This window comes from Bordetella ansorpii (assembly GCF_900078705.1).
GTDB lineage: Bacteria > Pseudomonadota > Gammaproteobacteria > Burkholderiales > Burkholderiaceae_B > Bordetella > Bordetella ansorpii_A.
Genome location: NZ_FKIF01000006.1, coordinates 849,191 through 904,783 on the forward strand (window position 1 = coordinate 849,191; position 55,593 = coordinate 904,783).

58 protein-coding genes (2 of these 58 only partly in view) are annotated in these 55,593 nt (G+C 66.6%); 24 read left to right on the forward strand and 34 right to left on the reverse strand.

Going from position 1 to position 55,593, the window contains the following annotated elements; all coding sequences use genetic code 11:
- Positions 1–8: the beginning of an MFS transporter gene (locus A6745_RS14225; RefSeq protein WP_066128106.1), read on the reverse strand. It extends 1,348 nt beyond the left edge of the window; the window shows 8 of its 1,356 coding nt (coding positions 1–8); the start codon lies at positions 6–8; its stop codon lies off the left edge, out of view.
- Between the two features lie 98 nt (positions 9–106).
- On the reverse strand, positions 107–1,840 hold the full coding sequence (locus A6745_RS14230) for an IlvD/Edd family dehydratase (RefSeq protein WP_066128108.1): 1,734 nt from the start codon (positions 1,838–1,840) through the stop codon (positions 107–109).
- A gap of 163 nt (positions 1,841–2,003) precedes the next feature.
- On the opposite strand from A6745_RS14230, the gene A6745_RS14235 reads away from it, so the two are divergent.
- A complete protein-coding gene (locus A6745_RS14235) occupies positions 2,004–2,963 on the forward strand; it encodes a LysR substrate-binding domain-containing protein (RefSeq protein ID WP_066128110.1) in 960 nt (319 codons plus the stop codon).
- An 85-nt stretch (positions 2,964–3,048) separates the two neighbouring features.
- Here A6745_RS14235 and A6745_RS14240 read toward each other — a convergent pair whose 3' ends face one another.
- The gene (locus A6745_RS14240; RefSeq protein ID WP_066128112.1) at positions 3,049–3,948 is read right to left on the reverse strand and encodes a LysR family transcriptional regulator; all 900 of its coding nucleotides are present in this window, start codon (positions 3,946–3,948) and stop codon (positions 3,049–3,051) included.
- A 130-nt stretch (positions 3,949–4,078) separates the two neighbouring features.
- Between A6745_RS14240 and trmB the strand changes: the two genes are divergently transcribed.
- From trmB to A6745_RS14260, 4 genes are read left to right on the forward strand one after another with little or no spacing between them, the layout of a single operon-like run.
- Positions 4,079–4,843, forward strand: a complete 765-nt coding sequence (gene trmB, locus A6745_RS14245; protein WP_066128116.1) for a tRNA (guanosine(46)-N7)-methyltransferase TrmB — start codon at positions 4,079–4,081, stop codon at positions 4,841–4,843.
- Between the two features lie 15 nt (positions 4,844–4,858).
- Positions 4,859–5,809: a prolyl aminopeptidase gene (gene pip / locus A6745_RS14250; RefSeq protein WP_066128118.1), complete on the forward strand. Its 951-nt coding sequence runs from the start codon at positions 4,859–4,861 to the stop codon at positions 5,807–5,809.
- Between the two features lie 18 nt (positions 5,810–5,827).
- Complete coding sequence (thiS, locus tag A6745_RS14255) at positions 5,828–6,028, forward strand: sulfur carrier protein ThiS (RefSeq protein WP_066128913.1); 201 nt, start codon at positions 5,828–5,830, stop codon at positions 6,026–6,028.
- A gap of 46 nt (positions 6,029–6,074) precedes the next feature.
- Positions 6,075–6,851: a hypothetical protein gene (locus tag A6745_RS14260; protein WP_066128120.1), complete on the forward strand. Its 777-nt coding sequence runs from the start codon at positions 6,075–6,077 to the stop codon at positions 6,849–6,851.
- Positions 6,852–6,889: 38 nt separating this feature from the next.
- Here the strand turns inward: A6745_RS14260 and ffh are convergent, their stop codons facing one another.
- The gene (gene ffh / locus A6745_RS14265) at positions 6,890–8,293 is read right to left on the reverse strand and encodes a signal recognition particle protein (RefSeq protein WP_066128122.1); all 1,404 of its coding nucleotides are present in this window, start codon (positions 8,291–8,293) and stop codon (positions 6,890–6,892) included.
- 88 nt (positions 8,294–8,381) lie between these two features.
- On the opposite strand from ffh, the gene A6745_RS14270 reads away from it, so the two are divergent.
- From A6745_RS14270 to ampD, 3 genes are all read left to right on the forward strand, one after another.
- Positions 8,382–9,227 (forward strand): cytochrome C assembly family protein, encoded by an 846-nt coding sequence (locus A6745_RS14270; protein ID WP_066128123.1) that lies wholly within the window; start codon positions 8,382–8,384, stop codon positions 9,225–9,227.
- A gap of 1 nt (position 9,228) precedes the next feature.
- Positions 9,229–9,507: a PP0621 family protein gene (locus tag A6745_RS28695; protein WP_066128125.1), complete on the forward strand. Its 279-nt coding sequence runs from the start codon at positions 9,229–9,231 to the stop codon at positions 9,505–9,507.
- A 122-nt stretch (positions 9,508–9,629) separates the two neighbouring features.
- Complete coding sequence (gene ampD, locus A6745_RS14280) at positions 9,630–10,211, forward strand: 1,6-anhydro-N-acetylmuramyl-L-alanine amidase AmpD (protein ID WP_066128127.1); 582 nt, start codon at positions 9,630–9,632, stop codon at positions 10,209–10,211.
- Between the two features lie 82 nt (positions 10,212–10,293).
- Here ampD and tam read toward each other — a convergent pair whose 3' ends face one another.
- The 21 genes from tam to A6745_RS14385 all read right to left on the reverse strand — a co-directional run bounded on the left by tam (position 10,294) and on the right by A6745_RS14385 (position 32,558).
- Entirely contained in the window at positions 10,294–11,067 is a 774-nt protein-coding gene (gene tam / locus A6745_RS14285; RefSeq protein ID WP_066128129.1) for a trans-aconitate 2-methyltransferase, read from the reverse strand.
- A gap of 105 nt (positions 11,068–11,172) precedes the next feature.
- Entirely contained in the window at positions 11,173–12,054 is an 882-nt protein-coding gene (locus tag A6745_RS14290) for a spermidine synthase (RefSeq protein ID WP_066128131.1), read from the reverse strand.
- Between the two features lie 100 nt (positions 12,055–12,154).
- Entirely contained in the window at positions 12,155–14,056 is a 1,902-nt protein-coding gene (htpG, locus tag A6745_RS14295) for a molecular chaperone HtpG (protein WP_066128134.1), read from the reverse strand.
- 836 nt (positions 14,057–14,892) lie between these two features.
- Positions 14,893–15,135 (reverse strand): DUF2274 domain-containing protein, encoded by a 243-nt coding sequence (locus tag A6745_RS14300; protein ID WP_016452507.1) that lies wholly within the window; start codon positions 15,133–15,135, stop codon positions 14,893–14,895.
- Entirely contained in the window at positions 15,132–16,394 is a 1,263-nt protein-coding gene (locus A6745_RS14305) for a TrbI/VirB10 family protein (RefSeq protein WP_016452508.1), read from the reverse strand. The genes A6745_RS14300 and A6745_RS14305 overlap by 4 nt, the downstream gene beginning before the upstream one ends.
- A gap of 2 nt (positions 16,395–16,396) precedes the next feature.
- Positions 16,397–17,389, reverse strand: coding sequence for a P-type conjugative transfer protein TrbG (trbG, locus tag A6745_RS14310; RefSeq protein ID WP_016452509.1), 993 nt, complete (start codon positions 17,387–17,389; stop codon positions 16,397–16,399).
- Entirely contained in the window at positions 17,386–18,090 is a 705-nt protein-coding gene (gene trbF, locus A6745_RS14315) for a conjugal transfer protein TrbF (RefSeq protein WP_016452510.1), read from the reverse strand. The genes trbG and trbF overlap by 4 nt, the downstream gene beginning before the upstream one ends.
- An 18-nt stretch (positions 18,091–18,108) precedes the next feature.
- Positions 18,109–19,443: a P-type conjugative transfer protein TrbL gene (trbL, locus tag A6745_RS14320; protein ID WP_016452511.1), complete on the reverse strand. Its 1,335-nt coding sequence runs from the start codon at positions 19,441–19,443 to the stop codon at positions 18,109–18,111.
- A gap of 12 nt (positions 19,444–19,455) precedes the next feature.
- Positions 19,456–20,184, reverse strand: coding sequence for a P-type conjugative transfer protein TrbJ (gene trbJ, locus A6745_RS14325; protein ID WP_016452512.1), 729 nt, complete (start codon positions 20,182–20,184; stop codon positions 19,456–19,458).
- Positions 20,181–22,619, reverse strand: coding sequence for a conjugal transfer protein TrbE (gene trbE, locus A6745_RS14330; protein ID WP_016452513.1), 2,439 nt, complete (start codon positions 22,617–22,619; stop codon positions 20,181–20,183). Before trbE ends, trbJ begins: the two co-directional genes overlap by 4 nt.
- A gap of 10 nt (positions 22,620–22,629) precedes the next feature.
- Positions 22,630–22,914 (reverse strand): VirB3 family type IV secretion system protein, encoded by a 285-nt coding sequence (locus A6745_RS14335; protein WP_016452514.1) that lies wholly within the window; start codon positions 22,912–22,914, stop codon positions 22,630–22,632.
- Positions 22,911–23,303, reverse strand: coding sequence for a TrbC/VirB2 family protein (locus A6745_RS14340; protein ID WP_016452515.1), 393 nt, complete (start codon positions 23,301–23,303; stop codon positions 22,911–22,913). The genes A6745_RS14335 and A6745_RS14340 overlap by 4 nt, the downstream gene beginning before the upstream one ends.
- Complete coding sequence (trbB, locus tag A6745_RS14345) at positions 23,300–24,337, reverse strand: P-type conjugative transfer ATPase TrbB (protein ID WP_016452516.1); 1,038 nt, start codon at positions 24,335–24,337, stop codon at positions 23,300–23,302. The genes A6745_RS14340 and trbB overlap by 4 nt, the downstream gene beginning before the upstream one ends.
- Complete coding sequence (locus tag A6745_RS14350) at positions 24,334–24,798, reverse strand: hypothetical protein (protein ID WP_016452517.1); 465 nt, start codon at positions 24,796–24,798, stop codon at positions 24,334–24,336. The genes trbB and A6745_RS14350 overlap by 4 nt, the downstream gene beginning before the upstream one ends.
- A complete protein-coding gene (locus A6745_RS14355; protein ID WP_016452518.1) occupies positions 24,795–26,795 on the reverse strand; it encodes a conjugal transfer protein TraG in 2,001 nt (666 codons plus the stop codon). The genes A6745_RS14350 and A6745_RS14355 overlap by 4 nt, the downstream gene beginning before the upstream one ends.
- 217 nt (positions 26,796–27,012) lie before the next feature.
- Positions 27,013–27,240 (reverse strand): EexN family lipoprotein, encoded by a 228-nt coding sequence (locus A6745_RS14360; RefSeq protein ID WP_016452519.1) that lies wholly within the window; start codon positions 27,238–27,240, stop codon positions 27,013–27,015.
- A gap of 25 nt (positions 27,241–27,265) precedes the next feature.
- On the reverse strand, positions 27,266–28,180 hold the full coding sequence (locus tag A6745_RS14365; RefSeq protein WP_016452520.1) for a LysR family transcriptional regulator: 915 nt from the start codon (positions 28,178–28,180) through the stop codon (positions 27,266–27,268).
- A gap of 17 nt (positions 28,181–28,197) precedes the next feature.
- On the reverse strand, positions 28,198–29,142 hold the full coding sequence (locus A6745_RS14370; protein WP_026382503.1) for an electron transfer flavoprotein subunit alpha/FixB family protein: 945 nt from the start codon (positions 29,140–29,142) through the stop codon (positions 28,198–28,200).
- Between the two features lies 1 nt (position 29,143).
- Entirely contained in the window at positions 29,144–29,893 is a 750-nt protein-coding gene (locus tag A6745_RS14375) for an electron transfer flavoprotein subunit beta/FixA family protein (RefSeq protein ID WP_026382504.1), read from the reverse strand.
- Between the two features lie 24 nt (positions 29,894–29,917).
- Complete coding sequence (locus A6745_RS14380; protein ID WP_016452523.1) at positions 29,918–31,699, reverse strand: acyl-CoA dehydrogenase; 1,782 nt, start codon at positions 31,697–31,699, stop codon at positions 29,918–29,920.
- 157 nt (positions 31,700–31,856) lie between these two features.
- Complete coding sequence (locus tag A6745_RS14385; RefSeq protein ID WP_016452524.1) at positions 31,857–32,558, reverse strand: nitroreductase; 702 nt, start codon at positions 32,556–32,558, stop codon at positions 31,857–31,859.
- A gap of 294 nt (positions 32,559–32,852) precedes the next feature.
- Here A6745_RS14385 and A6745_RS14390 point away from each other — a divergent pair, with 294 nt between their 5' ends.
- Positions 32,853–33,881, forward strand: a complete 1,029-nt coding sequence (locus A6745_RS14390; protein ID WP_016452525.1) for an AraC family transcriptional regulator — start codon at positions 32,853–32,855, stop codon at positions 33,879–33,881.
- Between the two features lie 22 nt (positions 33,882–33,903).
- On the opposite strand, the gene A6745_RS14395 is transcribed toward A6745_RS14390, so the two are convergent.
- Complete coding sequence (locus tag A6745_RS14395) at positions 33,904–34,674, reverse strand: SDR family NAD(P)-dependent oxidoreductase (RefSeq protein WP_016452526.1); 771 nt, start codon at positions 34,672–34,674, stop codon at positions 33,904–33,906.
- A gap of 286 nt (positions 34,675–34,960) precedes the next feature.
- On the opposite strand from A6745_RS14395, the gene A6745_RS14400 reads away from it, so the two are divergent.
- The 15 genes from A6745_RS14400 to A6745_RS14470 all read left to right on the forward strand — a co-directional run bounded on the left by A6745_RS14400 (position 34,961) and on the right by A6745_RS14470 (position 49,303).
- Entirely contained in the window at positions 34,961–35,992 is a 1,032-nt protein-coding gene (locus A6745_RS14400; protein WP_017405984.1) for a helix-turn-helix domain-containing protein, read from the forward strand.
- A 147-nt stretch (positions 35,993–36,139) separates the two neighbouring features.
- Positions 36,140–37,285, forward strand: coding sequence for an acyl-CoA dehydrogenase family protein (locus tag A6745_RS14405; RefSeq protein WP_016452528.1), 1,146 nt, complete (start codon positions 36,140–36,142; stop codon positions 37,283–37,285).
- Between the two features lie 11 nt (positions 37,286–37,296).
- Positions 37,297–38,349, forward strand: a complete 1,053-nt coding sequence (locus tag A6745_RS14410; protein ID WP_066128915.1) for a CaiB/BaiF CoA transferase family protein — start codon at positions 37,297–37,299, stop codon at positions 38,347–38,349.
- Between the two features lie 11 nt (positions 38,350–38,360).
- Positions 38,361–40,028: a long-chain fatty acid--CoA ligase gene (locus A6745_RS14415; protein ID WP_016452530.1), complete on the forward strand. Its 1,668-nt coding sequence runs from the start codon at positions 38,361–38,363 to the stop codon at positions 40,026–40,028.
- 43 nt (positions 40,029–40,071) lie between these two features.
- Positions 40,072–41,253, forward strand: a complete 1,182-nt coding sequence (locus A6745_RS14420; protein WP_016452531.1) for a thiolase family protein — start codon at positions 40,072–40,074, stop codon at positions 41,251–41,253.
- Between the two features lie 11 nt (positions 41,254–41,264).
- Positions 41,265–42,050, forward strand: coding sequence for an enoyl-CoA hydratase/isomerase family protein (locus A6745_RS14425; protein ID WP_223275149.1), 786 nt, complete (start codon positions 41,265–41,267; stop codon positions 42,048–42,050).
- Between the two features lie 29 nt (positions 42,051–42,079).
- Positions 42,080–42,862: an SDR family NAD(P)-dependent oxidoreductase gene (locus A6745_RS14430; protein WP_016452533.1), complete on the forward strand. Its 783-nt coding sequence runs from the start codon at positions 42,080–42,082 to the stop codon at positions 42,860–42,862.
- Positions 42,863–43,009: 147 nt separating this feature from the next.
- Positions 43,010–43,741 carry a glutathione binding-like protein gene (locus tag A6745_RS14435; RefSeq protein ID WP_016452534.1) on the forward strand — a complete coding sequence of 244 codons (732 nt, stop codon included), beginning with the start codon at positions 43,010–43,012 and terminating at the stop codon, positions 43,739–43,741.
- Positions 43,738–44,346, forward strand: a complete 609-nt coding sequence (locus A6745_RS14440) for a 2-hydroxychromene-2-carboxylate isomerase (RefSeq protein ID WP_016452535.1) — start codon at positions 43,738–43,740, stop codon at positions 44,344–44,346. Before A6745_RS14435 ends, A6745_RS14440 begins: the two co-directional genes overlap by 4 nt.
- Positions 44,347–44,425: 79 nt before the next feature.
- On the forward strand, positions 44,426–45,592 hold the full coding sequence (locus A6745_RS14445) for an ABC transporter substrate-binding protein (protein WP_223275148.1): 1,167 nt from the start codon (positions 44,426–44,428) through the stop codon (positions 45,590–45,592).
- A 16-nt stretch (positions 45,593–45,608) separates the two neighbouring features.
- Positions 45,609–46,376, forward strand: a complete 768-nt coding sequence (locus tag A6745_RS14450) for an ABC transporter ATP-binding protein (protein WP_016452537.1) — start codon at positions 45,609–45,611, stop codon at positions 46,374–46,376.
- Positions 46,373–47,089 carry an ABC transporter ATP-binding protein gene (locus A6745_RS14455; RefSeq protein WP_016452538.1) on the forward strand — a complete coding sequence of 239 codons (717 nt, stop codon included), beginning with the start codon at positions 46,373–46,375 and terminating at the stop codon, positions 47,087–47,089. Before A6745_RS14450 ends, A6745_RS14455 begins: the two co-directional genes overlap by 4 nt.
- 19 nt (positions 47,090–47,108) lie before the next feature.
- The gene (locus tag A6745_RS14460) at positions 47,109–47,981 is read left to right on the forward strand and encodes a branched-chain amino acid ABC transporter permease (RefSeq protein WP_016452539.1); all 873 of its coding nucleotides are present in this window, start codon (positions 47,109–47,111) and stop codon (positions 47,979–47,981) included.
- A gap of 11 nt (positions 47,982–47,992) precedes the next feature.
- Complete coding sequence (locus tag A6745_RS14465) at positions 47,993–48,988, forward strand: branched-chain amino acid ABC transporter permease (protein ID WP_197488159.1); 996 nt, start codon at positions 47,993–47,995, stop codon at positions 48,986–48,988.
- Positions 48,989–49,303 carry a beta-ketoacyl-[acyl-carrier-protein] synthase family protein gene (locus tag A6745_RS14470; RefSeq protein WP_227458987.1) on the forward strand — a complete coding sequence of 105 codons (315 nt, stop codon included), beginning with the start codon at positions 48,989–48,991 and terminating at the stop codon, positions 49,301–49,303.
- Here the strand turns inward: A6745_RS14470 and A6745_RS14475 are convergent.
- From A6745_RS14475 to A6745_RS14510, 8 genes are all read right to left on the reverse strand, one after another.
- Positions 49,296–51,278, reverse strand: coding sequence for a relaxase/mobilization nuclease domain-containing protein (locus tag A6745_RS14475; RefSeq protein WP_016452542.1), 1,983 nt, complete (start codon positions 51,276–51,278; stop codon positions 49,296–49,298). The two genes, A6745_RS14470 and A6745_RS14475, sit on opposite strands and share 8 nt — an antisense overlap.
- Before the next feature lie 436 nt (positions 51,279–51,714).
- Positions 51,715–52,302, reverse strand: a complete 588-nt coding sequence (locus tag A6745_RS14480; RefSeq protein ID WP_016452543.1) for a S26 family signal peptidase — start codon at positions 52,300–52,302, stop codon at positions 51,715–51,717.
- A complete protein-coding gene (locus A6745_RS14485; RefSeq protein WP_016452544.1) occupies positions 52,299–52,823 on the reverse strand; it encodes a DUF2840 domain-containing protein in 525 nt (174 codons plus the stop codon). Before A6745_RS14485 ends, A6745_RS14480 begins: the two co-directional genes overlap by 4 nt.
- Positions 52,820–53,083, reverse strand: a complete 264-nt coding sequence (locus A6745_RS14490; RefSeq protein WP_016452545.1) for a hypothetical protein — start codon at positions 53,081–53,083, stop codon at positions 52,820–52,822. Before A6745_RS14490 ends, A6745_RS14485 begins: the two co-directional genes overlap by 4 nt.
- The gene (gene parA / locus A6745_RS14495) at positions 53,080–53,718 is read right to left on the reverse strand and encodes a ParA family partition ATPase (protein ID WP_016452546.1); all 639 of its coding nucleotides are present in this window, start codon (positions 53,716–53,718) and stop codon (positions 53,080–53,082) included. The genes A6745_RS14490 and parA overlap by 4 nt, the downstream gene beginning before the upstream one ends.
- A gap of 253 nt (positions 53,719–53,971) precedes the next feature.
- The gene (locus A6745_RS14500; protein WP_016452547.1) at positions 53,972–54,820 is read right to left on the reverse strand and encodes a replication initiator protein A; all 849 of its coding nucleotides are present in this window, start codon (positions 54,818–54,820) and stop codon (positions 53,972–53,974) included.
- Positions 54,821–54,846: 26 nt separating this feature from the next.
- Positions 54,847–55,137: a helix-turn-helix transcriptional regulator gene (locus A6745_RS14505; protein ID WP_016452548.1), complete on the reverse strand. Its 291-nt coding sequence runs from the start codon at positions 55,135–55,137 to the stop codon at positions 54,847–54,849.
- Positions 55,138–55,220: 83 nt separating this feature from the next.
- On the reverse strand, positions 55,221–55,593 hold the end of the coding sequence (locus A6745_RS14510; RefSeq protein WP_016452549.1) for a DUF2285 domain-containing protein. The gene runs 389 nt beyond the window's last position; the window shows 373 of its 762 coding nt (coding positions 390–762); the start codon falls outside the window, past its right edge; it ends in the stop codon at positions 55,221–55,223.

Sequence of the window (55,593 nt, forward strand, 5' to 3'; positions counted from 1 at the left end):
GGGGTCATGATGATTGTCTCCTCTGGGGCGTTTTGTTGAAATTCTTGATATCCGCGATGGCGCGGCGGACCGGCCCCAAGCGCGGGCCGGTCCGCCGCGGCACCGCTCAGTGCGAATGCCGTGGCACGGCGTGCCCGCGGCACCCGACCAGGAAATCCAGGTCGCAGCCCTCATCGGCCTGCAACACGTGTTCGACGTACAGCTTGCGATAGCCGCCATCGGCCGGCGCCGGCATGGCGGGGCATTCGGCCAGGCGCGCCGCCAGTTCCTCGTCCGATATGTCGAGGTGCAGCCGGCCCGCCTCGCAATCCAGCTCGATCCAGTCGCCGTCGCGCACGGCGGCCAGCGGGCCGCCGGCCGCGGCCTCGGGCGCGACGTGCAGAACGACCGTGCCATAGGCCGTGCCGCTCATGCGCGCGTCGGAGATCCGCACCATGTCCTTGATGCCCTGCCGCAGCAGCTTCGGCGGCAGGCCCATGTTGCCGACCTCGGCCATGCCGGGATACCCGCGCGGCCCGCAGCGCTTGAGCACCAGCACCGAATTGGCGTCGACGTCCAGCGATTCGTCGGCGATGCGCTCCTTGTAGTGCTCCAGCGTCTCGAACACCACGGCGCGGCCGCGATGCCTGAGCAGCGCCGGCGTGGCGGCCGAGGGCTTGAGCACCGCGCCGCGCGGCGCGAGGTTGCCACGCAGCACACAGATGCCGCCGTCGGGCACCAGCGGCCTGGACAGCGGACGGATCACCTCGTCGTCATGGCAGGGGGCCTCGCGCACGTTGTCCCACAAGGTCTTGCCGTTGATGGTGAGCGCGCCGGGATGCGGCAACAGGCCGTGTTCGCCCAGGCGGCGCAGCACGGCGGGCAGGCCGCCCGCGTAATAGAACTCTTCCATCAGGAAACGGCCCGACGGCATCAGGTCGACCAGCGTGGGCGTGCCGCGTCCGATGCGCGTCCAGTCCTCGAGCGCCAGCGGCACGCCGATTCGGCCGGCGATCGCCTTCAGGTGGATGACCGCGTTGGTGGAGCCCCCGATGGCCGCGTTCGCGCGGATGGCGTTCTCGAATGCCTGGCGGGTCAGGATGCGCGACAGGCGCAGGTCTTCCTGCGCCATCTCGACGATGCGGCTGCCGGACAGATGCGCCAGGACATAGCGGCGCGCGTCCACGGCGGGAATGGCCGCGTTGTGCGGCAGCGTGACCCCCAGCGCCTCGGCCATGCAGGCCATGGTGGAGGCCGTGCCCATGGTGTTGCACGTGCCGGCCGAGCGCGACATGCCGGCCTCGGCGGACAGGAATTGATGCAGGTCGATCTCGCCGGCCTTCAGCGACTCGTGCAATTGCCACACGGCGGTGCCCGAGCCGATGTTCCTGCCATCCAGCTTGCCATTGAGCATGGGTCCGCCCGACACCACCAGCGCGGGCACGTCGCAACTGGCCGCGCCCATCAGCAAGGCCGGCGTGGTCTTGTCGCAGCCCGCCAGCAGCACCACGGCGTCGATGGGATTGCCCCGGATGGCTTCCTCGACATCCATCGCGGCCAGATTGCGGGTCAGCATGGCGGTGGGCCGCAGGTTCGATTCCCCGTTGGAAAACACCGGGAACTCCACGGGAAAGCCCCCGGCCTCGTACACGCCGCGCTTGACGTGGTCGGCGATCTTGCGGAAGTGGGCATTGCAGGGCGTGAGCTCGGACCAGGTGTTGCAGATGCCGATGACGGGACGCCCGTCGAAGGCATGCGACGGGATGCCCTGGTTCTTCATCCAGCTGCGATACATGAAGCCGTTCTTGTCGGCGGTGCCGAACCATTCGGCCGAGCGGAGCTTGCGCTTGGAAATTGACATGGGTTCCTGCGGGACGGCGCGGCCACGGACGGGCGGGCCGGCGATGAGGGTTGTCTCGATATCGTTGGAGGAATGAGCGGCAGTGTAGGGAGCAAATTGATATCCTTCCAATGAAGATTTCGACAAAAAAGATATCGATCCACACATTCAGGTAAACCCGGACATGCCGTCGCCCTCCCCCTGGTATCTACGCAGCCGGCTCAAGCCGCGCCAGCTTCTGCTGCTGGTCACGCTGGCCGACGAAGGCAACATCCATCGCGCCGCCGAGGTGCTGAACATGACCCAGCCCGGCGCCTCCAAACTGTTGAAGGAACTCGAGGACATGCTCGGCGTGCCGCTGTTCGAGCGGCTGCCGCGCGGCGTGCGGCCGACCTGGTACGGAGACGTCATGCTGCGCCACGCCCGCACCGCGCTAGGCAGCCTGGAGCAGGCGCACGAAGAGCTGGCGGCCTTGCGGGACGGCCGGATCGGCCAGGTGGCGGTTGGCGCCATCACCTCGCCGGGCATCACGCTGCTGCCGCGCGTGGTGGCGGAACTGAAGGCGGAACGCCCGGACCTGCGCATCGCGCTGGAGATCGAATCCAGCGACGTGCTGCTGGAACACCTGGCGCAGGGCAGGCTGGATATCCTGGTGGCGCGGCTGTTTGCCAAGCACGACAAATCGCAGTTGCGCTATGAGCCGCTGGTGAAGGAGCCGGTGTGCGCGGTGGCGCGGCCCGGCCATCCCTTGTGCGGCGGGCAGGCGCTGTCGCTGTCCGGCGTGCGGGACGCCACCTGGATCGTGCCGCCAGCCGGCAGCGTGCTGCGCCATCGCTTCGAACTGATGTTCCAGGAGCGCGGCCTGCCCGTGCCCGGCAATCTGGTGGAGACGGCCGCGCTGCTGTTCATCACGCGCATGCTGCGCGACAGCGACATGCTGGCGGTGCTGGCGCTGGACGTGGCGCGCTACTACGCCGCGCACGGCGTCGTGCGCATCCTGCCACTGGAGATGCCCTGCCACATGGACGACTTCGGCCTCATCACTCGGCGGGACCGGCCCGCCTCGCCGGCCACCCGCGTGACGCTGCAGGCGCTGCGGCGCTGCGCCGCCGACGTGTACGGGGTGGCAGTCGACGCCGAATGAACCGCGGCCGGGCCGATGCGGCAAGCCGGCGGCGCTTCCCCCCGTACCGGCAAGCCGCGCCGTGCCCGCGCACGCCGCCCCGCGTCTACCGTGCGTCGCTGCGCAGGTGCGTGACCAGCAGGCGGGCCGCCACGGTCAGCGTCTCGATATCGCGCATCACCAGCAGCAGGCCGCGATGCGCCCAGTCGTCCAGCAGCGGAATCAGGCGCAGCCGCATCGAGCGGGCATGCGGCTCGGCCGCCAGGCGTGGCAGCAGGCCCACGCCGCCCGTGGCCGCGACCATCCTGCAGATCGCATCGAAACTGCGCACCTGGATACGCAATCGCATCGGCCGCTCCAGGCGCGCGCTGGCCTCCGCCAGGCGCATGGCCAGCGAAGTCGTGGGGGGCAGGCTCACGTAGTCGTAGTCCAGGGTGTCGGCGAAGCTCAGGCGGCGGCGGCCGGCCAGGGGATGGCCGGGCGGCGTGACCAGCACCAGTTCGTCCAGGCGATAGGGCATGGTCTGCAGGCCGCGCATCGGCGTGCGGTCGGCCACGATGCCGACGTCGGCGCGGTTCTCGACCAGGGCGGCCACCACGTCGCTGCTGTTCTGCTCCTCCAGTTCGATGTTGACGGCCGGATGCGCCTGCATGAACGTGGTCAGGTCTTCCGGCAGGAACTGCGTGATGGATGAGGTATTGGCGGCGATGCGCACCTGGCCGCGCACGCCCTGGGCGTAGTCGGACAGCGTGCCGGCCATCTGCTCGATTTCCTGCAGCACGCGGCGGGCATGGGCCAGGCACGCCTGGCCGGCGTCGGTCAGCGCCACGCCGCTGGCATTGCGGAACAGCAACGGCGTGCCCAGGGCGTTCTCCAGGTCGGAAATGCGCCGGCTGGCCGCGCCGACCGCCAGGTGCGAATGGCGCGCCCCACCCGAAATGCTGCCGTGCCGGACCACGGCAATGAACAGCGCGAGCGTCGTGAGGTCTATGCGGGCGAGATTCATGGAGCGATGCTACTCCAGACGAGCCGGATCGCCGCTGATGCAACCCCGTTTTATTACCGCCGCGCCACAGGGAGCCTCATATCCCTGCGAGGCGGGACGAGACCCCTCGCCGCCCACTACAATCGGGCTCATGAACACCCGCATTCCCGAACAGAACGACTCGCCGGCCCCGTTGTCGGCCGGCACGCAGGCCGCCCTGGAGCCCGCCGCGCACGCCCCGGACAGCCCTGGCGCCACGCACATCCGCAGCTTCGTGCATCGGCGCGGCCACATCACCCAGGGCCAGCGCGACGCGCTGGAGAACCTGATGGGCAAGTGGTCGCTGCCGTATTCGCCCACCCGGCTCGATCCCGCCGCGGCCTTCGGCCGCACGGCGCCGACCATCCTTGAAATCGGCTTCGGCATGGGCGAGACCACCGAGAAGATCGCGCTGGCGCGTCCCGGCGACAACTTCCTGGGCGTCGAGGTCTTCAACGCCGGCGTGGGTTCGCTGCTGCGCCGCATCGAAGACTCGTCCATCGGCAACCTGCGCATCATCCAGCACGACGCGGTCGAAGTGGTGCGCGACATGATCGCGCCCGATTCGCTGGACGGCGTGCACGTGTACTTCCCCGATCCCTGGCCCAAGAAGCGCCATCACAAGCGCCGCCTGCTGCAACCGCCGTTCGTGGCCCTGCTGGCCAGCCGCATCAAGCCGGGCGGTTATCTGCATTGCGCCACCGACTGGGAAGACTACGCGGTGCAGATGCTCGAAGTGCTCGGCGCCGAGCCGCTGCTGCGCAATTCGGTCGACGGCTACGCGCCGCGTCCCGATTACCGCCCCCTGACCAAATTCGAGAACCGCGGGCTGCGCCTGGGCCACGGCGTGTGGGACCTGATCTTCAAGCGGGCCTGAAAAGCGGAGGCTGAAATGTTATATCCGCCAATCGAACCCTACCGTCACGGCCTGCTGGACACCGCGGACGGCCACCAGGTCTATTGGGAAATGTGCGGCAATCCGCAGGGCAAGCCCGCGGTATTCCTGCACGGCGGGCCGGGCAGCGGATGTTCGCCCGCGCATCGCCAGTTGTTCGATCCGCGCCGCTACAACGTCCTGCTGTTCGATCAGCGCGGTTGCGGCCGTTCGCAGCCGCATGCCAGCCTGGAAAACAACACCACCTGGCATCTGGTGGCGGACATCGAACGCCTGCGCACCGAGATCATGGGCGCCGAGCGCTGGCTGGTGTTCGGCGGTTCGTGGGGCTCCACGCTGGCGCTGGCCTATTCGCAGCGCCACCCCGGGCACGTCAGCGAGATCGTGGTGCGCGGCATCTTCGGCCTGCGCCGCGCCGAGATCCAGTGGTTCTATCAAGAGGGCGCCTCGTGGCTGTTCCCCGACCACTGGGAAGACTATCTCGCCCCCATCCCGCCGGAAGAACGCGGCGACATGGTGGCGGCCTACCGCAAGCGCCTGACCAGCACGGATCCGCAGGAACAGCTGCGCGCCGCCCGCGCCTGGAGCCGCTGGGAAGACAACACCATCACGCTGCTGCCCAGCCCGCGCCACCAGCAAAGCCATGCCGCCGACCGCGCCGCGCTGGCCTTCGCGCGCATCGAGAACCATTACTTCGTGCACGGCGGCTTCATGGAAGTCGATGGCCAGCTGCTGCGCGACGCGCACAAGCTGCACGGCATCCCGGGCACCATCGTGCAAGGCCGCTACGACGCATGCACGCCCGCGCGCACCGCGTGGGAACTGCACCGCGCGTGGCCGCAGGCGCGCTTCCACCTCATCCCCGACGCGGGCCACGCCTTCGACGAGCCGGGCATCCTGGCCCGCCTGATGGAAGCCACCGACGGCTATGCCAACCCGCGCGACTGACGCACTCTGACCATGGACATGCACATCACCCTGAACGGCGACGCGCGCCAGTTGCCCGCCGCCACCACCGTCATCGGCCTGCTTGAAACCCTGGGCTATGCCGGCAAGCGCGTGGCGGTCGAACGCAACGGCGAGATCGTCCCCAAGAGCCAGCACGCGCAGACCACGCTGGCCGATGGCGACCGGATCGAGATCGTGGTCGCGGTGGGCGGGGGCTGACACGCCTGCCCACGCGCCCCCGCCTTTCCACCGCTGACGCTTCCCCATGTTGCCCGATCATCTTCACGCCGTCTGCGTCGCCACCGGCGATGCCTTCGACGACATCGACATCCACCGCTTGCACAACATGCTGCAGCGCCATTGCCCGGTCCCGTTCACGCTGCACTGCATGTCAGACAGGGCACGCAACGTGCCGGCTGCCGTGCAGGTCCACCAGCCCGCCGACTGGCACGAGCTGGAGCGTCCGGACATGCGGCAGACCACCAAGAAGCTGCGCCTGTTCGCCCGCGATGGCCTGCCTGCCTCGGAATTCCTGTACCTGGATGTCAGCCTGGTCATTCGCGCCGACATGCGCGACATGCTGACGTTCGCCTTCGGCTCGCCCGCCGACCTCGTCATCGTGCGGCACTGGCGCAACGAGGGCTTCAACTCGTCCGTGATGCGCATCCGCACGGGCGCGCTCTCGATGGTGTACGACGCGTTTCGCGCGGGCGAACACTATGTACAGCAAGTCAAGGGCGACCAGGAATTCATCTACTTCAGCCTGCAGGCGCGAAATCTGCTGGACCGCACGGCGACGTTCCCGGACGGGCAGATCATCAGCTACAAGACCACCCGCCGCCTGTGCCGCAAGGATCCCCGCCGGGCGGCAAGCCGCCTGGCCCACGCGACGATCGTGAAGTTCCACGGCCGGCCGAAGCCGGCGCAGGTGCTGGGCGGTTTCTGGGAAAGCCTGCGCGCCCGGTTGCGACGCTGCGGAAACTTCGGACGGCGCGACCTGCGGAGCCACTGGCGCCTGCCGGCGCCGGACGCGCGGCGCTGACCCGAAGGCGGCGGCATCCCGCCCGGCGGGCCGCCGCGTCAGCGGCCGAACCGTCCCAGGCCTTTCATGCCGCCCATGGCGCGCATCATCTTGGCCATGCCGCCTTTCTTCATCTGCTTCATCATGCCCTGCATCTGCTCGAACTGGGACAGCAGGCGGTTGACCTCCTGCACCGGCACGCCGGCGCCGGCCGCGATGCGGCGCTTGCGCGAGGCCTTGATGAGCTCCGGCTTGGAACGCTCGTGCGGCGTCATGGAATTCAGGATGCCCTCGGTGCGGCGCATCTGCTTCTCGGCCTGGCCGCCCTGCAACTGGCCGGCCGCCTGCTGGAACTGCGCGGGCAGCTTCTCCAGCAGCGAATTCATGTCGCCCAGCTTCTTCACCTGGCCGATCTGCTCGCGGAAGTCGTTCAGGTCGAACTTGTTGCCCGACTTGATCTTCGCCGCCAGCTTCTCGGCCTCGGCGATGTCGATGTTCTTCTGGGCCTGCTCGACCAGCGACACGATGTCGCCCATGCCCAGCACGCGCTGCGCCATGCGCTCGGGGTAGAAGGGTTCCAGGCCGTCGAGCTTTTCGGAGACGCCGACGAACTTCAGCGGCTTGCCGGTGACGTGGCGCACCGACAGCGCCGCGCCGCCGCGGGCATCGCCGTCCAGCTTGGTCAGCACCACGCCGGTCAATGGCAGCGCCTCGGCGAAGGCGCGGGCCGTATTGACCGCATCCTGGCCCTGCATGGCGTCGACCACGAACAGGGTTTCGACCGGCTTGACCAGGTCGTGCAGCGCGCGAATCTCGCGCATCATGGCTTCGTCGATGCCCAGGCGGCCGGCCGTGTCGACGATCAGCACGTCGTAGTGGTGGCGGCGCGCGTGCTCGACGGCGTTGCGGGCGATGTCCTCGGGCTTCTGGCTGGCGTCCGAAGGCAGGAAATCGACGCCGGCCTGGCCCGCGACGGTTTTCAACTGCTCGATGGCGGCGGGACGGTAGACGTCGGCGCTGACCACCAGGACCTTCTTGCGGCCCGTCTTGCGGCCGTTCTGGCTGTGCTGGCCCTCGGCCAGCCAGCGGGCCAGCTTGCCGGTGGTGGTGGTTTTACCGGCGCCCTGCAGGCCGGCCATGAGGATGATGGCCGGCGGCTGCACCGACAGGGACAGCTCGCCCGAGCCTGCGCCCAGGTCGCCGCCCATCAGGCTGGTCAGTTCCTTGTGGACCACGCCCACCAGGGCCTGGCCTGGGCTGAGGCTGGATGCCACTTCCTCGCCCAGGGCTTTTTCCTTCACGCGCGCGACGAATTCGCGCACGACGGGCAGCGCCACGTCCGCCTCCAGCAGCGCCATGCGCACTTCGCGCAGCATCTCCTGGGTGTTGGCTTCGGTCAGGCGCGCTTCGCCGCGCAGCGTCTTGACCACGCGCGACAGTCGTTGGGTTAGGTTATCGAGCATGAGTGAGAGGCGTTTCGCTTAAACTAGCCGGCTGAACCGAAGCATCTGGGGGCGTCACCGCCCCCGGCTTCCATCCAAAATGGTTTCTATGTCACCAGGCATTGTATTTCACGCCGGGGCCGCCCTGTCCTACGCGGTACTGGGCGCCGTGCTGGCGGGCCGGCTACGGCAGGGTGCGGGCAGTGTCGAACAGGCAGGCCGCACGGCCCGCCTGTGGCTGCTGGGCGCCCTGGTGCTGCACGGCATCGGCCTCTACGAGGCCATGCTGGGCGACGGACAACTGTTCGTCGGCTGGGCGCTGGCCCTGTCGGCGGCGGTCTGGCTGGGCCTGGTCGTGTTCTGGCTCGAAAGCCTGTTCGTGCGCCTGGACGGCCTGCAACTGCTGCTGGTGCCGGCGGGCATGCTGGTCTCGGCCCTCGCGGCCCTGTTTCCCCAGGGCGTCTTCGTCCAGCATGCCGGCAGCGCCTGGCTGCGCGCCCACCTGCTGGTGGCGCTGGCCGCCTACGGCCTGATCACCATCGCCGCCCTGCAGGCCACGCTGATGGCCCTGCTCGACCGCCATCTGCACCGCCCCCAGGAGGCGCCCGGCCAGCGCGGCATCGTCGGCCGCATCCTCGACGTGCAGCCGCCCCTGCTGGTGCAGGAGCAACTGCTGTTCCGGGTGATCTGGATCGGTTTCACCGTGCTGACGCTGGCGGTCTGCCTGGGTTCGCTGGCCTCGCTGTCGCTGACCGGCCGTGTGCTGCCCTTCGACCACAAGACGGTGTTCACCCTGTTGTCGTGGCTGACCTTCGGCGTCTTGCTGCTGGGCCGCCACATCCATGGCTGGCGCGGCCGCGTGGCGTTGCGCTGGACGCTGACGGGCTTTGCCCTGTTGATCCTGGCCTATACCGGCAGCCGGTTCGTGCTGGAAGTGATTTTGCATCGAGGTTGAAGTGGGCAAGCTGCTCTTGTGGGTCCTCATCGTGCTGGCGGCGCTGACCGTCTGGCGCATCATCAATGCGCGCGCGGCGGCGCGCATGCGCGACGAACAGCGCGCGAAGAACCCGCCTGCCGCCGCGCCGCGCGGCGGTGGCCGTGCCGTCGTGCCCGCCGAATCGATGGTGCGCTGCGCCCACTGCGGCATCCACCTGCCCCGTTCGGAAGCCCTGCTGAGCGACGGCCGCACGTGGTGCAGCCAGGAGCATGCCCGCCTGGGGCCGCGGAAGAACTGATCCCCGTCTGCAATACGGGCAAGCCCTAACTCCGGAAAGGCCGCAAAGTGCCTTTTTGCAGGGCTTTTTGCATCCCGGCGCGCCCCCGGCATAATGACTGCTGGATCACTACCGAGTCGCCTATGCATTTGCATCTTGATCGGCACGGCTGGCTGATTGCCGGACCCTCCGTTACGCTGTTGCCGTCTCCGAACGTCGATCGCCGCCCCGCCGGCACGCAAGTCTCGTTGCTGGTGCTGCACAACATCAGCCTGCCCCCCGGCCGCTTCGAAGGCCCCTGCGTGGCGGACCTTTTCCTGAATCGGCTGGACTACGGCGCCCACCCCTGGCTGGAACGCCTGCGCGGCCTGCGCGTGTCCGCCCACTTCTTCATCCGCCGCGACGGCTCGGTCATCCAGTTTGCCTCCACCGACGCGCGCGCCTGGCATGCCGGCGTGTCCCGGTTCGGCAGCCGCGAGCGCTGCAACGATTTCTCGGTGGGCATCGAACTGGAAGGGGCGGACACCGTGCCCTACACCGACGCGCAGTACGCCACGCTGGCGAAGCTGACGCGGGTACTGCGCGCGCGCCATCCCATTGCCTGCGTGCGCGGGCACGAACACATCGCGCCAGGACGCAAGACAGACCCGGGCCCGGCGTTCCGGTGGTCGCGTTTCGGACGCGAAGCGGGCTTGGCCCGGCGGGCATTGCCACCCGGCGGTTGAAGGCACGCGCCCGAGACGGGCAAGCCCCGGCCCGATCCGTCCAACCGCATCCGCGCCCCGACGTATCCGGACCCGCGGACGGCTATCGCGTCGCGACGATGAACAGGCGCGGGAACGGCAACAGTACGGTCCCGTCCGGCAAGGCCGGATAGGCCTTCGTGATCTCGGCCTCGTAGCGTGCCAGGAACCCGGCCTTCTCGTCCTCGTCCAGCTTCGCCAGGTACGGGCGCAGCGCGCTGCCCTTGAACCACTCCACCACCGCCGCGGCGTTCTCCAGCGGGTGGTAGTAGAAGGTGCGCCACACGTCCAGCTCGGCGCAATGCGGCTTGAGCAGGGCGTAGTACCAATCGGCCGGCGCACGCGGCTTGCGGTTGGCGTTCGACACCTTCGATGCCCACGGCCCTTCATCGGCCACCTGCCGGATCAGGCGGTGCGCGGGCTCATCCCAGTTGTCCGGGGTCTGCACCGCCAGGCAGCCGCCCAGCGACAGCCTGTTGATCAGGCTCGGATACAGCGTCTCGTGGTCGGGCACCCATTGCAGCGAGGCATTGGCCAGGATCACGTCATACGGACCCGGATCGTCCCATTGCGCGATATCGGCCACCGTGAAAGTGTGCGACGGCATCCGCTTGCGGGCGGACTCGATCATGTCGGGCGCGCTGTCCACGCCGCCGACGCGCGCGTCCTTGAAGCGCTCCGCCAGCACCTCGGTGGAATTGCCCGGCCCACACCCCAGGTCGATCGCGATACGGACTTCCCGCTCGGGAATCGCCGCCACCAGGTCGCGGACGGGACGGGTGCGCTCGCGCTCGAACTTCACATATTGGCGCGCGGATTCCTCGGTAGACCAATTCATGGCGGTGCTCCTGTTGCGGCAATCAGAGGGGGGATGGGGGTGTGAGCAGCGTACGCCTGTCCGGCAAGGCTTGCCAGCAATGGCGCCGCACAGGGCAACAACGTGCTAGCCGCCGTCGCGCAGCAGGCGCGTGCCATCCGGAAAGCGGAGACCGCGGTCGAAGCGCTCGCGTTCGTGCGTCACATCGACGCCATACGGCGCCAGGGGCTTGGCCCAACGCTCGGCATTGCGCTTCAACGCCGCGTCATCGGGCAGGGGGCCATTGACGGCGATGATCACGCGATTGTTGGCCTTCAGGTTGAAGAGCGAGGGGAACGCACTGGCATACGTGGCCGATTCGCGGTCGTAGAACTCGCTGTTGGAGAACGTGTTGGCCGCCGCCACGCCATCCGGCGACAGCAGCGCGCGCACCTGCCGCAGGAACTCCAGCGTGGTCATGTGCCGGGGAATGTAGTCGGCGTCGAAGGCATCGATCAGGATCAGGTCGTACTGCCTGCCTTCGCGCACGGCGCCCTCGACGTAGGCGCGGCCATCCTGGTGGTACACCTTCAGCCGGTCGGAGGGGTGAAAGCCGAACCACCCCTGCGCCACGCGGTCGACGGCGGGATCGATCTCCACCACGTCGATCCGGGCCTTGGGCAACACCTCGGACAAGGCCTTGGGCAGCGTGCCGCCGCCCAGGCCGATGATCAGGATGCGGGAAGGATCCGGCTGCGCCAGCAGCGTCGCCATCATCATGCGCGTGTAGGCGAAAGGCATGCGCGCCGAGCCATCGGTGTAGATGCAGGTCTGGCGGGCGTCTGCGTCGGCCTGGCCGAACGAGATGCAACGTTGGCCGTCGTCGGTCTCGTAGACCACCACGGGCGCGTATTCGGACAGTTCGGTGTGCAGGACCTGCAGCGCGGCGGCCGGGGCGGCGGCGAACAGGCAAGCCAGCGCGGCCAGTATTGCCGCGGCCCAGCGGCGCGCAAGGCTGGGAAAAACCATGGACGATCCTCCGGTGGAGTACGCCCAGCAGTATGGCATGGCGGATGGTATCGCGGGCGCCCTGGGGCGCCCGCGATGGTCACGACAACGGCAGGATGGCTTACGCCTTGAGCAGCAGCGCGTTCATGCGCTTGACGAAGGCGGCCGGGTCGGCGATCTGCGCGCCCTCGGCCAGCATGGCCTGATCCAGCAGCAGGCGAGCCCAGTCGCCGAACTCGTCATCCGACGCATTGCGGATGCGGGCCACCAGCGCGTGCTCGGGGTTGATCTCCAGCACGGGCTTGACGTCGGGGGCTTCCTGGCCAGCCGCCTTCAGCATGCGCAGCAGGTGCGGGCTGAGCTCGTTCTGGCCGACCACCACGCACGCCGGCGAATCCACCAGGCGCAGCGTGACGCGCACTTCCTTGACCTGGTCGGCCAGGGTCGACTGCAGGCGCTCGACCAGCGGCTTGAAGTCTTCGGCCACTTCGGACTGGCGCTTCTTTTCTTCCTCGTCGGCCAGCTCGGCCAGGTCCAGGCCCCCCTTGGCCACGGATACCAGCGACTTGCCGTCGAATTCGCGCAGATAGGACAGCATCCATTCGTCCACGCGGTCGGCCATCAGCAGCACTTCGATGCCCTTCTTGCGGAAGATTTCCAGGTGCGGGCTGCTGGCGGCCGCCGAGAAGGCGTCGGCCGTGACGTAGTAGATCTTGTCCTGGCCTTCCTTCATGCGCGACACGTAGTCGGCGAACGACACGGTCTGCGTGGCCTCGCCGGTGTGCGTGGACGAGAAGCGCATCAGCTTGGCGATGCGTTCCTGGTTGGCGATGTCTTCGCCCGCGCCTTCCTTCAGCACCTGGCCGAACTCGGCCCAGAACGCGGCATAGTCTTCCGGCTTGTTCTCGGCGATGTCTTCCAGCAGCGACAGGACGCGCTTGGCCGACCCTTCGCGGATGGCGCGCACGTCGCGGCTTTCCTGCAGGATCTCGCGCGAGACGTTCAGCGGCAGGTCGGCCGAATCGATCACCCCGCGCACGAAGCGCAGGTACGAGGGCAGCAACTGTTCGGCGTCGTCCATGATGAAGACGCGCTTGACGTACAGCTTCACGCCACGGCGCGCGTCGCGGTCCCACAGGTCGAACGGCGCGTGCTTGGGCACGTACAGCAGTTGGGTGTATTCGCTGCGGCCTTCGACGCGGTTGTGCGTCCAGGCCAGCGGGTCGTCGAAGTCGTGCGAGACGGTCTTGTAGAACTCGCGGTACTGCTCGTCCTCGATCTCGCCCTTGCTGCGCGTCCACAGGGCATTGGCCTTGTTGACGGACTCGAGTTCCTCGGTCTTGGCCTGCTCGCCCTTCTCTTCGTTCCATTCTTCCTTGGCCATGCGGATGGGCAAGGAAATGTGGTCGGAGTAGCGGCGCAGGATCTCGCGCAGCTTCCAGCCGTTGAGCAACTCGTTCTCGTCCTCGCGCAGGTGCAGCGTGACGTCGGTGCCGCGGCTGGCGCGCTCGGCCTCGGCGATGGTGAACTCGCCCTGCCCGTCGGACTCCCAGCGGATGGCGCTGGTGCTGCCCGCGCGGCGGCTGACCACCGTGACCTTGTCCGCCACGATGAACGACGAGTAGAAGCCCACGCCGAACTGGCCGATCAGTTGCGCGTCCTTCTTCTTGTCGCCGGTGAGCTGGCTGAAGAACTCGCGCGTGCCCGAACGGGCGATGGTGCCGAGGTTGGCGATGGCTTCATCGCGCGACAGGCCGATGCCGTTGTCGGAGATGGTGATGGTGCGGGCATCCTTGTCGTAGTCGACGCGGATGGCCAGCTCGCTGTCGCCTTCGAACAGCTCGGGATGGTCGATGGCCTCGAAGCGCAGCTTGTCGCAGGCGTCGGAGGCGTTGGAGACCAGCTCGCGCAGGAAGATTTCCTTGTTGCTGTACAGCGAATGGATCATCAAGTGCAGCAACTGCTTCACTTCGGCCTGGAAACCCAGGGTTTCGGATGCGGAAGAGGCGGCGGATTGGCTCATGGCGGTCCGGAAAAAGTCGGTGGAGGGTTGGGAACGTGTTGCGATGCAAGGTCGCCGACGGGTACGAGCCCTGGGCGACGCAGGCAAAGACGTGGGGACGGGGGTGGGGGTTTTCAAGGGGTGGACGGGGGGTTCCTGGGCGGAAGGCAGAAAAGTGCCGGCCGGGCGGGACACCGGGGAAAAGTCTGCTTATAATCTACGGCTTCGCATCGCTTGCCGCGCCCGTCCGGGCCCAGCGGTGCCTGCCTCGGCAATCCCCTTGCCGACGCTGCCCGAGTGGTGAAATTGGTAGACGCAGGGGACTCAAAAATAGGGACTTCTACGTAGTTCTTGCTTGAGGTCACTGCCTGCCAAGCCGCATGGGACAAGGGATTGAGTGATAAATCGCCTCTTGATCGAGATGCCTGCATTTCGAGCCAGGAGTCAGCTAGGAGCCAGGACGATGCAAGCTGGCTCCCAGTGAGGAGTAGATAGTTGAAGTAGCATCGTGCGTCATGCCCGAGTGGTGAAATTGGTAGACGCAGGGGACTCAGACCAAATTTGAGCCCTCCGGGGGAAACCCCAGAGGTGAAGCCCGTCAAACTCGGCGAAGGCCCTGGACGCAAGTCCGAGCTAATACCGAGCCAAGCCCTGGAGCCGAAAGGCTCCTCGGAAGGTGTAGAGAGCAGACGGCGGGCACCTACGGCCGAAAGGCTATGGTGAAGGCGTGCTCCAGCCCACGAACGCCGTTTCTTCGGAGACGGCGGCGGCGAAAGCCGAAGTGGGAAGAAAATCCCCCGCCGCAAGGCGTGCCGGTTCGATTCCGGCCTCGGGCACCAATTCAAGAGCCGCCTCTGTCAAGCAGAGGCGGCTTTTTCGTTCTTGGTCTGCGTGCGCTTGAATCCTCGATCCCCCGCCATGAAGGTTTCCAGCATGTACGGGATCAGCATCGTGGCATCGACCGCCTCCCCATACGCCTGCGCGTACAGCGCGGCATAGCGGTCAAGGTCGGCTTTCAGGCTGACCGAGCACGCAAAGGTTAGCTTCGTGGACTCCAGCTTGGGCAGCGGCCCCAGCCGCAATTTCTTCGTCGTGCTCATCGCATCGCCCCCCGCTGGAAGAACATCGGCTGGTACGGTCGCAACACCAGATCGCGGTTGACGATGATCCGCACCGGCAGGCCCGGCCGCTCCGTCAAGGTCGGCTGAATGTTCATGTTGCGCCGGGTCATCTCCTGGCCGACCTGATTGATGCTGTCCTGCGCGCTGTCGCGCCCGGCAATCACGATGCGGTTGCCGTTCTGCCGGTTCTCCGGCGCGGCCAGCTCCGCGCCCACGCCCAGCAGTGTCGTCAGCGCCGCACCGGCAAAGACGCGATCCCAGTGCCAATCGACGCCATCCTCCAGGCCGGAGTAGCCGGCCGGGTCGGCGCCCGCGAGGTTGTCGAGCTTCAGCGAAGACGTATCCGGCAAGATAATGCGGTTCCACACCACCTGCACGCGGCTCTGCCCATAGCTCATCTGGCTGTTGTACTTGCCCATGAGGCGCGAGCCCTGAGGGATCAACAGAAACTTGCCCGTGGCCGAGTCGTAGACCGGCTCCGTCACCGTGCCAATCACGTCGCCCGGCAGGTCCGACTTGATGCCTGTCACCAGCGCCCCGGCGATCACCGTCCCGGCCATCATCTGGTACGGCGAGGCTGGCATTTGCAGATTGCCAGAATTGCGGGTTTCCGTAGAACCGCCTTTCAGGAAAGCCTCTTTCTGGTCTTGCCGGTTCTGCACGGCGGTCGGGTCGGCAGGCTGGGCAGCCGTCGAGGCCGGCCCAGCGGCCAGCGGGTCGAAGCCCGCCAAGGTCGATGCCGGGCCAGCCGCTTGCGCAGTCGCTGGCGCTGCGGTCTTGCCGGGCGTACCAGAATGGAAGAACACCGAGGAAGCCGCTGCCGCTTCGGCTTCCTTGCGCCGAGCGTCCTCCGGGTCGTGGCCCGGTGGCGCATACGTGGGTGTCACCGGCTGCTGCGCCTTCACGATGGCAGGGCCGAGATCGCCCGGCAGCGGCGGCCCCAGCTCCGGCACCTTCCGCAGCTTGGAGTAATCCGAAGGCAGGCCATCCAGCCCCTCGGACTTCGAGACGCGATCCACGTTGTAAAGCTCGGTCTGCTCGCCTGCGCCGCGCCGATGTGGCTGCAATGACCAGATCGTGGCCCCTAGCACGGCGACCGACAGGCCGCCCGTGAGCATGGCCAAGGTGCGCCGATTCAGGCGTGTGACCGGGCGCGGCTGGGCGCGCAGCGCCACCGCCTCGGGCGCGACCTTGCCCGCCTGTGGCGTGCCAAGATCGCGAGTGTCGTCCTGGCTCATGGTCAGTTCCTCCGCGTGCCACCGGAAACGCCATCGGTGCGCTCGATCCGCACCACATCGCCCTTGTCTCCGCCCAGGCGCAGTTCGGCCGCACCGAACAGGCGATCCACGATGTAATACGGCGACCGAAAACGGTAGTTCACCAACTGCCCGTCGCCCTGCGCGCCGATGACGAACAGCGGCGGCAGCTCGCCCTGCGCGATGCCCGGCGGGAACTGGATGTAGACCTTCCCGCCGTCATCGAAGGCGCGCAGCGGCTTCCACGGCGGATTGCTGCCGCTGACCGCGTAGCGGAAGCGGATCTTCTCCAGCGACAGGCCGCTATCGACCGGCGCGACGGCGCTGGCCGCTTGCGCCTGGCGCTGCAGGGCCAGCATCTTGTCCTTCGGGTACTCCCAGGACAACGACGCCATCCACGTCTTCTCGGTCGAAGTCAGCTCCAGCAGGTAGGTGCGCCGGCTGGTGGTGATGACTAGGTTGGTCTTCAACCCCGAGCGGATCGGTTTGACCATCACATTGACGCGCAGCGCATCGCCGCTGCCGCTCGACGTGTCCCCGACGATCCAGCGAACCGTGTCGCCAGCAGCCACCGTCACCAGCTCCTCACCAGGCTGGAGCGCGATCACCGTCACGCGGCCCACGGCCGCATAGACCTGATACAGCGCGCCATCTGTGAAGGGCCACACTTGAATCGCGTTGACGTAGCCCTCGCGCGTGGGCGCAATACGCGCCTCGGCGTTGGCGCGAGACACGCGCACGGTTTCATCGGCGGGTTCTGCGACGGACTTGGCATCCGGCACAGGTTTCATCTGCGCTGGCATCGGCAGCACCTGCGGCACAGCCACTACCTCCACAGGCGTAGGCGGCTCCGGCAGCGGCTGGGCCTGCACCGGCTCATCGAGCGAGATGGACGGCGGCGGCTTGCCCTGCGTAGCGCAGCCCGTGAGGGCAAGCAGCATGATCGGCAAGGCGGATTTACGGAAAAGATCATTCATGGTTTTGCTCCTTCGTTCGCTTCCAGTTCGCGGCTCCACGACAGCCCGTTGGCGTAGATGCCCAGGGGGTTTTTGCGCACGCGCTGCTCGGTGCGCGGCGTCTGCTGCACGATGGACACCACGGCGTTCCAGCGTTCGGTGCGATCCAGCGCGCCGTTGACGAAGCGCGTCTCCGTCCAGCGCACGTTGAACGACGTGTCGCTGGCGCGGGTCACGCTGCTGATCTGCACCGTCACCGACTCCTTGCCGATACGCGCGAACGGATCGTTCACGCGGGCGTACTCGTTGAGCACCACGGCGCCTTTGTCGGTCGTGTAGTCATAGGCATCGAGCCAGTTCTGCCGCACCACGATGGGGTCGATGGACAGCGAGCGCACCAGACCGATGAAGCGGCCGAGGTGGTAAGCAATCTGCGCATCGCTGGGCCGGTACGGCGTGGCCGCTTCGCCGACAGCGCGCACCTGACCCGAGTTGTCCACCTCGATGACGTAGGGGGTGACGATGGACTGCGCGGAACGCCAGACCAGGCCACCGGCCATCAGTACGGCCAAAGTGAGGCAGCCGAAGGCCATGAACCGCCAGTTCTTCGCCTGTACGCGGGCCGAGCCGATGCGCTCGTCCCAGGCCTGGGCGGCGGATTGGTACGGGGTAGCAGGCTGCGGTGTGTTGGCATAGCGCACCTGCGGTCTTTTGAATCGCATGGGAGTTCTCCTTCAAGATCAGGAATCGGAATCACGCAGGCTTGGCCCCTGGCTGGAGCTGCCGCCGTCGCCGCCGCGCAGCGTGTGGGCGGCGGTCGTCGCGGCATGGGTGAGTTGCTGCCTGCGGTGCAGGCGCTTGGCCCAGGCGGGTTGTTCGGCAGACGGAGCCGATCCGCTAGCGTCAGGGTCGGCGTGCGCGGCGCCGGAGGCCGGCGCGTCATCGGGCCGAAAGGCCGCCGCCATGCGTTCCTTCATCGACCGCGCCCCATCGGCGACTTTCTGCCCGGCCGCCTGCGCGCCGGTCTTGGCAACATTGCCCACGCCGGCGGCGGCACCCTTCAGGCCGCCACCGGCCGAAGTGGAGCCCGCCTGGTACGTCGACTTGGCGCTGCTGGCGGTCGATGCCATCGAGCGGGCGGCGGCGGGTGCCATGCGTGCCCCGGCCGCCACTGCGCTTCCGACGCCGGTAGCCGCGGCACCGACCGCCACGGCGGTTCCGGCTGCGCCGATGGCAGCACCGGCCATCGCGCCCGCGCCGAGCTGTGGCCCACCGGACACCAAGCCTGTCGCAATGCCCGGCCCAAAGATGCCCAGGGCCAGCATGGACAATGAGGCCAGCATGATGACCAGCGCCTGGTCGATGGACGGCTCGGAACCGGGCGGTATCCTGAATTCGGCGAACAGCCCTGAGCCGATACCCACGACGACGGCGAGCACCAGCACCTTGATGCCCGAGGACACCACGTTGCCCAGCACCTTCTCGGCCATAAACGCTGTCTTGTTCCAGAGGGCAAACGGCACCAGCACGAAGCCCGCCAGCGTGGTCAGCTTGAACTCGATCAACGTGACGAAGAGTTGCACCGCCAGCACGAAGAAGCTGACGATGACCACCAGCCAAGCGAGAAATAGCACGACGATGGGCGCGATGTGGATGAAGACCTCCGGGAAGCCCGCCATCTCCCGGATCTGGTCGAGGATGGGCGCCGCTGCGTCGATACCGGCCTTGGCCAACCGTCCCGGCTGCAGGAAGTTGCCCATGCTCAAGGTCGAGCCGCTGGCCGTCAGGCCCAGCCCGGCGAATGAGCGGAACAGGATGCCCGCCAGGGTGTTGAAATTGCCGATGATGTAGGCGAAGGCACCCACGTACAGCACCTTGCGGATCAGCTTGGCGATCACGTCCTCGCCCTGGCCGGTGGCATGCCCCATCGCCCAGAACAGCCCGGCGAGCGTCATGTCGATGACGATCAACGTTGCGGTCAGGAACGCCACCTCGCCATGCAACAGTCCGAAGCCCGAGTCGATGTAGCGCGAGAAGATGTCGAGGAAGCGGTCAATGACCGAAACGTCGTTCATGGCCTGGCTCCGTCAACGACTGTAGAAATCGACGGACCGCGGCGTGTACGGCGTGCCCTCACCCAGGAAGCGCCGGTTCACCTCGCGGCCCCGCTCCACGGCGGCGGCCTGCCGCGCCAGTTCCAGCGAGCCCGCGCGATCCTGCGTGATCTGCAGCCGCTGCGTTTGGATCGACTGCTTGGCCTGCAGGGCCAGCAACTGGTTCGTGGCCTGCATCGCCTGCAAAGCGCCCACCGCCGATTGGCTCTTGCCCACGAGGTCGGCCAGCACGCCTTCGTCGTCGCTCAGGTTCTGCGATGCCTGAGCCTGCATCTGCATGGTGGTCTGCAGGCCATCGAGCGTGTTCTTCCAGCGTTCCTGCGCGTCGCGGTACATCTGGTTGCCGCTCACGGTGGCGGCGTATTGCTCGGGGTACAGGCGCTGGAATTCCCGATCCAGATTCGTCACGTCATAGGCCAAGCCCTTGGCCTGCGCGATCAGCCGCTGGGTGGTCGCCAGATTGGCGCGCAGCTGGCCGACCACGCTGGATGGCAGACTGGCCAGGTTGCGCGCCTGGTTGATGAGCATCTGCGCTTCGTTCTGGAGCTGCTTGATCTGGTTGTTGATCTGCTCCAGCGTGCGGATCGCGGTCAGCGTGTTCTGCACGAGGTTCGTGGGGTCGATCACGACCCATTGCGCCTGCACGGCGGTAGCGGTGCAAAGCATGGCCGCGACGGCGGCGGCGAGAAGACGCTTTTTCATGATGGGTTCTCCTGGAGATGGGTGGACGGGAACGAGGACAGCAGGTCGGCGGCCCAATTCAGGCCGCGATGGCGCAGCCACGCGGCTACGAACGGGGTGGAAGCGGATGAAGCGGCAGCGAGCACCGCGTCGATGTCGCGCTGGTCTTGCGGCGTGGACGTGCCCGCAAAGGCCAGCGTCGCGGCGCCCAGGTCGAGGTCGAACAGGCGGTTGCCGAGTCGGGATTGGTAGTAGTAGTCGCGCTTGGGCTGCGCGGTCGCCACGATCTCGATCTGGCGCGAGTTCAGCCCGAAGCCTTCGTAGATAACCCTGATCTGCGGCTCGGTCGCCTGTGGGTTGGGCAGGAAGATGCGGCTCGCGCAGCTCTCGATGATTGCGGGCGCGATGCTCGAATCCTTGATGTCCGCCAGGCTCTGCGTGGCGAAGATGACGCTCACGTTCTTCTTGCGCAGCGTCTTGAGCCATTGGCGGATGCGCGCCGCAAACACCGGGTCATCGAGGAACAGCCACGCTTCATCGAGGATCAGCAGCGTGGGCGCACCGTCGAAGCGTTCATCGAAGCGCGCAAAGAGGTAATGCAGCACGGCCATGACGGCGGCCTTGCTGTGCATCAGTTCCTCCATCTCGAAGCACTGCACGGAGCCGGCGCCCAGGCGATCCGAATCCGCATCCAGCAGCTTGCCGTGGGCGCCGCCCAGCACGTACGGCGCGAGCGCCTGGCGCAGCGCATTCGATTGCAGCAGCACCGACAGGCCGGTCATCGTGCGCTGCTCCACCGGCGCACCGGCGAGACTGCCGAGCGCCGACCAGATGGCGGCCTTCTCTTCGGGGCCGACGGCTACACCCTCATGCCGCAAGCGCCCTTCGATCCATTCGGCGGCCCAGGTGCGGTAGCCCTCGCGGTCGATGCGGGCGAGAGGCTGAAACGCGATCTCGCCATCCATCCCGAGGTCGTAGTGCTCGCCACCCAGCCCGAGGATGGTGGCGCGCATCGAGCGTCCCATGTCGAAGGCAAAGATGCGCGAGCCGCGATAGCGCCGAAACTGCATCGCCAATGTGGCGAGCAGCACCGACTTGCCCATGCCCGTAGGACCAGCCACCAGCGTGTGGCCCACGTCGCCGATGTGCGTCACCAGCCGGAACGGCGTCGCGCCCTCAGTGCGCGTGACGATCAGCGGCGGGCCGTCGAGGTGCGCGTTCTTCTCCGGCCCGGCCCATACCGCCGACACCGGCATCAGGTGCGCCAGGTTCAACGTGGAGACAATGGGCTGGCGCACGTTCGCGTAGGCATGACCCGGAATGGACGACAGCCACGCATCCACGGCGTTGAGCGTTTCGGGGATGGTGACGAAGCCACGCCCCTGGATGACGCGCTCCACCCTGCGCAGCTTCTCGTCGGCCACGGCGGCATCCGCGTCCATGACGGTGACGGTCGCTGTCACGTAGCCGAAGGCCACTTGATCGCTGCCCAGCTCCTGCAAGGCGGCATCGGCATCGGTGGCCTTGTTGCTGGCGTCGGTATCGACCAGCGGGCTTTCTTGCTGGAAGATCGTCTCGCGCAGCAGCGCGATGACGTTCTTGCGCTTGGCGAACCACTGGCGGCGCAAGCGCCCCAACTCCCGTTCCGCCTCGGATTTGTCGAGGCACAGAAAGCGCGTGCTCCAGCGATACCCAAATCCCAGGCGGTTGAGGTCGTCCAGAATCCCCGGCCAGGTCGAGGTCGGGAAACCGCGCACCGTCGCCACGCGCAGATGCTGGTCGCCCAGCATCGGTGCCAGGCCGCCGATCAGCGGCGCGTCGGCTAGCAGAGCGTCGAGGTGGAATGGCACCTCGGGCACGCCCACGCGGTAACGCCGCGTTGAAACGGTGGCATGCAGGTAGGTCAGCGTCTGGCTGTCATCGAGCCAGACGATCTCCGGCATCACGCCATCGAGCAGGTCAAAGATGCGATCCGTCTCCGCGACGAAGGCAGTTAGGCGCTCGCGCCAATCCACGCCTTCGGTGGGTCGGTTCTCATAGAGCAGCCCTGCTGCGCGGGCGCGCGACTCCTCGGCCGGCAGGTACACCAGCGTGAGGTGGTAGCCACTCTCGAAATGGTTGCCCGAGTCCTCGAAGGCGGCGCGGCGCTCCTCGTCCACCAGCCAGGACAGCGGCTCAGGAAACTCCGAGTGCGGGTAGCTGGCCGCGGGCCGGCGCTCGGCTTCGATGAACAGCGCCCAGCCCGAGCTCAGGCGGCGCAGCGCGTTGTTCAGCCGCGCCGACGTGGAGATCAACTCGCCCTGCGTCGCGCTGTCGAGGTCAGGCCCCCGAAAGCGCGCCGTGCGCTGGAAGGCGCCATCCTTGTTCAGCACGACGCCCGGCGCGATCAGCCCGGCCCAAGGCAGCCAGTCGGCCAGCAGCGCCGGCCGCTGGCGGTATTCGGCAAGGTTCAGCATGGCATTCCCCTCACACGTCCAGCAGCGGCCGGTGCTTGATGTGGCGCGCGAAGACCTGCATGAACTGCGGATCGACACGCGCACCCCAGACCGCCAGCGCATGGCCGGCGATCCAGAGCACCACGCCCGGAATCCACAGTTGCAGGCCCAAGCCCACGGCGGCGGCCAAGGTGCCATTGGCAATCGCCACTGTGCGCGGCGCGCCGCCCAGCAGGATCGGCTCGGTCAGCGAGCGATGCAGGGGCACCTCGAAACCTGGAGCGAACCCCTGCACGCCATCGTGGGCCGCGTTCATACGACGGCCCCGCCCGAGAAGCTGAAGAACGACAGGAAGAACGAGGACGCGGCAAACGCGATCGACAGACCGAAGACGATCTGGATCAGCTTGCGGAACCCGCCCGAGGTATCGCCGAAGGCCAGCGCCAGGCCCGTGGCGATGATGATGATGACCGCGATGATCCGGGCCACCGGACCCTGGATCGACTCCAGGATGGATTGCAGCGGCCCCTCCCAGGGCATCGAGGAACCTGCGGCCTGCGCGGTGCCTGCGAGCAGCAGCATCAGCGCCGCGAGCATCAGACCCTGCAGGGCCGGGCGCGCCAAGCCATCCAGCCGCGCGGGGTGGCAGCGCAGGGCAAGCGGGTTTACAGAAATACGGAAAGCAGGAACGATCATCTGCGTCATGGCAGTTCTCCAGGTTGATCAGGGGACACGGAAGAAAGGTCGGACTGCGGCAGCAGCTCCGGGAATGGAGCCTCCAGCGCATCCGCCAGTTGGTAGCCCGAGCCGTCGAAGCCGACGACCCGAGCGATGCTCTCGATGCGGCGCTTGCGTCCGCGCCCGGCAATGTGGATGACCACGTTGACCGCTTCCGCGATCAGCGCACGGGGCGGGTTCACCGCCACTTCGAGAATCAGTTGCTCCAGGCGCAGCAGCGCGCCCAGCGCGGAGCCGGCGTGGATCGTGGCGATGCCGCCGGGGTGGCCGGTGCCCCAGACCTTGATGAGATCCAGTGCCTCGGCGCCGCGCACCTCGCCGACGACCACACGATCCGGGCGCAGGCGCATGGACGAACGCACCAGCTCGGTCATGGACACGACGCCCTGGCGCGTGCGCAGCGGTACGTGATCGCGCGCCGCGCATTGCAGCTCCACCGTGTCTTCGAGCACCAGCACGCGGTCGCCCGTGGCGGCGATTTCGGCCAGCAGCGCATTCGCCAAGGTGGTCTTGCCGGTGCTGGTGCCGCCCGCGATCAGGATGTTCTGGCGCTCGCGCACGGCGCGCACCAGCAAACCAGCCTGTGCGGCGGTCATCATCCCGTCCTCGATGTAGCGCGACAGCGGGATCACACCAAAGGCACGCTTGCGCAAGGCGAAGGCTGGCCCCGGTGCAGCGGGCGGCAGGATGCCCTCGAAGCGTTCGCCGGTCTCGGGCAGCTCTGCCGTCAAAAGCGGCTGGCCGCGATGCACCTCGGCGCCGACGTGGGCGGCCACGAGACGGATGATGCGTTCGCCATCAGCCTCGGACAGCTCCTCGCCCATCGGGGCGCGGCCCGTGGACAGACGATCCACCCAGAGCGTGCGGTCGGGGTTGAGCATGATTTCCACCACGTCCGGGTCTTCGAGCGCGGCGGCGATCAGCGGCCCCATGGCCGTGCGTAGCATCTGAATGCGGCGATCCAGCGAGGTGGCCGTGAAGGAGGAAAGAACGGCGCTCATAAGGCACGCTCCTGGGCATCTGCAGCGGCCGCCGCGCCCTCCGATCGCGTCGGATCGGGGTGCAGTTCCTCCACCACATCCCGCACCAGGCTGCGCCCGCGCAGCAAATGCCGTCCGAGCTGTTCGACGAACTGCTCGAAGCGGGCCTTGCCCTGGGCGCGAGCGGCGTCCTGATGGGCCTCGGGCACGGGCGTGCTCACAGTGAGGAAATAGCGGATGAACAGCGCCAATGTTTCGATGGCAATGTTCTGGTCGCGCTCCAGACGCTCGGCGTGGCGCGACAGGCGATCCAGTCGCTTGGCAATCGCCGCCTCGCGCTGGTCGGCCGCATCGGGCGACAGCCAGGAGGCCAGGGCCGCCGCGACGATGCTGGACTTGGACACGCCCTTCTTGGCGGCCAGTTCATCGAGCCGCTTGCTGTGCTCCGGCTGGATGAACACATTGAGGCGGTGTTGGGTCATAGGTCGATTCCGTCGTCAGGGTCAAGGGAAGCCAGCCGGGCCGTGCGCTGCAGGGCCGGGTCGAGCTGGCGAGGAAGGGGAAGCTGCATGTCATCGTCATCGAGCAGCCCGAGGTCGGCTGCAGGCGCAGCCAGGTCGGGGTCGTAGGCGGCGGCTTCGGAGAGTTCGGGTTGGCGACGCGGGCCGCCGTCGTCAGCGGCAGAGGGGAAGCCTTCAACGGCTTCGGTTGCAGGCGCCACCGGAACGGGAGGAACCGTCAGCCCGCTCCAGTCGTCGGGCCGTAAGGGAGGCACGTCGGCGTAGCGCCCCGCAACGAGTACAGGAGGCGGCAGCACGCGCCGCTGGAAGTTCGCGTCAGAGTAGTAGCGCAGCTTCTTGGCCTTGATCGGCGCGACGCTGGAAACCATCACCACCGCCTCATCGGGCGGCAGCTGCATCACCTCGCCCGGCGTGAGCAGCGGGCGGGCGGTTTCTTGTCTCGACACCATTAGGTGCCCCAGCCACGGTGCGAGTCGATGTCCCGCGTAGTTGCGCTGCGCGCGCAGCTCGGTAGCGGTGCCAAGGGTTTCGGAAATCCGCTTGGCCGTGCGCTCGTCGTTGGTGGCGAACGTCACGCGCACATGGCAGTTGTCGAGGATGGAATGGTTCTGGCCGTAGGCTTTGTCGATCTGATTGAGCGACTGCGCGATCAGGAAGCTGCGGATGCCGTAGCCCGCCATGAAGGCCAGCGCCGTCTCGAAGAAGTCCAGGCGCCCAAGCGCCGGGAATTCATCGAGCATCAGCAACAGCTTGTGACGGCGCTGGATGCCATCGCTGCCATCGAGTGATTCCGTCAGCCGCCGCCCGATTTGGTTGAGGATCAGGCGGATCAGCGGTTTGGTGCGGCTGATGTCCGAAGGCGGCACCACGAGATACAGCGACACGGGATGCTCGGCCGCGATCAGGTCGGCAATGCGCCAGTCGCAGCGCGAGGTGACTTCGGCCACCGTGGGGTCTCGGTACAGGCCGAGGAATGACATGGCGGTGCTCAACACGCCGGAACGCTCGTTGTCCGATTTGTTCAGGACTTCACGCGCTGCCGATGCCACCACCAGATGCGGTCCATCGCCGATGTGCGGCGTGGTCATCATCCGATGCAGGGTAAGCTCGAAGGGACAGGCCGGGTCGCTGAGGAAGTTGGCGACACCGCGCAGCGTCTTGTCTTCGCCTGCGTAGAGCACATGCAGGATGGCCCCAACCAGCAGCGCATGCGAGGTCTTCTCCCAATGGTTGCGCCGCTCCAGTGCTCCTTCGGGATCGACCAGAATGTCTGCGATGTTCTGCACGTCGCGCACTTCGTGCGCGCCGCGCCTCACCTCCAGCAGCGGGTTGTAGGCCGCCGACTTCGCATCGGTCGGGTTGAACAGCAGGCAGTGCGAGAAGCGCGAGCGCCAGCCAGCGGTGATGCTCCAGTTCTCGCCCTTGATGTCGTGAATGACGGCCGATGCGGGCCAGCTCAACAAGGTGGGCACCACTAGGCCCACGCCCTTGCCCGAGCGGGTAGGCGCGAAGGTCAGAACATGCTCCGGGCCTTCGTGCCGCAGGTACTGCTGGCGATGCAGGCCAAGGAATACGCCCGCAGACCGGTCAAGACTCGCCTTGTGGATGTCCTCCGCATTGGCCCAGCGCGCCGTGCCGTAGGTCGTGACCAGCTTGGACTGGCGCGAGCGCCAGATCGACATGCCGACGGCAACCACCACCGCGATCAGGCCGCTGCCTGCGGCAATGGCACCGCCCACGTCGAATACATGCGGCGCGTAGGCGTCGAAGAAGAACCACCACTCGAACAGGCGCCAGGGGTGATAGACCGGCGTGCCGAGGAAATCGAACCAGGGCGAACCCAGGCGTAGCTGGTAGCCCAGCGCCGCTGCTGTCCATTGCGTGGCGCTCCATACGCCAGCGATCACGATGCCGAAGACAACGGCAATCTGACCGAACAGCACGTTCGTTCCTTGCATTGGCCAACCTCCCGCTACGGCACAGGGACATGCCGTAGTGCCGAGGATCAAGGCGAGCGTGCAGGTCGGTCAAAGACCGTTATAGCGGGGATTCAGGCCAAAATGGCCAGACTTCTTGCTGTGGCGAAGGCAATAAAAATGCCGCATGCGCGAGCGCGCTGCGGCGTGATGAGGTAACAGCAAGAACTCTGTCGCGGCCAGGCGACGGCGCGGGGCGCTATTTGGATTGCTGTTCCGGCCGATCGCCGAAGAAACGCCGGTTGGCGGCTTCGGCCGCACGGCGGCAGAGTTCTTCTCCTGCCTTCGCGCGGTCTTCCTTGCACAGGCGCTGGACTTCTTTGAGGCGCTCGGGATGGGCAACGAGGAAGTCCACGGTTTCCGTCGGTTGGGATGGTCCACAGCCCGTCAGTGCGGCAACCATCAGCAGCGGCAGGAATCGGGTCATGGCTTGGGTCCTTTCAGCAGGTGGATCAGGAGTCCTCGGCGGCGCTGGAGCCATCCGCCGAATCAATGGAGGCCACTCGTTCGATGAACCGGGCCAGCATTTCGGAGGGCTCCACGTCACGGTGCAGCAGATACGTGGCCAGCATCTGCGGCTTGCCCGCCAAGCGCCGGGCCACAACACCTGGCCCACGGCCGGATGCAATGTGCGCGGCGCCCGCCAAACCGAGCGCCAATCCGGCTGAGACCAAGGTCATCATCACCTCATAGGACGCCACGCGCTGGGCGATCAGTGGCTGTTGCTCGTAGCGCTGCAAAACGCGATCAACTTGGCGTGCATGGCCTTCGCATATCGCCGGATCGCATAGCGCCAGCGGATAGCGCAACACTTCTTCCAACGGCACGTGCTTGTGGGCCAGAACAGGATGGCGAGCTGGGACCGCCACCATCAGTTCGTCTTCCCATGCAGGCCTGACCACAATGCCGTCGCCCACCTCTTCGGCCATCGAAAAGCCGACGTCATACAGGTCATCGTGCAGACCCTTGATCTGTTGATCCAACGGCACCTCAAATAGCCGAACATCAATCTCTGGATCTTCCGCTCGGCACTGTGCCAGCAGCGTCGGCATTCGCGAGGGCGTGATGCCATCGGACAAAGCGATGCGCAACTGTCGCTGAAACCCACTGGCGGCGGACTTGACGCCGTCACACGCCTGTTTCAGAGCTTCGAAGATTCGCGGCACCCGCTCCAGGAATGCCATTCCGGCAAAGGTCAGGCGGGTGCTTCGCGTGGTTCGCGTGAACAGTTGCGCCCCGAGCTCTTCCTCTATCTCCTTGATGGTGCGCGACAAAGGGGACTGATCGATGTGCAGCTTTTCCGCTGCGCGGCCGAAGTGAAGTTCTTCGGCCACCGCTATAAAGCAACGTAAATGCCGAAGCTCCATGGTGTATCTCATCCAATTTAAAAGGCCTTGACGAATTCCGGCACAACTGCGAAAAGGTCCGCCTCCAGCCCGTAGTCGGCCACGCTGAAGATCGGGGCCTCGGGGTCCTTGTTGATCGCCACGATCACCTTGGAGTCCTTCATGCCGGCCAGGTGCTGGATGGCGCCCGAGATGCCGGCGGCAATGTACAACTGCGGCGCGACGATCTTGCCCGTCTGGCCCACTTGCAGGTCGTTGGGGGCGTAGCCCGCATCCACGGCAGCACGGCTGGCGCCGATGGCAGCGCCCAGCTTGTCGGCCAGGGGGGTGATGACTTCGTCGAACTTTTCCTTGCTGCCCAGCGCACGGCCACCAGACACGATGATCTTGGCGGCGGTGAGTTCGGGGCGGTCGCTCTTGGCGATCTCGCTGCCCACGTAGCTGCTCTTGCCAGCGTCGGCGGCCGCAGCAGCGGTTTCGACAGCGGCGCTGCCACCCGTGGCGGCGGCGGCGTCAAAGCCGGTGGTGCGCACGGTGATGACCTTCACGGCATCAGCAGACTGCACGGTGGCGATGGCGTTGCCGGCGTAGATGGGGCGCTCGAAGGTATCGGCGGAGATGACCTTGGTGATGTCGCTGATCTGGGCGACGTCGAGCTTGGCAGCCACGCGCGGGGCCACGTTCTTGCCGCTGGCGGTGGCGGGGAACAGGATGTGGCTGTAGTTGCCGGCACCACTGCCATGGAGTGCCAGCACCTGGGCGGCCACGTTCTCGGCGAGGCCGTGGGCCAGGCTGGCGCCGTCGGCGTGGATGACCTTGGCAACGCCGGCGATCTGGCTGGCTTGCTGTGCGGCAGCGCCGGCGTTGTGGCCGGCCACCAGCACGTGCACGTCGCCGCCGCAGGCTGCGGCGGCCGTCACGGTGTTGAGCGTCGCGCCCTTGATGGTCGCGTTGTCGTGTTCAGCGATTACGAGTACGGTCATGTCAGATCACCTTCGCTTCGTTCTTGAGTTTCTCGACCAGGGCGGCCACGTCGGCCACCTTCACGCCGGCGCCGCGCTTGGCGGGTTCGCTGACCTTCAAGTTCTTCAGGCGCGGGGCCACGTCCACGCCGAGGTCTTCGGGCTTGACGGTGTCCAGCGGCTTTTTCTTGGCCTTCATGATGTTGGGCAGCGTGACGTAGCGCGGCTCGTTCAGGCGCAGGTCGGCGGTGATGACGGCGGGCAGCGTAAGGCTGAGGGTTTCCAGGCCGCCGTCCACTTCGCGGGTCACGGCTGCCTTGTCGCCGGCGATCTCGACCTTGGAGGCGAAGGTGGCTTGCGGCAGGTCGGCCAGCGCCGCCAGCATCTGGCCGGTCTGGTTGCAGTCGTCGTCGATGGCCTGCTTGCCCAGGATCACGAGGCCGGGCTGTTCATTGTCGATCAGGGCCTTGAGCAGCTTAGCCACGGCCAGCGGCTGCAGTTCTTCATTGGTCTCGACCAGGATGCCGCGGTCGGCACCGATGGCCATGGCGGTGCGCAGCGTCTCCTGGCATTGGGACACGCCGCACGAGACGGCGACGATCTCCGTTGCCGCGCCTTTCTCCTTGAGCCGCACAGCCTCTTCGACGGCAATCTCGTCGAAGGGGTTCATGCTCATTTTGACATTGGCGATGTCCACGCCGCTGCCATCGCTCTGGACGCGGACCTTGACGTTGTAGTCAACCACCCGCTTGACGGGAACCAGGATTTTCATGGGAGGGTTTCCTTTCAGGATCATTCAGAGTTGATCATCCGCCAGGGCCAGCGTGCTGGCGGCGCCGCCCGTGACGATGTCGCGCAACATCGGCGCCTGCACTAGGACATGCGCTGCGTAGTGGCTGGCCGTGGCACGCTTGGCGCCGAGAAAGCCCGCATCGCCAGATCTCGCCGCGAGTTGCGCAGTGGCGGCTTCGGCCATGCGCGCCGACAGCCAGCCGCCGATCACCGTGCCCGCCAGCCGCAAGAAGGGCACGGCGCCCGCCGCGCACTGCGCGGGTTGGTCGTCGTGGGCCAGCAGCCAGTCGGCCGCGTCCCCCAGCGCACGCGCCGAAGCCGCTAACACGCCGCCGATCTGCGCCAGCGCGGCATCGGGCATCTCGGCCAACCGGCGCGCATCGCCGTCGATGCGGCCCAGCAGTGCCTTCAGCGTGCGCCCGCCCTCGCGCGCCAGCTTGCGGCCAATCAGGTCGTTGGCCTGGATGCCCGTCGTGCCTTCGTAGATGGTCGTGATGCGCGCGTCGCGCAAGTGCTGTGAGGCGCCGGTTTCCTCGACGTAACCCATGCCGCCATGCACCTGCACACCATCGGACGTGATGCCCTGTGCGCTGTCGGTGCACCAGCCCTTGACCACCGGGATCAGCAGGCCGACCAGGGCCAGCGCCTGCTCGCGCTCTTGCGCGTCGGCGTGGCCTGCGGCGCGGTCCATCTGGCCGGCGCAGAAATAGGCCAATGCGCGCATGGCCTCGGTGCGGGCCTTCATGTCCATCAGCATGCGCCGCACGTCCGGGTGGCCGGCGATGGTGGTGCTGCCGCTGAGCAGTGGCTTGCCCTGCACCCGCTCCAGCGCGTAGGCGCGTGCGCGCTGGTAGGCGCGCTCGGCGATGCCCACGCCTTCAAGGCCGACGTTCAGCCGCGCATGGTTCATCATCGTGAACATGCAGGCCAGCCCCTGGTTCGGCTCGCCGACCAGGTAGCCGATCGCGCCCCCGCAGTCGCCAAAGCTCATCGACGCCGTGGGGCTGCCGTGGATGCCCATCTTGTGCTCGATGGAGGTGCAGGCCAGGTCGTTGCGTTCGCCCAGGGAGCCGTCGTCGTTGACCAGGTACTTCGGGCACAGGAACAGCGAGATGCCTTTCACGCCGGGCGGTGCATCGGGCAGGCGCGCCAGCACGAGGTGGACGATGTTCTCGGCCATGTCGTGCTCGCCCCAGGTGATGAAGATCTTGTTTCCGCTGACGCGGTAATGGTCGCCTTCGGGCACGGCGCGACTGCGCAGCGCGGCCAAGTCGGAGCCTGCTTGGGGCTCGGTGAGGTTCATGGTGCCGGTCCAGCGGCCCGCGACCATGGGCTCCAGGAAGCGGCGCTTGAGTGCGTCGCTGCCATGGTGCGCAATGGCTTCCACCGCGCCCAGCGTGAGCATCTGGCACAGGCTGAACGCGAGGTTGGACGACTTCCACATCTCCAGCACGGCTGTGGACACCAGCGTGGGCAGGCCCTGGCCGCCCCATTCGGTGGCAGCGGGCATGCCGTTCCAGCCGTTCTCGCAGAAGCTGGCCCAGGCTTCGCGAAAGCCATCGGCTGGCGTGACCTGGCCGTCGTGCCAGCGCGCGCCCTGCACGTCGCCGGTGCGGTTCAGCGGATCAAGCACGCCGGTGGCGTAGTGGGCAGCCTCCTGCAGGATGGCCTCGACCAGGTCGGGCGTGGTTTCTTCATGGCCCGGCTGGGCACAGATCGCATCCAGGCCTCCGACTTCCTTCATCGTGAACAGCATGTCGCGCAAGGGCGCGGCGTAGGTAGACATTGCTTACTCCTCTTTGTGGGTTCAACCCGTCTGCCCCATAGGGCATACATCCATGCATGACCCTACCCACCAGGACAAGGCCCGGTCGATCAACCGCTTCAGGGCGGCTGAATTTCTCAGGCGGCTTACGACGCGATTAGTTGGTATGACAAGATTTCTAGAAGCCGCTGAAGCGTGTGAAGTTCTCGACCGGCTCACGCTCGGTGCGCACGCGGTTCACCACGGCCGCCGGGTCGGCATAGCCCAGTGCCATGCCGCACAGGACCATCTGCCCGTCCGGGATTTGCAGGGCTTCAGCCAGAAGGCGCGGGTAAAGGGTCCACGCCATCTGCGAACAGGTATCCAGGCCTCGTGCGCGGGCCGCCAGCATGATGTTCTGTAAGAACATCCCGTAGTCCACCCAACTGCTCTGCACCATGCGCCGGTCCAAGGTGAAGATCAAACCGACCGGCGCATCGAAGAAGGCAAAGTTGCGTGCATGTTGAGCGCGCATGGCATCCGTATCTCCCTTGGAGATTCCGACTGCGGCATAAAGAGCGAAACCGCACCGACGCCGCCTGGTCAGGTAGGGCTCGAAGAACTCGGCCGGGTAGATGTCGTATTCGGACTGGTGCTCTCCCTCTTCATGGTGAAAGGCGTGCAATACACGGTCGCATAGGCGCTTCCTCGCCTCGCCCGCCACGGCAATGACATGCCACGGCTGGGTGTTGGTGCCACTGGGCGCGCTGGCTGCCACCGACAGAATCTGGGCCACCGCTTCTTGCGACACCGGGGTCGGCAGAAAGGCGCGCACGGAACGACGTTCGCGCATCACCGCATCAATCAGCATGTTGCGCAAAGGCACGGCGCAGACAGACATTCACTCTCTCCTGGTTGCTGGGCTATTCGGGTGAGCACACCGACATGCCGTTGCCGAAGAAGCATTCATGCGAATGCATCGATGCCGAACGTCCACGGGTCGTCCCTGGGTGTGCTACCAAGCGGTATTCTGGGCACTCGGCACATACGCGTCTTGCCCGCCAGTGCATGGCGAGTTGACTTTGTATGCACAAGGCAAAATCCGGTTGACCGCAGCCGGACGCTACATCGTTAGCGGGCCGTTTTCTTGGTGTAATTTCGGATTCAGCGCCAGCTATCGTTGCTCCCTTTGACCATGTTGAAACCCGTCGTCACTGTTCCTGTTTTTGCCGTGCATGGCCTGCTCGACGGCGCGCGCAGCAAAGGACTGGCCACCGAGTCCTGGCTGGATGGCGTTCTGGCGCAGGCCCGCATCGCCGAGTCGCTGCTGCATCTGGAGCAGTCGCGTGTGACCATAGAGCAATACATCGCACTCTTCAGTGCCGTGAAGAACAGCTTGGACGACGAATGCCTAGGCCATCTACACGGTCGGCCGTTGCGCTGCGGCAGCTTTGCGCTGATGGCTCGCTCTACGCTCGGGGCCAAGACGCTGGCAGCCGCCTTGCAGCGCGTGAGTGCATCCTTCGCCCTGCTGCAGGACGACGTGGCGCTTGTGCCCGTCTCTGATGGCTTGCTCAAGGGTGCTGCTCTGGACGTGCGCCACGCCCTGGGCAAACATTCAGACTTCCTGCACGGGCTGCTGTTGCGCGTTTTCTGGCGTCTGCTGGTATGGCTGCACGGCGGCCGACTGGTGCCCAGAGGGCTCGATTTTGCCTTCGAGCCACCGCCGCGTGCCGCAGACTATGCCCAAATCTTCTCGGGCACGTTGCGGTTCGGGCAGGCGCGGTCGGCGGTCTGGTTCGAGGCATCCGCATTCACGCAGCCGATGCGCCGTGACACCGCCGCGCTCCAGACCTTTTTGCGTGCCACACCGGGCAACCTGATCGGCCCGCGTCTAATCGAGCGGACAGCCAGCGCGCGGGTGCGCGCGCTATTGCAGCAAGCGTGCCCGGAGTGGCCCGATCTGACTGTCGCCGCGCAGCGCTTGCACATGTCGGTCAGCGCACTGCAGCGGCATCTGGCCGTGGAGGGCAAGTCCTTTCAGGTGCTGAAGGACGAGTTACGGCGCGACATGGCGATCGTTCGGTTGACCAGCACCGATGCCGCGCTGAGCGCCATCGCCGCCGAGTTGGGGTTCGCCGACGGCACCGCCTTCCAGCGGGCCTTCAAGTCATGGACCGGCAGCACGCCAGGCGTCTATCGTTCGCGCACCCAAAAAACGTAGCGCTGCTTCGACGCGGTCGCACTCAAAGCGACGAGCACAGATGCCCGCCATCCACTGGCACGCAGGCGCCGGTCATCCACGACCCGGCCTCGGTCGCGAACAGCAGGAACAGACCGTTGAGCTCCTCCGGCTTACCCAGGCGGCGCATCGGGATGCGCTTGATAAGCGCCTTGCCATGGTCGGTATCCCACATGGCATCGGTCATCTCGGTGTCGATGTAGCCCGGCTCGATGGCATTGACGCGAATGCCGTGGCGCGCCCATTCGAGCGCCAGGCTCTTGGTCATGTGCACGACTGCAGCCTTGGACGTGGCATACAGCATGGCGCCCGGCATCACGCGTTCGCCCAGGATCGATGCGATGTTGATGACTGAGCCTCCCCGCCCCGCATCCACCCAGCGCTGCGCGGCACGCGCGGCCACCAGCCACACGCCGCGCACGTTGGTCTCCATCAGCGAGTCGAAGTCGGACACAGGCAGCGTGAGCGACAAGGCGTCGTTGGAAGCCCCGGCGTTGTTAACCACCACGTCGAGGATGGTGCCCGAGGCGTCTATCTCGGCGAAGGCGTCGTCGATGGACTGCTCGGAAGCCACATCCATTTCCAGCACCGTGACCTGAGGCGAACCGAGCTTTTCGAGTTCCTGGGCGAGTTTGTCGAGCCGCGCCTTGCGCCGCGCCCCAATCACTACCTTGGCCTTGCAACCAGCAGCCAGCCGAGCGAAGTTCTCGCCCAGGCCCGACGAGGCCCCCGTGACCAGCACCCGCTTGCCTGCCAGCATTGCACCCAGATCCATCATCGTCTCCTTGCATCTTCAGTTCGCCGTCGATGCCGGGAGGTTAGCGCAGGGCCGCTCGGCTGCGGGGTTGCCTCGCTCCCCCATCCGTCGAAAGAGGTGCCTTGTCAGTTGATCGAGACCATCCGTCATTGCCGCGCCAAGCACCGCTGCCTACGATTGCCTGTATGCCTTGGGTACCCTGAGCGCCGCACGAAAGCACGCCACGGTGTCGACGCTCCGGTCCCGATGGGCTGCGGCGTCTGGGGGCAGATTCAGGAGACGACAAGTGCTGCAACAGTCACCCATGGAATGGTCCATCGACCATGCGCCCATCGAGGGCAGGATAGATGCGACGGAAGCGATCCTCAAGGACTCCTTCCAGCGCTGGAGTCTTTCCTCCCCGGCGAAGCCTGCTGCATTCCAGGCGAAGTTGCGGCGACACGAACTCGCCGGAGCCTCCTTGGTATGCACCGTGACCGGTGCTTGCGTCGAGCAGTCTCCTCCTGGACATTCGTCATTCGACGATGAGTTCTGCCTGGGGCTGCAGCTGAACCTGAGCGGCCGAGTACAGTTGCAGCAGTGGGACACGCCAATCTGCGAGGGCGACATGTTCCTCTGGCGTACCGATCAGCGGCAAGACTATGAGGTGCTGGAACGAACCCACAGCGTGTCGTTGATGATTCCCTGGCAGCTCATGCGCGAGCATCTACCGGGCCGCAAGCAGCCGCCCGCAGCCTGCCGCATTGACAGTCACACAGGCGTGGGCTCACTGCTCAGCCAACACCTGATGGGGTTGGCAAAGGAGATCGGCGCCGTGCCGCCCTCCGCCCACGTCGCCCTTTGCCGCACGGTGATCGGGCTTCTGGACATTGCGCTGCCAGAGCCGGAGAGCGCCACTCGATTCACGGCCATGGCCGCGTTGCGCGAACGAGTACTTGCCTACATCGCCCAGCATTTTCAAGAGGATGACCTGAGTCCGGCACGCATCGCCGCGGCGCACGGTATTTCACTGCGTTACCTTCATGCGCTGTTTGCGCAGGGCGATACCACGGTGGTCGGCCACATCCTGGAAAGCCGATTGCAAGCGTGCTGGCGGACACTCGTTGACCCGGTCTGCCGGCATCTGCAGGTCTCGGCGATCGCCTTTCACTGGGGCTTCAACTCCACCAGCCATTTCTGCCGCGCATTCAAACAACGCTTTGGAGTGTCGCCCAGCGATGCACGCGGCATGACTGCTCACGGCTCCGCCATCGGCCCGGTCGAGTCAGCCGGGCTTTCCCTTGCACACGCAAAGTCAACTTGCCATGCACTGGCGGGCAAGACGCGCACGGGCTGAATGCCGACCATATGCCCTGGACAGACTGAGAACGCAGAGATTCGACGCTTCGCCCGCCCCGTTGTGGGTATGCGGGCATGACCCGGGGCCGCATCGCTGGCCAAGTTTTCAAACCTTCATCGTACAAACCTTCTGAGGAGCGCTCCCATGCTGCCGCAATTGCACCGTCAACCCTGGATGGACAGCGACATCGAGACCTTTCGCGACCAGGTGCGCCGCTACATCGCCGCCGAGATGGCTCCGCACCTGCCCGCTTGGCGCGAACAGGGCTACGTCCCGCGCGAGACCTGGCGGCCCTTCGGCGAGATGGGGTTCATGCTGCCCGAAATGCCCGAAGCCTACGGCGGCACCGGGGCCAGCATTGCCTACCAGCTGGTGGTACAGGATGAGTTGACCAGAGCGGAAATGCCCAACAACGTCCAGGTGAACAGCATCGCTGCGCACTACATCATGGACTACGGCACCGAGGAGCAGAAGCAGCGCTGGCTGCCCAAGCTGAGCAGCGGCGAGATGCTGCTCGGCATTGCGATGACCGAACCCGGCTGCGGGACGGACCTCAAGGCCATCGCCACCCGCGCGCGCCGTGATGGCGACCACTACGTGATCGACGGTGCCAAGACCTTCATCACCAACGGCTACACCTGCAATCTGCTGATTGTGGTCGCACGCACCGGCGAGGCGGGCAGCCGAGGCCTTTCGCTGATCGTGGTGGAGACCGAGAACCTGCCAGGGTTCCGCGTGGGCCGCCTGCTCGACAAGATCGGCCTGCATGCGTCGGACACCGCCGAACTCTTCTTCGACGGGGTGCGCGTGCCGGTCGATCAAGTCCTGGGGGGCGTCGAAGGGCTTGGTTTCAAGCAGTTGATGGGCCAGTTGCCCTACGAACGCATGACCATCGCCGTGCCTGCGGCGGCCATCATCGACCGGGCCCTGGAACTCACCGTCGAATACACGAAGGAGCGCAAGATTTTCGGCGCACCGCTGTTCGAGATGCAGACCACGCGCCACAAGCTGGCCGAGATCGCCACCACCGCTCACGTGGTGCGCACCTTCGTCAACGACTGCATCCAGCGGCTGCTGGACGGAAAGCTCGACGCCGAAGCCGCGTACATGGCCAAGTGGTGGTGCAGCGAGCAGCAGTGCCGCGTGGTGGACGAGTGCCTGCAGATGTTCGGCGGCTACGGCTACATGTACGAATACCCGATCGCGCGCATGTACACCACCTCGCGCGTGCAGAAGATCTACGGCGGCGCGAACGAGGTCATGAAAGAACTGATTGCGAGGAAGCTGTGAACGCCTCGCACATGCTGCAAAAGCCACTGCACGGCGTCCGTGTGGTGGAGTTCGAAGGGATCGGGCCGGGCCCGCTGGCCGCCATGATGCTGACCGACATGGGTGCCGAGGTGATTGCGCTGACACGGGCCGAGCAGGCCGCCGGGGCGCAGCCGCTGGGCGGGGCGGCGGCCAACCCGCTGCACCGGGGCAAGACGGTCGAGATCACCGACCTGAAGTCGCCCGGCGGCAAGGCGCGCGCCCTGGATCTGATCGGCCAGTCCGACGTTCTGATCGAAGGCTTTCGCCCCGGCGTGATGGAACGGCTGGGGTTCGGCCCCGCCGAATGCGCGGCGCGCAACCCCAAGCTGGTCTATGGCCGGATGACGGGCTGGGGCCAGGACGGCCCGCTCTCCCGGGCCGCTGGCCACGACCTGAACTACGTGGCGCTGACGGGCCTGCTGTCGCTGTCGGCCCGCAAGGGGCAGATGCCCATCGTGCCGCCCTCGGTGCTCGGGGACGCGGCCGGGGCGCTGGGCATGGCCTTCGGTGTCGCCTGCGCGCTGGTCGATGCGCGCGGTAACGGTAGGGGCAGTGGCCGCGGCCGGGTCGTGGATGCCGCCATCATCGACATCGTGGCCATGATGGGCACGCTGGTGCATTGGATTCGCGCCAATGGGCAGATCGACGGCACGAAGCCGAGCCCGTTTCACGATTCGCCGTTCTATGACGTGTACGCCTGTGCCGACGGCGGCTTCATCAGCCTCGCGGTGGTGGAGCCCGCGTTCCACGCACTGCTGCTGTCGAAGCTGGGCCTGACGGACGTGAACCCTGCCGACCAGTACGACACGACGACGTGGCCAGCGCTGAAGGAGCGCATTGCGGCCCTCATCCGCAGCCAACCCAGGGCGCACTGGTGCGCGTTGCTCGAAGGCAGCGACGCCTGCTTCGCGCCCGTGCTCAGCCTGGCCGAGGCGGCGCGGCATCCGCACAACGCGGCACGGGGTATCTACCAGACCACCCCCTCCGGCGCCATCGAGGCGGCCCCGGCCCCACGGTTCCAGGCACTCAACGCAACCACATAGGAGACCAGAGAATGACCAACACCACCAAGATCGTGCGCGGCTGCCCGTCTACCTCGGGCAACGACCGCCAGCTCAACACCACGACGCTCATCCGGCACGCCGCGCGCACCCACGGAGACCAGGAGATCGTCTACCGCACGCCCGATGGCGGCTGGGACCGCTACACCTATGCCGACTGCTACGCGCGCGTCTGCCGCAGCGCCAATGCGCTGCGCGCGCTCGGTGTCGAACCTGGCGACCGGGTCGGCATCCTGGACTGGAACAGCCGACGCCATTTCGAGCTGTACTGGTCCATCCCTGGCCTGGGCGCGGTCATGCTGCAGATGAACCTGCGCCTGGGCGCCGAAGACCTGGGCTACGTGGTCGGCCACAGCCAAGTGTCCTACGTATGCGTGGACGAATCATTGCTGCCCATCGCCGAATCCGTCGCGGCGAATTCGCCCCAGATCAAGGGCTGGATCGTCATGACCGACAAGCCGCTGGACCAGATTAAGACCACGCTGAAACCGCTGCTGCACTACGAAGACCTGCTGGCCGCCGCCGACCCCAAGATCGACTGGCCCGAGATCGACGAAACCTCGGCCTACAGCGCCTGCTACACCACCGGCACCACGGGCAAGCCCAAGGGCGTGTACTACTCGCACCGCTGCATCTACCTGCACTCCACGGGCATGGCCACCAATCTGGGCATGACGCTGAGCGACTGCGTGATGCTCATCACGCCCATGTTCCACGGGCAATGCTGGGGCCTGCCGCAGGCCGCCACGCTGCTGGGCGACAAGATCGTGCTGCCGGGCCGCTATGTCGCCGAGGACACCAAGCCCCTGGTTGACGCCATGATCGCCGAGGGCGTGACGGTCGCCAACGGCGCACCGGCCATCTTTCAGCCCATGCTGCAGTACATCGAAACGATGCCGGTCAAGCCGGACTTCAGCAGCATGCGCATGCTGTCCGGCGCCTCCGAGCCGCCGCTGTCGATGATGATCGGTTTCTACAAACTCACCGGTGCCGAGGTGGTCCACGGCTACGGTGCCACCGAAGCCACGACGCTGGTGACCATGAACCGCCTCAAGTCCACGCTCAAGAAGCGCCTGACCGAGGAAGAGCGCTGGAACCTCAAGCGCAAGCAGGGTCTGGTGCTGACCGGGGTGGACATCCGCATCCTCGATGCCGATGACAAGGACTTGCCGCATGACGGAAAGTCGGCGGGCGAGATTTGCGTGCGCGGCCCCTGGATCACGGCCAGCTACCACGACATGCCCGATTCCGCAGACCGCTTCCTGGAGGGTGGCTGGTGGCGCTCGGGCGATGTCGGCACGGTGGACGAGAACGGCTACCTCAAGGTCACCGACCGCATCAAGGACGTGATCAAGAGCGGCGGCGAATGGATTTCTTCCATCGACATGGAAAACCTGCTCATGGGCCACCCCGCCGTGCGCGACGCCGCCGTGGTCGGCGTTCCGCATCCGAAGTGGCAGGAGCGGCCGCTGGCCCTGGTGGTGCTCAAGCCCGGCCAGCAGGCGACCCAGGAACAACTGAAGGAGCACCTGGGCAGCGCCTTCGCCAAGTGGCAGTGGCCGGATCAGGTTCTGTTCGTCGAGGCCATCCCCAAGACCAGCGTCGGCAAGCTCGACAAGAAGCGCATACGCGTCGAGCAGGCAGACCGCTATTCCGCCTGACACCCGCTTTGCATGACCCCCAGTTTCTTACCAGGAGAACCACATGAATGACCATGAACCCGTGATCGTCGGCGCGCTGCGCACCCCCGTGGGCAAGCGCGGCGGGCGCCTGCAAAAATGGCACCCCGTCGATCTGATGGCCGAGACGCTGCGCCAGCTGGTCGAACAGTCCGGCGTCAACCCCTCCGATCTGGACGACGTGATCGTCGGCTGTGTGCTGCAGTGGGACCAGCAGCATGGCAACCTGGCCCGCCATGCCGTGCTGGCGGCGGGGCTGCCCGAATCCGTCCCGGCTGTGACGGTGGACCGGCAATGCGGCTCCGGCCAGCAGGCGGTGAGTTTTGCCGTGCATGGCATCCAGGCGGGGGCCTACCAGCTGGCCATCGGCGGGGGGGTGGAGTCGATGTCGCAGGCGCCGCTGCCGCCGTCGTTCAAGCCCGGCGCGCCGCTGGGCGCGCAATACAGCCCGCGCGAACTGGCGCGCTACCAGGACAACCCGCTGATACCGCAAGGCGTTTCGTCGGAGTTGCTGAACTCGCGCTTCGGCCTGACCCGTGAAGTCCTGGATGCATCCGCCGTGCGCAGCCACAAGCGCGCCGCCGAGGCGATTCAGGCCGGTCGCATCAAGGATCAACTGGTGCATCTGACCGAGGACCCGGCCGACCCGAACAGCCCCGTCGTCGCCGCCGACGAGGGCGTGCGCGCCAACCCCGACCCCGAGAAGCTGGCCACGCTGAAAGCCGTGTTTGCCGCCAACGGCACCACCACCGCCGGCAACTCGTCGCAGATCAGCGACGGCGCCGCCGCACTGCTGATCGCCAGCCGTGCCTATGCCAAAAAGCATGGCCTCAAGCCGCGTGCGCGCTTCGTCAGCACCGCCGTGGCCGCCGCCGACCCGGTGATCCAGTTCACCGCCGTGCTCGACTCCACCCGCAAGGCATTGAAGGAATCGGGCCTGACCATCAACGACATCGACCTGTTCGAAGTCAACGAGGCTTTCGGCGGCGTGCCGCTGATGTTCCAGCAGGAATTCGGCATCCCGGACGACCGCCTGAATGTCAACGGCGGCTCGATGGCCATTGGCCATCCGCTGGGTTCCACCGGCGCGCGCATGCTCACCGACCTGCTGTACGAACTGGAGCGCCGGGGCGGCCGCTATGGCCTGCAAACCATCTGCGAGGCTTCGGGCACGGCCAACACCACCATCATCGAGCGGCTTGCATGAGCGGGGCCACCATGAGCGAAGCCAGTGAAGTGCTCGTCAGCCGTGACGGCGCCGTCGTCACCCTGACCATCAACCGCCCGCGTGCGAAGAACAGCCTGAACCGCGCGGTGTTCGATGGCCTGTCCGCACAGCTTGCGCAACTGCGCGACGACGATGTCGTGCGGGTCGTCGTCATCACCGGCGCCGAGGGCGTGTTTTGCGCGGGCGCCGACATCACGGCCTTTGAAGTGCTGCGCGCCGCGCCGCTGCTGGGCGACCGCTCGGCGACCGGCTGGGACTTCTTTGCGGCGCTGGGGCGCTTCCCCAAGCCCGTCATCGCGGCGGTGGAAAAGGTCGCGCTGGGCGGCGGCACGGAACTGGCGCTGGCCTGCGACATCGTGATCGCGGGCGAGTCCGCCAAGTTCGGCGTGCCGGAAGTCAAGCTGGGCGCCATCCCCGGTGCGGGCGGCACCCAGCGCTTGATTCATGCCATCGGCAAGTCCAAAGCCATGGCGCTGTTGCTGACCGGCGATTTCATGGATGCCCGCAAGGCTTGCGACGTCGGCATCGTCGCCGAAGTGACGGCGGACGGCCAGGCCCTGCCGACGGCGTTGGCGATGGCCAGCCGGATTGCGGCCAATTCGCCGCTGGCCGTGGCGCTGGCCAAGGATGCGGCCCTGGCCAGCTTTGAAACCCCGCTCGCGCAGGGCCTGGAGCATGAGAAGCGCAATTTCGTTGTCGCTTTGCGTTCGGCCGACAACCTGGAAGGGCAAGCGGCATTCCTGGGCAAGCGCACCCCCAAATTCACCGGCCAATAACGCCTGTCTGTCATCTTCAAGGAAAAACCATGCAACTCAATTCCGGCATTTCTGCCGTCATCACCGGGGGGGCTTCCGGCCTGGGGGCCGCCACGGCCCGGCGTTTGGCCAGCCATGGCGTCAAGGTCGCCATCTTCGACATGAACGAAGCCGTCGGCCAGGCGTTGGCCAGCGAGCTTGGCGGCGTTTACTGCAACGTGGACGTAACGTCCGAGGAGCAGGTGGACGCAGCCTTCGCCAAGGCCCGCGCCGCGATCGGGCAGGAACGCGTTTTGGTCAACTGCGCCGGCACGGCCGACGCCGTCAAGACTGTCAGCCGCGATCGGAAAACGGGTGAGATCCGCCCGAGTGCGGTGGATCGCTTCAACCGCATCGTGCAGATCAACCTGGTGGGCACGTTCCGCTGCATTGCCAAATCGACGGCGGGCATGCTGGCGCTGGAACCGCTGGCCGACGGCGACCGCGGCGTCGTGGTCAACACCGCTTCGGCCGCTGCGGTGGACGGCCAGGTCGGCCAGGCCAGCTATGCCGCCAGCAAGGCCGCCGTCATGGGCATGACCTTGCCGATCGCACGCGACCTGATGGACGAAGGCGTTCGCGTCAACACCATCCTGCCGGGGATCTTCGGCACCCCCTTGCTGCTGGCCCTGCCGGACAACGTCAAGCAAGCGCTGGCGGCCAGCGTGCCCTTTCCCAAGCGTTTGGGCGACCCCGATGAATTCGCGCAGGCCGTCGAGTTTCTGGTCACTTGCGGCTACATGAACGCCGAGTCCATCCGCGTGGATGGGGCCCTCCGCATGGCGCCGCGCTGACGCCTTGAACCCTCGAAGAGCTGCGCATGATGTCGTCAACCCGAGAAAGCCGCGCGACGGGAGCCTGGAATGTCAGGGGGCCGGCCACGGGTGACTGCAAGTCATGGCGTGATGTCGATCCGCAGCTCGCCAGGAGCGTCATTCGCCATGATTGACCTGCATTACGCACCGACACCCAACGGCTGGAAGATCTCCATCCTGCTTGAGGAACTCGGACTTCCCTATACGGTGACTCCGGTCAACATCCGCGCTGGCGAGCAATTCAAGCCGGAATTTCTGGCGATCAGCCCGAACAACCGCATTCCGGCCATAGTGGACCATGCGCCGCTCGACGGCGGCGGCCCGCTTTCGGTGTTCGAGACCGGCGCCATCCTGGTCTATCTGGCCCAGAAAACCAACCGCTTCCTGCCCACGGATCTGCGCGGCTTCACCCAAACCATGCAATGGGTGATGTGGCAGGTGAGCGGACTGGGGCCCATGCTCGGCCAGCATGGTCACTTTGCGCTGTATGCGCAGGAAAAGATCGCCTACGCGATCGAGCGTTACCGCGACGAAGCGGCGCGGCTGTATCGCGTGCTCGATACCCAGCTCGGCAAGACCGGCGCCTATGTCGCCGGCGCCGAGTACGGCATCGCCGACATCGCCTGCTTTCCCTGGGCCATGACCCACAAGGCGCAAGGCTTCACGCTCGACGATTTTCCCCACATCAAGCGCTGGTACGCCAGCGTGCGCGCCCGGCCGCAAGTGCAGGCGGGACTGGCGGTCGGCAAATTCGAGAAGGAGCCGCTGGACGACGAAGCAAGAAAGAACATGTTCGGCCAGAAGGCCAAGGAGATGGCACACCGCATGTCGCCCAACAACCAGCGAGAAACACCATGATCGAATTCTTCTTCGACTGCTCCAGCCCCTGGACCTATCTCGCCTTCCACAACATCCAGCCGCTCGCCGACGAACTGGGCGTCGAGGTCACATGGCGGCCCATCCTGGTCGGCGGCATCTTCAACACGATCAATCCGACCGTCTACGCCTCGCGCGAGACGCCGGTGCCGCAGAAGGCCCGCTACCTGAAAAAGGATCTGGCAGATTGGGCCCGCTCGACGGGGCTTGCGATCAAGATGCCGCCGACGGTGTTTCCCGTCAACAGCGTGAAGGCGATGCGCGGCTGCGTCTGGCTCGGCAACGACATGGTGCCGTTTGCCCGCGCCATATTTGAAGCCTATTGGGGCGAGGACCAGGACATCTCGCAGGATTCGGTGCTGACCCATGTGTGCCAGCGCATTGGCATCGATCCCGCCCCATTCTTTGCAGGCATCGGCGAGCAGGCGATCAAGGATCAGCTCAAGGCCAACACCGATGAGGTGGTCGCGCGCGGCGGCTTTGGCTCGCCGACCATCTTTGTGGACAAGACCGACATGTATTTCGGCAACGACCGCATGCCGCTGATCCGCGAAGCCGTGCTGCGCCTGCAAGGGAAGACGGCCTGATACCGCAAGCAGGGTTCACCCATCCATTCATCTCACCACCACCACAGGAGACATCATGCAAAAAAGACAATTCATCACCATGCTTTCCGGCGCCATGCTGACCGGCGTTTCTGGCCTGGTCCGCGCGCAGGGCGCAGGCACCCCGGGCGTGACGGATCGCGAGATCAAGATCGGCTCGACCGGGCCGCTCAGCGGCCCGGCCGCAGGCTATGGCGTCGTCGGCAAGACCATGTCTGCATGGTTTGACCTGGTCAACGCCGAGGGCGGCGTGAATGGGCGCCAGCTCAAGCTGGTGCTGGCCGACGATGGCTACAGCCCGCCGAAAACCCTGGAGCAATCGCGCCGCCTGGTGGAGCGCGATCAGGTGGCTTTTCTCGCGGCGCAGATAGGCTCGTCCACTGGGCTGGCGTCGCGCAGCTATCTCAACAACGCCAAAGTACCGCAACTCTTCGTTTCGTCCGGCTCTGCCACGTGGCTGGATGATGCGGCTAAGTTCCCCTGGAGCATGGGCTGGCTGCCCCTGTACACCGACGAAGGGCGCATCCTGGCCAGGCACATCCTGCAGACGCGGCCCAACGCGAAGATCGCCATGTTCTACCAGAACGACGACGCCGGCAAGGATGTGCTGCGTGGCGTGAAGGAGGTTCTGGCTGCCGCCGGGAAGAAGCTCATCAGCGAAGAGTCGCATGAAGTGTCGGATCCGACGGTGGACTCGCAGATCGTCTCCATGCATGCCTCGGGCGCGGACGTGCTGGTGGCGTGGGGTTCGCCCAAAGCCACCCTCCAGTCGCTGCGCAAGACCCACGACATCGGCTGGCGCCCGGCCATCTACATCAACCCGAGCGCATCTTCGGTGCCCGCGGTGCTGACTCCGGTGGGGCTGGACAAGGTCAAGGGCATCATGAGCGCCGCGTTCCTCAAGGATCCGAGCGATCCGACCTGGAAGGACGACCCTGGTGTCCTGGCCTGGCATGCCTTCATGGACAAATACAACAAAGGCGCGGCCAAGGAGTACCTCACCGTGCTCGGTGCCTGCCTTGGGCAAGTGACAGTGCAGTTGCTCAAGCAGTGCGGCAACGACCTCTCGCGCGAGAACATCATGCGGCAGTCGCGCCGCCTGGACATGGATTTGCCCATGATGCTGCCGGGCCTGCGTGTCAAGACCAGCGACGCCCGCCCTCACCCGATACCGGACATGCGCATCCAGCAGTTCGACGGCACGAGCTGGAAGGTGATGCCGTCCTGACGGGGCGAGCGCAGCGATGGAACCCATTCTTTCCGTACGCGACCTGACGATCCGCTTCGGCGGTGTCGTCGCGCTGGACGCCTTCTCGATGGACGTGCCCGAGGGCTGCATCTTCGGCCTGATCGGGCCGAACGGCGCTGGCAAGACGACCTGCTTCAACTGCATCAGCGGCCTGTACCGGCCCACCCACGGCAGCGTGCGCTTCGGCCAGGCCGAGTTGACGCGCCTGCCGCGCCACGGCGTGGCACGGCTGGGTCTGAGCCGCACCTTCCAGAACGTGGCGCTCTACCCCTCGCTCACGGTGCGCGAAAACGTGATGGTGGGTGCGCACGCGCGGCTGCCGGTGTCGATGCTGGGTGCCGCGCTGCGCTCGCGCGCCGTCCGTGCCGCCGAGGAAGAAATCGCGCACTCGGCTGACGCGGCCCTGGCCACGCTGCGGCTGTCCGACTATGCCGACCGGGGCGTGGCGGAACTGCCGGTGGGCATCCAGCACCGCGTGGAAATCGCGCGGGCGCTGGTGACGCGGCCCAAGCTGCTGCTGCTTGACGAACCCGCCGCTGGCCTCACCGCTGGCGAGGTCGATGAACTGCGCGACGTGCTGCTGCGCCTGCACGAGGAATTGAAGCTGACCATGGTGATCGTGGAGCACAACATGCGCTTCGTGATGAAGACCTGCTCCGACCTCGCGGTACTGAGCTTTGGCCGCAAGCTCGCCCAGGGCTCGCCCGAGGAAGTGGCCAACAACGACGCCGTGCTCGATGCCTATCTGGGAGGTGTGCTGTGACCCAACGGCTTGAAATCCGCAACCTCGCGGTGGCCTACGGCCGAACGGCGGTGGTGCATGGCATCGACCTGCACGTGCAGGCCGGCGAGATGGTGGCGCTGCTCGGCGCCAACGGCGCGGGAAAGACCTCCATCCTGCGCGCCATCAGCCACCAGCAGGTGACTGCCAAGGGCACGCTGCGCTTCGAGGGCCAGGACATCATCGACATGGCCGCGCCCGCCATCGCCTCGCTGGGCATCGCCCACGTGCCCGAAGGGCGCGGCACCTTTGGCGACCTGACGGTGCTGGAAAACCTGCGCGTGGGCGCCATCCACCGCCGCGACAAGGACGGCATCGAGCAGGACATCGCCCGGATGCAGACGCTGTTTCCCAAGCTGTCCAGCCGCGCGAAGCAGGCGGCGGGCACGCTCAGCGGCGGCGAGCAGCAGATGCTGGCCATCGCGCGCGCGCTGATGACGCGCCCCAAGATGCTGCTGCTGGACGAGCCTTCGTTCGGCATCGCGCCGCGCGTGACGCAGGAGATCTACGAACTCCTGCACCAGTTGCGCGAAACCGAGCACCTCACGGCGCTCATCGTGGAGCAGAACGCCCAGGTCGCGCTGAACCTAGTCAACCGGGCCTATGTGCTCGAAAGCGGGCGCGTCACTGCCCAGGGCACCGCAGCCGAGCTGCGCGAAGACGACGCCGTGCGCCGCAGCTACCTCGGCCACTGATCAAAAAAGGTTCATCACCATGCAAGCATTCCTTCACCAGATAGCTTCGGGCCTGGCGGCGGGCGGCATCTATGCCAGCCTCGCCATCGCGCTTGTGCTCATCTATCGCTGCACTTCGTCCGTCAACTTCGCGCAGGGCGAACTGGCGATGTTCTCCACCTATATGAGCTGGGCGTTGGTTCAGGCGGGCGCATCATGGTGGGTGGCCTTCGCCGTCGTGGTCGTGGGTTCCTTCCTGCTCGGGCTGGCGCTGGAACGGGTCATCTTCCAGCCCCTGCGGCACAAGCCGGTGCTCTCGGTCGTGGCGGCCAGCATCGCGCTGCTCATCATCTTGAACAGCCTGGTCGGCTGGCTGTTCGGGCATGAGATGCTGGAGTTCGCCACGCCGTTCGGTGGCGTCCTCAGCCGTGCCGAACCCTATCTGTCGGCCCACGAGGTCGGCGTTCTGCTCGTCACCCTGGCCGAACTGGCGGCGGTATTCGCGTTCTTCCGCTTCACCCGGTTCGGCCTGGCGATGCGTGCGGTGGCGGTGAACGCGCCGTCGGCGGAACTGTCGGGCATCAGCACCAACAAGGTGCTGGCCGTGGGCTGGGGTCTTGCAGCGGTGGCCGGTGCCGTGGCGGGGCTGATGGCCGCGCCCATCGTGTTCCTGGAGCCGTCGATGATGATGGGGCCGCTGATCTACGCACTGGCGGGCGCGCTGCTGGGCGGCATCGCCAGCCCTGTGGGCGCCGTGGCCGGGGGCTTCGCCGTCGGGGTACTGGAGAACCTGCTGGGCGCCTACGTGGTCGGCAACGACCTGAAACTGACCTGCATCATGCTGTTGATCATCGCGATGCTGGTCTTGCGGCCCGCCGGTATCTTCGGCAAGACGGCCCAGGTGAGGGTGTGAGCATGAGTACCATGAACGCCCCACTCAACATCCGCCCGGCGGCATCGCCCACCTGGTTGCGCTGGACGGCCTCGGTGGTCGGGCTCGCGCTGCTGGCCTGGTCCTTTAGTTGGCAAAGTTATCCGTTGTACGTGATGACGCAGGTGCTGATCTATGGCATCGCCATCATGGGCCTGAACCTGCTCACCGGCTACACGGGCCAGATCTCGCTCGGCCACAGCGCCTTCTTCGCCATCGGTGCCTATACTGCGGCGGTGCTCTCGCATCACCTGGGCTGGCCATTCTACGTGGGCGTGCCGGTGGCGGCGCTGTTGTGCTTCGTGGCGGGTTTCCTCTTCGGCTTCCCGGCGCTGCGGCTGCCCATGCTTTATCTGGCGCTGTCCACCTTCGCGGTGGCGGTGGTGACACCGCAGGCGCTCAAGTGGAAAAAGATCGAGTGGCTGACCGGCGGCGTGGCGGGGATCGTCCTGGAAAAACCTGTGTTCCCAGGAGTGCTGGCCGACCGGGCGGACTGGGCCATCATGGCCTGCGTTGCGGCCTGCGCGCTCTGCGCCTTCCTGCTGGCGCGGCGGATTCTCGGCTCGCAGTTCGGCCGCCTGGTGGACGCCTCGCGCGACCAGCCGCTCGCGGCGGCGGCGGGCGGGCTCGACATCACCGCCCTGCGCACGCAGATGTTCGGCCTCAGCGCGGCGTTCACCGGCCTGGCCGGTGCCCTGAGCGTGGTGGCGGGCCAGTTCGTCGCGCCCGAGAACTTTCCCTTCCTGCTCTCGGTGTCCCTGCTGGTGGGCAGCTTCGTGGGCGGGGTGCGCAGCCTGTGGGGCGCCTTCCTGGGGGCTGCCTTCATCGTGCTCACGCCCAACTTGGCCGAGAGCGTGTCGCAATCCGCGCCGTGGATGATCTTCGGCTTCGCACTGCTCGCGGTGGTCTTCCTGGCCCCCAATGGCTTGAGCGGCTGGATCACCAGCCTCCGGCGCAGGCGTGCAAATTCCTCATCCGCCCAGTCTTAGATGCTTTCCATGCAGCCCGTCTTCGTCGCTGGCACGGGCATGACCCGTTCCGGCAAGCACATTGACTGCGGTCTCAAATCGCTCACCGCCGAGGCGATTGGCGAAGCCATTGCCGATGCAGGCATCACCCCGTCCCAACTGCAGGCGCCCCACATGCGCAACGCCGCTGCTGGTGTCATGGCCGACCAGGTGCTGATCCCCGGAAAGGTGGCGTTGCGCGGCATGGGCATCAGGCGCATTCCGGTCGTCAACATCGAGAACGCTTGTAGACGCATCCTTGCAGTGGGTGCTCGATATGCTGCTGGCTTCAGATAACAGATAAGCCCTGTTGCCGTCGGATTTGCCAGGATACGCGGCCGTCATGTACCTGCGCAGAAATCGGCATACCGAGTCGTTGTTCGATGACAGGCCTCCATGGCACCAGGCTGAACCCCATGCCGTCATCGAGCATGGCGTAGCGCCCGCTGGCCAGCATGACGCTGCGGCGGTAGATGCCCGCCACGCGCTGGCCATCGGCCACGGGCCGATGCTCCAGGCCAGTTTCGGCGGCCAAGTCCTTCGCGGCATGCGCTACATCCCGGCTGCGCAGCGTTGCCAGCAGATTGCGCGCCAGGATGACGCGTTGGCCGCGCCGCTCGGCCAGCCCCTGTTCGGCCAGGAAGTCGGTGCGCTGTTGCATTGCCTGCTTGGCCTCACCGCCAAAGCCCAGGTCGCCCAGGCCAGAGCCGCCGCCGATCAACTGCTGGTCAAGCCAGGTGGCCCCGATCACGCGGGCCTGCCGCTCGATGGGCAGGTGCGATTTCAGCTCCACGGCCACGCCGCCCAGGCGCTGCGCGTCGTAGCGACGGCCCTGATCGGGCAGGTCGCCCGGCACCTTCCATAGCCCTTCGGCCACGCGCTCCACGATGCCTGCCCGGCGCAGGGCTTCCAAGCGCCGGACGTGGGCCGCGACGACTTCCTGCGGATCGCGGCCCGGCACGGCCTGGCCCTGCGCGATAGCAAGGTGGTGGTCGGTGCGGTACAGACCATCGCTCGCCAGCACGGCGATGTTCTTGTCGGCCGCGCGCACGTCGGCCGATCCCTTCACCTCCACCACGGCGCCGGTGGGATAGTTCGCCAGCTCGTCGCGGGTGTTGAGCGCGACGTAGTGGGCCTTGCCGTCCACCCCGTCGATGACCAGATAGCCACGGTCGCGCAGCTCGTCGGCCAGCCCCTTCGCGGCTACGCGGCCGAGAATGGTTCGGCCATCGTCGCCCGGCTCGAACACCGCCAGTTCGCGCGGCTCGCCGCGCATGGCACGCTGCATGGTGCGGATGATGTCGCCACGCTCGCCCAGGGCGCGCAGGGTCTTCTCGGCATCGGCATGGACGGCCCAGGTGCCCGGCTGCGTCTCGTCGGCCAGCCCCAGGCGCTGCAAGCGTTGCAGGCGGCCGATCAGCAGCAGGCGTTGGCGTTGCAGCTTCGGTTCGTTGAAGCGTTCGATCTGCACCCGGCCGTCTTCGCCGGCCTCGCGTTTCAGCGTGCGATCCAGGCTCGTCCACCGCTCCTGCTCCACCTCGCGTTGCAAGGTCTGCTGGATCTCCAGTTCGGTGCGCGGCCCCAGCCATTCGGTCGCCAGCTCGGATGCGCGATGCCGAAAGCCATCGGCGATGTAGTCACCCGCGATGATGAGGTCTTTGCTGGTATCGTCGCGCCCGCGCACGATCAGGTGGGCGTGGGGGTTGTCGGTGTTCCAGTGATCAACGGCCACCCATTCCAGCCGTGTGCCCAGGTCAGCTTCCATGCGGTTCATCAGATGCCGTGTATAGGTGCGCAGGTCTTCCAGCTCCGCGCCGTCCTCGGGCGAGACGATGAAGCGGAAGTGATGCCGGTCGTCGGCGCAGCGTTCCTTGAAGGCGTCGAGGTCGGCGGTATCGGTCTGCGGCCCGTAGGCTTGGCCTGGCTCGCCGTCGCGGCCCACGCCGTCGCGCTCGATGTAGCGTAGGTGCTTGGCGAGCGATTGCGGGCTGGCCCGCTGCTGGTTCACCAGTAGGGTCTTGATGGTCACGCGCCGCGACATGGGTGTCAGCTTCGCGCCCGCAAACCGCGCCGCCGTATGGCCGCGCCCCAGGCGTGAGCCGGGCCGCTGGCCGGTGGCCTTGCCGCCGACGGCCGATGCCGGACGGCGCACCGAGGACTTGCCGCCACTGGCCTTGCCGGCCTGCTGGAGCACCTTGGAAACGAAGCCCTGGCCGCGGTTTTTTGGCGCGCTGGGGCGGATGTGGAAATCGTCGTCGCGGCGGTTGATCATGACTTCTCTCCCTGAAAGCTGGGGCGTAGTCCGTCGTGCGAAGCACGCGAACAAGCCCATATCGACGCGGGCCACGCGCCACAAGCAGCACGGCGGCGAAGCCGCTGCGTGCCGCGCCACCCCCACGTGCAGACTGGCTTTGCGGGCCGACAGGTGCCGCCCCCTTTTGTCTTGCCTTCCGCATTTGCCTCCCGCATCCGCTCCAGGCAACTGCGGCCCGGCGGCAAGGCTGCACCGGCAGCCAGCGCACCGGCGAACACGGCGATGGCCGCAGGCCATCCGTGTTCGAGACAAGACGCCTGCACGTGGGACGGCTGCGCCGGAGGCAGCGTGAAGTGCGGCGCGGATGCGCTCGCACTGCATGTGCGACGACACACGGAACGCCGCCGGAACGACACGCCCGATAGCACGATGATGCACAGCGAATCAGCGGCCATCATGGGCGCGACTCCAGCCAAACCGGGCGCGCAACGCCAACCACGGCGGCTGCGCTGACCGGCCCGAAATACCGGCTGTCGAAAGACGCCGGATTGGTCGCGCTGAGCAGGAACAGCTCGCCAGGCTGAAGGCGACGGCACTGCTGCCAGGATGGCAGCGGCCGGCCCCAGCGATCGGCAGGCAACACGGCGGCTGAAGGCACGCCGTCGATGCGGACTTTGCCGTCAGCGATACACACCTCTTGCGGCGCCATCGCGCCCACGCGCTTGAGCAACGGGATGCGCGTCGGTAGGTAGCCGCGCTGCGCAGCCAGCGCGGCGGCCTCGGCGGGCAGCGGCACCAACACGATGCTACCCACGGACAACGGACGTGGCGGCGAGCTGGTGCGATGGTCGAGCGGATCGACGCGATACCATCCGACCGCCACGCTGTCGGATGGGTTGTAGGTCAGGCGCGGCAGCGGATGCACGAAGGACGCCCAGGCAAGCGCAGCGAGGCCGCAGGTGGACAGGCCCGCCAGCATGAGGCGAGCGCGCAGGCGCGAGCGTGGATGCGTGACAGCAGTGGGAACAGAAATCGTGCTCATGACAGCGCCCTCACGGCCAGCCAGGCGGCGTGCCGCTCGGCGCTGTATTCGGGCAGCGGCAAGCGCGCCGCGAGCCGGTTGCCCAGCGTGCGCCAGTACGCGGGCGAGGCGGTAGCAGGCGTGATGCCCAGCGCTTCGATGCCGTCGATGCGTTCCAGCACGGCACGCACCGATTGCTCACCCTCGGCGTGCAGCAACAGGCGCGCGCCCGGCTGCACGCCGGGGATGCGCTGCGCGCCATCCATCGGCATGCACGCCTGCATCACCATGAGCTGCCAGCGGATCGTGCCGTAGTCGTTGGCCTGCCAGCGGATGCGGCAGAGAACCGCGTTCGGCGTGAACACCGCGCAGCGACGCCAGCGGTCGAATCGGATGATGCGCGAGGGATCGCCGAAGCGCAGATAGAGGTCGAAGCGTTGGTCGATGTAGGCGAGCGCAACGCGCGTCAGCGGCACGCCATCGGCTCGGCCGACTGGCGGGGCAGATGACGTCGGCAATGCTGTCGAAACGGGTGTGATCATGGAGACTTCTCCGGGAATTCCCGCTTCAGCAGCGCGCGCAACAGATCAGCCACCGTCACGCCTTGCGTGAAGGCCGATACCTTGATGCGCGCCCGCATGGCGGGCGTGATGTCGAGGGTCAGGCGGGCCGTGTAGAGGTCGCCTTTCTGGAGGTCATCGGCGCTGCCCTGGCGAATCCACGCCTCGGCGTGCGGATTCGCGGGCGGGCGCGCGCCGATGCCCACGCGCTTGCCCGTGCGTTTGCTGGCGGGACTGCTCATGACGGCCACCGCAGCAGTTCGTCCACCAGCGCGGTGATTTCGCTGGCGGCGGCGCTGTCGGGCGCCGTCTCGCGCGCCAGTCGGCCAGCGGCCACGCTGTCGGCGAACACGATGCGTTGATGCACTTCCGCGCGCAGCGCGGGCAGCGGCTGCTCGGCCAGCGCTCCGCGTGCTTCGCGTCCGATCACCGTGGTGCTGACGCGCCGGTTGATGACAAACGCCGCGCGCAGCGCAGGCCGAAACACCTGCGCCTCGCGGATCAGCGCCACCATCTCGGCACTGGCCCACAGGTCGTAGGGACTGGGCTGCACGGGAATCAGCACCCGCTCGGCCGCCAGCAGCGCGGAGCGCGCCAGCGCCGCGATGCGTGGTGGCCCGTCGATGACGACGTGATCGGCCCGCCTGGCGAGTTCTGGCGCTTCCTGGTGCAGGGTTTCGCGAGCAAGGCCCACAGCGCTGAACAGCCTTGGCAAGCCTTGCTGGCTGCGGCGCTGCGTCCAGTCCAGCGCGGAGCCCTGCGGATCGGCATCCAGCAGGACGACGTGCTGGCCGCGCATCGCCAGCTCGCCGGCGATGTGCGTTGCGAGCGTGGTCTTGCCCACGCCGCCTTTCTGGTTGAGCAGCGCGACGATCATGGCCTGGCCCTCCGCGTTGGAAAGCCCGGCTGTTGCCGCTGCGCTTCGCGTCCTGTGGCGGTTGTCCACCGAGACGCGGCGCTGCTACTACCAGTTAGAGTATTTAAGTTAGGGAAGTTAAGGGAGACCGAAACCCGCGCCAGCATTGGCTTTGCGGCCGATGGACACGCCTGATAGCACGATAGTCCCACGCCCGATAGCACGATACCTGGCACGCCTGATAGCACGAGCCCGTCCACAGGACGCGCACCGTTTATCCCCGTGCCGTGGACGGCACGGGACGCCCTGGCCGGAAGGTCAGCAGCTCGGCGCCATCCAGCCGTTCGATGCCCAGGACGTAGCCCGGCAGTGACTGCCGCGCGACCAGCGCACGCAGGTCGCAGGCAAAGTCGTAGGGCTTGGCCGTGCTGCCCGACTTGCGGTACAGGTGCTGGAAGTCGAACTGCCACCCGCCCGGCTGCCGCCCACCGTGCTTGCGCACCAGGCGGTACAGCCAGCGCTCGATCCCGCCCGTCAGCCGGAAGTACGCCGGGTCGATGGTCAGCACCAGGGCGGCATCGAGCACGCCCGCATAGAACCAGTCCGGCAGGATCAGCTCCAGTCCCAAGGGCGTTCCCCTGGCATCGGCCAGCTCCTTCCACTCGTTGATCCACGAGAAGCGGTGCAGCCGCCTTCCCGTGGTCTCCCGGATGGACGTGGCCACCGTCGTGGATTGCAGGCGATCCAGCGCGGCCTTGAGGCGCTGGTAGTCGCGCAGCGATGTACCGCGCCCGATGAAGCGCAGGATCTCGTAGGGCGTGGCCTGCATCAGCCGCGACGGGCGCAAGCCCGCGTCGCGCGCCTCCACGATCTGCGAGGCCGCCCAGATCAGCACGTCGGCATCCCAGATCGTGGCGATGCCGTGTTCCTGCGTGCCTTCCACGCGGATCGTGATGCCGCCGGCCTGAAAGTCGATCGGCGTCGTGCGCCGCGACTTCGCCAGCGAGAAGAACGGAAAGGCCATCAAGTCCTGGCTGTCGCGCGGCGCCATGTCGCCCGGCAAGGCGCGAAACAGATCGAGCTGTTCGCGCTCCTGCCTGACTGCCCCGGATGGGCTGAACATGGCGAAGGCCACCCGCGCGCCAGTGATCAGCGCGCACGGCTGTCCGCCGAGTGCTGCTCGGCGTATTCGGGATCGGACGTGCTCTCGAAGCTGCGCTCGGCGGCCCAGGCATCGAGGTCGGCCACGGCGTACATGACGCGGCGGCCGAACTTGCGGAACTTGGGGCCGCCACCCAGCACGCGCTGCTTTTCCAGCGTGCGCGGCGACAGCCGCAGGTAGTCGGCAGCCTCGTCGTTGGTGAGATAACGCTGCGGCTGTGCAGCAGCGGCCGGGGTAGCTGCGGGTGCGGCGGCAGGCCGCAAGGGAGCAGGACGCATGGTGAGAACCTCCATCGGTTGCAGGGCTCCGGCCACACAGCGCAACCGGATGGAGGCAGTCTCAGAAAACGAAGCGCTCCTGCTCAGGGTCGTTTTGCGTCCTCTTCAAAACGACCCTTCTCAAGCGGCGCAAGCTGTGCTAGGCGGCGATAGCCGCCGCGCATCAGCGCATCGCCGCGCCGCACCAGGCGGCGCACCTTGGAGCGCAGGCCGCCGTCGCTGTACCAGCCGGCCGCGGCGTCCGCACCGAACAAGCCCTCGGCCACGTCGCGCAAGGACGCGCCCGCCAGGGTGGCGTCGAGCGCCTGCAGGGTGTGCAGCTCCAGCAGCGCCGCAGGGGGCGGTCGGGGGCGAGCCATCGGCGCTGGCGTGTCAGGCACGTGGGTGGCCCCACGGCCACGGTAGGCATGGGCCACGGCCATGCCGTCCTCAAGGCCAGGCGCCAGCGCATAGCGC

Coding starts and splice junctions, on each gene's coding strand:
- A6745_RS14230 (WP_066128108.1), bottom strand. CDS start 1,840: ATGTCAATTTCCAAGCGCAAGCTCCGCTCGGCCGAATGGTTCGGCACC.
- A6745_RS14235 (WP_066128110.1), top strand. CDS start 2,004: ATGCCGTCGCCCTCCCCCTGGTATCTACGCAGCCGGCTCAAGCCGCGC.
- A6745_RS14240 (WP_066128112.1), bottom strand. CDS start 3,948: ATGAATCTCGCCCGCATAGACCTCACGACGCTCGCGCTGTTCATTGCC.
- trmB (WP_066128116.1), top strand. CDS start 4,079: ATGAACACCCGCATTCCCGAACAGAACGACTCGCCGGCCCCGTTGTCG.
- pip (WP_066128118.1), top strand. CDS start 4,859: ATGTTATATCCGCCAATCGAACCCTACCGTCACGGCCTGCTGGACACC.
- thiS (WP_066128913.1), top strand. CDS start 5,828: ATGCACATCACCCTGAACGGCGACGCGCGCCAGTTGCCCGCCGCCACC.
- A6745_RS14260 (WP_066128120.1), top strand. CDS start 6,075: ATGTTGCCCGATCATCTTCACGCCGTCTGCGTCGCCACCGGCGATGCC.
- ffh (WP_066128122.1), bottom strand. CDS start 8,293: ATGCTCGATAACCTAACCCAACGACTGTCGCGCGTGGTCAAGACGCTG.
- A6745_RS14270 (WP_066128123.1), top strand. CDS start 8,382: ATGTCACCAGGCATTGTATTTCACGCCGGGGCCGCCCTGTCCTACGCG.
- ampD (WP_066128127.1), top strand. CDS start 9,630: ATGCATTTGCATCTTGATCGGCACGGCTGGCTGATTGCCGGACCCTCC.
- tam (WP_066128129.1), bottom strand. CDS start 11,067: ATGAATTGGTCTACCGAGGAATCCGCGCGCCAATATGTGAAGTTCGAG.
- A6745_RS14290 (WP_066128131.1), bottom strand. CDS start 12,054: ATGGTTTTTCCCAGCCTTGCGCGCCGCTGGGCCGCGGCAATACTGGCC.
- htpG (WP_066128134.1), bottom strand. CDS start 14,056: ATGAGCCAATCCGCCGCCTCTTCCGCATCCGAAACCCTGGGTTTCCAG.
- A6745_RS14300 (WP_016452507.1), bottom strand. CDS start 15,135: ATGAGCACGACGAAGAAATTGCGGCTGGGGCCGCTGCCCAAGCTGGAG.
- A6745_RS14305 (WP_016452508.1), bottom strand. CDS start 16,394: ATGAGCCAGGACGACACTCGCGATCTTGGCACGCCACAGGCGGGCAAG.
- trbG (WP_016452509.1), bottom strand. CDS start 17,389: ATGAATGATCTTTTCCGTAAATCCGCCTTGCCGATCATGCTGCTTGCC.
- trbF (WP_016452510.1), bottom strand. CDS start 18,090: ATGCGATTCAAAAGACCGCAGGTGCGCTATGCCAACACACCGCAGCCT.
- trbL (WP_016452511.1), bottom strand. CDS start 19,443: ATGAACGACGTTTCGGTCATTGACCGCTTCCTCGACATCTTCTCGCGC.
- trbJ (WP_016452512.1), bottom strand. CDS start 20,184: ATGAAAAAGCGTCTTCTCGCCGCCGCCGTCGCGGCCATGCTTTGCACC.
- trbE (WP_016452513.1), bottom strand. CDS start 22,619: ATGCTGAACCTTGCCGAATACCGCCAGCGGCCGGCGCTGCTGGCCGAC.
- A6745_RS14335 (WP_016452514.1), bottom strand. CDS start 22,914: ATGAACGCGGCCCACGATGGCGTGCAGGGGTTCGCTCCAGGTTTCGAG.
- A6745_RS14340 (WP_016452515.1), bottom strand. CDS start 23,303: ATGACGCAGATGATCGTTCCTGCTTTCCGTATTTCTGTAAACCCGCTT.
- trbB (WP_016452516.1), bottom strand. CDS start 24,337: ATGAGCGCCGTTCTTTCCTCCTTCACGGCCACCTCGCTGGATCGCCGC.
- A6745_RS14350 (WP_016452517.1), bottom strand. CDS start 24,798: ATGACCCAACACCGCCTCAATGTGTTCATCCAGCCGGAGCACAGCAAG.
- A6745_RS14355 (WP_016452518.1), bottom strand. CDS start 26,795: ATGCAAGGAACGAACGTGCTGTTCGGTCAGATTGCCGTTGTCTTCGGC.
- A6745_RS14360 (WP_016452519.1), bottom strand. CDS start 27,240: ATGACCCGATTCCTGCCGCTGCTGATGGTTGCCGCACTGACGGGCTGT.
- A6745_RS14365 (WP_016452520.1), bottom strand. CDS start 28,180: ATGGAGCTTCGGCATTTACGTTGCTTTATAGCGGTGGCCGAAGAACTT.
- A6745_RS14370 (WP_026382503.1), bottom strand. CDS start 29,142: ATGACCGTACTCGTAATCGCTGAACACGACAACGCGACCATCAAGGGC.
- A6745_RS14375 (WP_026382504.1), bottom strand. CDS start 29,893: ATGAAAATCCTGGTTCCCGTCAAGCGGGTGGTTGACTACAACGTCAAG.
- A6745_RS14380 (WP_016452523.1), bottom strand. CDS start 31,699: ATGTCTACCTACGCCGCGCCCTTGCGCGACATGCTGTTCACGATGAAG.
- A6745_RS14385 (WP_016452524.1), bottom strand. CDS start 32,558: ATGTCTGTCTGCGCCGTGCCTTTGCGCAACATGCTGATTGATGCGGTG.
- A6745_RS14390 (WP_016452525.1), top strand. CDS start 32,853: ATGTTGAAACCCGTCGTCACTGTTCCTGTTTTTGCCGTGCATGGCCTG.
- A6745_RS14395 (WP_016452526.1), bottom strand. CDS start 34,674: ATGGATCTGGGTGCAATGCTGGCAGGCAAGCGGGTGCTGGTCACGGGG.
- A6745_RS14400 (WP_017405984.1), top strand. CDS start 34,961: ATGGAATGGTCCATCGACCATGCGCCCATCGAGGGCAGGATAGATGCG.
- A6745_RS14405 (WP_016452528.1), top strand. CDS start 36,140: ATGCTGCCGCAATTGCACCGTCAACCCTGGATGGACAGCGACATCGAG.
- A6745_RS14410 (WP_066128915.1), top strand. CDS start 37,297: ATGCTGCAAAAGCCACTGCACGGCGTCCGTGTGGTGGAGTTCGAAGGG.
- A6745_RS14415 (WP_016452530.1), top strand. CDS start 38,361: ATGACCAACACCACCAAGATCGTGCGCGGCTGCCCGTCTACCTCGGGC.
- A6745_RS14420 (WP_016452531.1), top strand. CDS start 40,072: ATGAATGACCATGAACCCGTGATCGTCGGCGCGCTGCGCACCCCCGTG.
- A6745_RS14425 (WP_223275149.1), top strand. CDS start 41,265: ATGAGCGAAGCCAGTGAAGTGCTCGTCAGCCGTGACGGCGCCGTCGTC.
- A6745_RS14430 (WP_016452533.1), top strand. CDS start 42,080: ATGCAACTCAATTCCGGCATTTCTGCCGTCATCACCGGGGGGGCTTCC.
- A6745_RS14435 (WP_016452534.1), top strand. CDS start 43,010: ATGATTGACCTGCATTACGCACCGACACCCAACGGCTGGAAGATCTCC.
- A6745_RS14440 (WP_016452535.1), top strand. CDS start 43,738: ATGATCGAATTCTTCTTCGACTGCTCCAGCCCCTGGACCTATCTCGCC.
- A6745_RS14445 (WP_223275148.1), top strand. CDS start 44,426: ATGCTTTCCGGCGCCATGCTGACCGGCGTTTCTGGCCTGGTCCGCGCG.
- A6745_RS14450 (WP_016452537.1), top strand. CDS start 45,609: ATGGAACCCATTCTTTCCGTACGCGACCTGACGATCCGCTTCGGCGGT.
- A6745_RS14460 (WP_016452539.1), top strand. CDS start 47,109: ATGCAAGCATTCCTTCACCAGATAGCTTCGGGCCTGGCGGCGGGCGGC.
- A6745_RS14465 (WP_197488159.1), top strand. CDS start 47,993: ATGAACGCCCCACTCAACATCCGCCCGGCGGCATCGCCCACCTGGTTG.
- A6745_RS14470 (WP_227458987.1), top strand. CDS start 48,989: ATGCTTTCCATGCAGCCCGTCTTCGTCGCTGGCACGGGCATGACCCGT.
- A6745_RS14475 (WP_016452542.1), bottom strand. CDS start 51,278: ATGATCAACCGCCGCGACGACGATTTCCACATCCGCCCCAGCGCGCCA.
- A6745_RS14480 (WP_016452543.1), bottom strand. CDS start 52,302: ATGAGCACGATTTCTGTTCCCACTGCTGTCACGCATCCACGCTCGCGC.
- A6745_RS14485 (WP_016452544.1), bottom strand. CDS start 52,823: ATGATCACACCCGTTTCGACAGCATTGCCGACGTCATCTGCCCCGCCA.
- A6745_RS14490 (WP_016452545.1), bottom strand. CDS start 53,083: ATGAGCAGTCCCGCCAGCAAACGCACGGGCAAGCGCGTGGGCATCGGC.
- parA (WP_016452546.1), bottom strand. CDS start 53,718: ATGATCGTCGCGCTGCTCAACCAGAAAGGCGGCGTGGGCAAGACCACG.
- A6745_RS14500 (WP_016452547.1), bottom strand. CDS start 54,820: ATGTTCAGCCCATCCGGGGCAGTCAGGCAGGAGCGCGAACAGCTCGAT.
- A6745_RS14505 (WP_016452548.1), bottom strand. CDS start 55,137: ATGCGTCCTGCTCCCTTGCGGCCTGCCGCCGCACCCGCAGCTACCCCG.